Source organism: Sorangium sp. So ce385 (assembly GCF_051474135.1).
Taxonomy (GTDB): domain Bacteria; phylum Myxococcota_A; class Polyangia; order Polyangiales; family Polyangiaceae; genus Sorangium; species Sorangium cellulosum_D.
Window position 1 is genome coordinate 11,648,070 of the sequence record NZ_CP150337.1, and the last position, 57,671, is coordinate 11,705,740.

The window sequence follows — 57,671 nt, forward strand, 5'->3', positions numbered from 1 at the left end:
CGTCCGCTGCGTGGTGCGGCTCGACCCGGCGGACCGCGCCGCGCTCGACCGCGACGGCGAGCGCGCGGAGCGGCTGCAGCGCGCCGTGCGCTGCGCCGGCACGCGCGCGGCCGAGGCGGTCGCGTCCGTGGAGCTCGCCACGGCGCTCGCCCCGCTCGGCGGGTCGCCGCCGCTCGGCCCGGCCGAAGCGCCGGGCGCGCGGCTCGCGCGTGCGCTCGAGGCGCGCGGCGCCGTCGTGGTGCCCGTCTCCCGCGACGACGGCGAGCCGGGCGGCGGGGGCGTGGAGCTCGCCGTCGTGGCGTCCGGAGAGCTCCTGCGCGTCCGGCTCGCCGCGTCCAGCCCGGGGCGCGAGCGCGGCCACGGCGGATGGAAAGCCGAGGAGATCCGGGCAATTACGGTCGCTGCCCAGGACGCGGCGACGCCGGAGCGGGCCGGGGAGCTCGCCGCGCTGCTCCTCGGCGGCGGCGAGCTCGCCTGACGGCGCGGCGGGAGGGGCTCGCCCGGCCTCGCGGCGCGCCGGGGCGAGGCCGGCGCGCTGCCGCGCTACGCCCCCGCCCCGGCGCGCGGGCCCTGCCCGAGGATGCGCCGGAAGGTCAGGTTGATGCGCGGCCCCACGCCGCGCTGCTTGGGCACGCCGTGGCGGTGGTGGTGTTGGGTGGTCCCGCCCATCACCAGGAGGCTCCCCCCGCCGAGCTCCAGCTCGACCGCGGGAGCGTCCTTCCATTTCCGGACGGGCTTGAGGACGAAGCGGCGCGGCGCACCGAGCGACACGGAGGCGATCAGCGGATTTTGCCCGAGCTCCTTCTCCGCGTCGGCGTGGAAGCCCATGGAGTCGTCGCCGCCGCGGTAGTAGTTCAAGAGCACGCTGTTGAACGCCGGGCGGGGCGCGCGCGGCGGCTCGGCCACGGAGAGCTCGGCGCACGCCGACTCCACGCGCGCCTTGAGCTCGGCGAGCGGCGGCGACCACGGCTCGGGCGAGAGCGTCAGCCCCGAGTAGGTGTAGATCGCGCCGGGGTCGCCGTACCACGCCGACAGCCGCGGCTGGAGGAACTCGCTGCCGAAGAGCTTGATCCTGTCCTGCCGCCACGCGACGCCGGCCCGCAGCGCCTCGAAGAGCGCGTCCGCCTCGGCGCGCGGGAGCCACGGATCGAGGAGGGCGAACCAGCCGCCCTCGGCGAGGTGCTCGATCCGCGTGCGCACGAGGACCGACTAGCGCGCTCGCCGCGCGCGCGCCAGGCAGCGTCGATGGGGCGCCTCCCGGCGCTCGCCGGGCACGCGCGCTCCTTCAGGCGGAGCGGCGCTTCACCGACAAGGGGTTTCCGATGGAGTTCGATCTCGTCGTTTCGCGGGGGACGATCCTCGACGGCAGCGGCCAGCCTCGCTACCTGGCGGACCTGGGGATCCAGGGCGGCAAGGTGGCGGCGATCGCCGGGCCAGGCGCGCTCCACGGAGGGCGCACGCTCGACGCCGGCGGGCTCGCCGTCGCCCCCGGCTTCATCGACATCCACTCGCACGTCGACTGGCTCCTCCCGCTGCCGGACCACGAGCGCGTCCTCGCGCCGATGGTCGCCCAGGGCATCACGACCGTGGTGGCGGGCAACTGCGGGCACTCCCCTGCCCCGGTCACCGACGCGTCGATCCCGCTGGTGGAGCACTCCGCGGAGATCCTGAAGGACGGAGCGCTCGCCTATCCATGGCGATCGATGGGCGAGCTCCTGAGCGCCCTCGAGGGCGGCGGGCTGCTCGTCAATGCCGCGCTCCTGGTCGGCCACGGCACGCTCCGTCAGGCGGTCATGGGCAACAGCGCCGCTCGCCCGGGCTCGAAGCAGATGGCGGCGCTCTGCGCGCTCGCGCGCGCGTCGCTCCGCGAGGGCGCGTTCGGGCTCTCGGCCGGGCTGGCCTACACGCCGGGGGTCTTCGCGCGCAGGGACGAGCTCCTCGGCCTGCTCCGGACCGTGGCCGACGAGGGCGGCGTGTTCACGGTCCACGGCCGGGCCTACACGTGGGTCTCGCCGTTCTACAGGCCGCTGCTCCTCGGCCCGCCGCACAACCTCCGCTCCGTCCGCGAGCTGCTCGGCCTGGCGGAGGAGGGCCGCGTGAAGATCCAGCTCTCGCACCAGATCTTCATCGGCCGTCGGACGTGGCCCACGGCGCCGTGGGTGCTCCGCGCGATCGAGCGGGCCGTGGACCGGGGGGTCGACGCCGCGTTCGACGCGTTCCCCTACACGGTCGGCAACACCACGGTGAACGCCCTCTTCCCCGCCTGGGTGCTCGACGGCTTTCGCGCCCGCATCAACGACCCGGCGGTCCTCCGGAGGCTCCGGCGGGAGTTCGCGATGTTCCGGCGGCTCCTCGGGCTGGAGTACGCGGACATCCGGCTGCTCTGGGGCGCAGCGCCGGAGCTCGCCGAGCTCGAGGGGCTCGACTTCGAGGAGATCGCGGGGCGCCTCGGCAGGAGCGCGTTCGACGCCTACGTGCACGTCGCCCGCGTGAGCGACGGCAGGGCGCGCGTCCTCCTGGACACGTACTCCGGCGTGGGTGCGCGGGACGAGCCGCTCCGGACCGTGCTCTCGCACCCGCTCTGCGCGTTCGAGACCGACGCCATCCTCACCCGGCGCGGCCGGCACAACCCGGCGTCGTTCGGCACGTTCCCGCGCGTGCTCGGCCATTACAGCCGCGACCTCGGCCTGTTCCGGCTCGAGGAGGCCGTGCGCCGGATGACCTCGCTGCCCGCCGAGCGGATCGGGCTCCGCGGCGTGGGGCGCATCTTGCCCGGGCACTGGGCGGATCTCGTCGTCTTCGATCCGGCCGCGGTGGCGGACAACACGACGCCGCGCCGAGCGGACGCGCCGCCGTCGGGGATCCGGGCCGTCCTGATCACCGGCGAGGTGGTGGCGCAGGACGGCGCGCTGACGAGCAAGACGCGGCAGGGGCGCGTGCTGCGCAGATAGAGGGCCGCTGAGCGTCCCTGGCCGACGGACGCCGTGTGCCCTACATAGCTCGTCCGCCAACGATGCCGAGCTCGCCCATCCCGCGAAGGAGCCCCGGTTTCCTCGCCCTCATCCTCGGCGCGCTCATGGCGCTGGGCCCGCTCTCCATCGACATGTACCTGCCGAGCCTGCCGACGCTGCAGCGCGAGCTCGGCACCACCGCCTCCGCGGTGCAGCTCACGCTCGCCGCGTACTTCGCGGGGCTCGGCCTGGGGCAGCTCGCCTACGGCCCGCTGACCGATCGGTTCGGCCGCAAGCGCCCCCTGTACGTCGGCCTCGCGCTCTACGTGCTCGCGTCGCTCGGGTGCGCGCTCGCGCCGAGCGTGCAGTCGCTCATCGCGCTTCGCTTCCTCCAGGCCGTCGGCGGCGCCGCGGGGCAGGTCGTGACGCGGGCCGTGGTCCGCGACCTCTACGGCGGGGCCGCCGCCGCGCGGCTGCTCTCGCTGCTCATGCTCGTCATGGGGGCCGCTCCCATCCTCGCGCCGACCCTCGGCGGCTGGATGCTCCTCGTCGCCGGCTGGCGCGCCATCTTCGCGCTGCTCGCCGCGCTCGGCCTCGGCTGCCTCGCGCTCATGGCCGCCGCGCTGCCCGAGACGGCGGCCTCTCGGGCCGAGCGGCTCGACCTCCGCGCGATCGGCGCGCACCTCGGCGCCCTCGGGCGGGATCACGCCTTCGTCGCGTACACCCTGACGGGCGCCTTCGGCCAGGCCGGCATGTTCGCGTACATCTCGGGCTCGCCGTTCGTGCTCATCGAGCTGTTTCACGTCTCGCCCCAGCACTACGGCTGGATCTTCGGCGCGAACGCGTTCGGCCTCATCGCCGCCGCCCAGCTGAACCACCGGCTGCTCGCGCGGAGATCGCCCGCCCAGCTGCTCGCGCGGGCGACGGCCGCGACCACGGCGTTCGGCGTGGTCCTCGTCGCGGTCGCGGTCGGCCGCTGGGGCGGGCTCACCGCCGTGGTCGGCTCGATCTTCGCGTTCGTGGCGAGCCTCGGCTTCATCAACGCCAACGCGACGGCGCTGGCGATGGACGGGCAAGCCGCGCGCGCGGGGCTCGCCTCCGCGGCGCTCGGCTCGGTTCAGTTCGCGATCGCGGCCTGCGCCTCGTCGCTGGTCGGTCTCCTGAACGACGGCACCATGCGCCCCATGGCGGCCGTCATGGCCGCCTGCGGCGCGGCCTCGTGGCTCGCGGGCGCGGCGGCCCGGCGGCCCGACGCGCGCGCCGCGTCGGCCGCGCACCGCCTCACCGATTCGCCGGCCTCTCTGCGAGCCACGCCGGATATCCCTTCGAGTCCGCGGCCGCCAGCCTGAGGTCGGGCAGCTGCGCGAACACCGCCCGGCCCACGCCGTAGAGCGCCTCGAGCAGGGTCTCCTCCGGGCCGAACGCCTCGAGCCCCAGCGTCCACGCCGCCGGCGCGGCGTTGCCCTTGCCGTCCACGAGGTCGACGCGGGTCAGCTCCACCGCGCAGCCGGCGCCGGGGATCCTCCCGCCCGTCGCCTCGGCGACGCGGCCGCTCGCCACCCCGAACACCCGCACCTGGCGCTCTTTTCTGAGCGTCGTCCACCCGCGCCCCCCGTCGTCGGCGTCCGTCGAGCGGTGAGACAGCTTGGTCCACCGCTCCAGCTCGCCCAGGATCGTGGGCGAGAAGTGGATGGGGCCGAAGGCGCAGCGCCGGAACTTCGTCTCCAGGCTCGCCGCCCCGCCGCGCATCTTGATCCCGAGATCGGCGCGCTGGACGCGGAGGTAGCGGTCGGTCCGCGGCGGCTCGGAGGACGACGCGCCGGAAAACCACGACGTGAGCCGCTGCACCCGGGCGTCGTCGACGGGCAAAAACCAGCGGACCTCGAAGCTCTCGTAGAGATGCATGGCGTCCTCCTGACCCGTGCGCAGGCGGCGCGCGCGCCCCCATCGCTTCGTGCGAGGAGACGGGAGCGCGTGCGCCGTCGGCGCGGCGGAGGCTGGGTCAGGGCCGGTTCAGGCTGCCGTCACCGAGAGCTGCGCGCTCCGGGCGAGCGACCCCGCACATGCCGCCGTGGGGTCGCTGGATCAGGCCCTCGACGAGGCCCGGAACGAGTCGGACACGACCTTCTTCGCGAAGTCGACGATCTGATCCTTCGGGGCGTTCTGGATCGCGTACTTGACCACGTAGCCGCCGGCGAGGAGGGTGAGCTGGCGCAGGATCTTCGAGCTCGCGAGCACGCCGATCGCGAACGCCGCTCCGCCGATCGCGATGGGAACGATGTAGGGGACGTCCTTGACCTTGCTCTGCACGTCCTTGGCGAACTTGAGCAGCATGTCGAGGCTCATCCCGCCGTCGCCGCCCTGCGCCTGCTGCGAGCTCGACTCCTGCGAGCCGGCCTCCTGCGAGCCGCCCTCGTAGATCCCGTTCTTGTACCCGGTCGAAGTGTACTGGTCGTTACCGATGGTGCTCATAGCGCTCTACCTCGTCCTGAATGATCAAGCCTCTGAGATGGGGATAGCTCCCGGCTCTATGCGAAGCACATACCAGTCTGGAGAATCGCGCAACGGGCGGCGCAGCGACGGCGCTTCGCGCTGCCCGCGCCAGCAGCAAGGGCGATCGCGTGCGCGGGCGCTCGGCGGCGATGGGGCAACTTGGCCGGGCGTGGCAAATGATCTCGCCTCAAGGGCTCACGCCCCGTCGGCGCTCCGACGAGGACACCGGGACGCGGACGGAGCCGGGCGAGGCCCCGAGCGCGAGGGCGATGGGGGCGACGCCAGGCGAGCGCCCGGCGATCCAGAGAACACACTTCGCAATTCGTAACTTAAATCACATTTTACGCGCTCAACGTGGTTGCGGCGGTCGAAGGCGTTGGCGGTCGGCCGGCGTCAGGCCACCCGGCGGCGAAGGCGACGAGGAGAGCATGGACGGCAGGGCATCGTGATCGTCAACACGCCCTTCTACCGGTACGACGCGCCGAAGGCGGCTTGACGGGCCGAGCGCCCTCGCAGCTCACCACCACGCGCGCTCCCTGGCGAGCGACACGATCGCGGACGAGAGCTTGTGCGGGTCGTGGCGGATCAGCTTGCCGCCGAACAGCAGATCCGCGGGGACGAGGAGGTCGGAGGCGAGCCGCCGGTCCGGCGAGGTCACGACCGGCTCGGAGCCGGCGGAGGCGTACTCCTGCAGGCTGGCCGAGGGCCACACGTCGTTGAACAGCACCGCGTCGAGCCGGGCTTCGCCGAGGTACATCGCGATGGTCCCCACGAAATCCTCGACCGTGTAGCCGGGTGTCTCGTTGGGCTTGGTCATGAGATTGCACACGAACAGCGCGCGGGCGCGGCTCGCCGCGATCGCCTCGCGCACCCCCTTGACGAGGAGGTTCGGCACGAGGCTCGTGTAGAGATCGCCCGGCCCGAGGATGATGAGATCCGCGTCCGCGATCGCCTCGAGCGCGGCTGGATAGGCCTGGGCCTCCGGGTCGAGATAGACCGAGAGCACCGGCGCATCGAGCATGTCGGAGAGGTTGTCAATCGACGCTTCCCCGCGGATGGTCCGGTCGTTCTCGAGGCACATCACGAGATCGACATGGTCCATCGTGACGGGGAGGACGCGGTTCTTGACGGAGAAGATCTCGTGCAGGCGCTCGACCGTGAGGGGGAGCGAGCCGGTGATCTCCTGCACCGCCGTGAATATCAGGTTGCGCAGGGTGTGCCCGCCGAGGCTCCCCGAGCGGAAGCGGTGGCTGAGCAGCTCCTTCAGCGCGTCCGGGTGCTCGGACAGGGCGACGAGGCAACGCGTGAAGTCGCCCGGGGGCAGGAGGCCGTACTCGTCCCGGAGCCTGCCGGAGCTCCCGCCCGAGTCCATCATGGTCACGATCGCGGTGATCCGGGCGCTCAGGTCGCGCAGGCCCGTGAGGAGCGTGTAATGGCCCGTTCCTCCTCCCACCGTCACGATCTTCGGCGTCGCCATGGCGGAGCAGGGTACCACGCGGGCGAGCGGGGCCGACACCGGCCGTCACGCCGCCGAGATCGCGGCGCGCGGCTGCGGCATGCACTTCGCGAGGCGGCTCGAGGCGACGGCGTGGTACGTGGGCGCGATCTCGGCGCTGTAGCAGCGCCTGCCCGCCGCGAACGCCGCCACCGCGACCGAGCAGAGCCCGCCGAACGGCTCCCAGACGACATCGCCCGGATCGGACGACGCCCGGATGATGCGATCGAGCAGCTTGAGGGGCTTCTGGTTGCCGTGGACGGAGCGAGTCTCCTCCTTGAAGCGCTCGGCGCCGCGGACCGCGGGCTCGTGCCAGACGTTGGTCACCCCCACTTCGCAATGGAACTTCGCGCGCAGGCTCGCCCATTCATGGCCCGTCAGCGGCCGCTTGCCGTCGACCGAGAAGTAGGGCCGCCCCTCGGGGCGGCCGTGCGCGTTCGCGAACGCGACGATCCGCTCGAACGCCGAGGCGGGGGGGTAATACCAGAGATGGCAGCGCGTGAAATACTTCCTCGTGGCGGCGTTCTTCACGCCGCACGCCTCGTTCGTCTGGCGCAGCGGGAGGCCCGAGCGCTCCCATTCGTGCCGCAGCCAGGCCTTGAGGGGCAGCCGCACGCCGCCGCTCTCCAGCAGGACCTTGCGGACGTACTGCACGCACACCTCGCTCACGACCGGGAACTTGCGCAGCGTCCGGGTGTTCGCGTTGCCGGCGATGTGGGCGATCCCCTTGTCCCACACATGGCAGCTCCGGTACTCCCAGCCGTGCTGATCGAGCAGCGGGTGCACGGTCGCCCAGCCGACCTCGGTCCCCCAGAACCACAGGGTGGCCGACGGCAAAGCGCGCTCCGACCAGACGGCGACGTGGGGCGCGTACCACGCGGCGAGCCCCTCGTGCGTCGGGGGATCGCCGGGAAAGCCGGAGACGCCATACGCGCCGTCGGAGACGATCACCGTGGGCCTCGGCCAGGAGGCATAGTGATCCAAGGAGTCGCCGAGCGTCAGGACGGGGTGGAGGTCGGTCGATGCGCGCTTCACGGGGGGCACGCGGCCATCCAATCGAACTGCGCGGATCTGTCAACAAAACGGCGGAAATAGGCGCCGGCGGACCCGCCGGTGAGCCGGCCGGCGCCGGGGCGGCGCGCCCCGGCGCGCGGGGCGGTCACCCCCCCTGCCCTCCGGAGAGAGGTGCTCGACGAGGGCCGCCGGCCGCGATCACCGCATCACAGCCGCTCCGCGCGCCCGCGGTGGGCGCCGCCGCGCGGCCCTATGAAGACGTGCACGGATGTCGTCCGGAGAAGGCGCGCTGTGGACATGGAGGGAACGCTGTTCGAATGAAACCAACTGTGGCGAGCGGCGAGCGGCGAATCGCGCGGGGCCGAGCGCCGCGGCGACGGCTGCGACGGCGATTGTAGCGGCCGAGCGAGCAGCGTATGTTGGGTAGCTTCGTGCCCCACTTCGCTTCGCCGGAGCTCCGCCGCGACGCTCGCCGGGCCCCCGGCATCGGGTGAGATCACCCCACGCGGAACCATCGATTCCACACGGGAGGAAACCATGAGTGCAATGAAGTGCATGAGCTCACGATCCGTCGTTCGCGCGCTTCCAGCCGTCGCCCTGGCGGGATTGAGCCTGCTCGCGCCGCTCCCGGCAGCGGGCCAGTCGCTCGAGGCGCCCAGCCATTTCTACTGGGCCGACACCCTCGTCGCGCACATCGCCCCGGAGAACAACGAATACGGCAGCGGCACGACCTATGTTTACTGGGCCGGCGTCGAGGGGGCGACCGAGTACCGGAGCCGCAGCCTGTGCGCCTCGTTCGTCACCCAGGTCCTCAAGCGGGCCTATGACCTGTCGACCTACGACATCGCCGCGTGGTTCGGCAGCACGAGCCCCAACGCCGTCCTCTACCACGACAGGATCGTCGCGGAGGACGGCTTCGACGAGATCCTGACGGTGGACGAGATCCAGGCGGGCGACATCATCGCCATCGAGTATCCGACGGGGACCACGGCCTCCGGGCACGTCGCCATCGCGGCGAGCGCCGCGGTGCCGCGCTCGGGCACCTATCCGCTCATCGCGGGCACGACCCAGTACGTGCTCACCGTCCTCGACGCGAGCACCACCGGCCACGGGATGACGGACACCCGGCGCACGTCGGACGGCTCCTGGCACCCGGGCGTCGGGCGGGGCGACATGCGCCTTTATGCGAGCAGCAGCACCGGCGCGATCGTGGGATACACCTGGAGCCCGCAAGCAGGCTCGACGTACTACTCGAGGCAGATGCGCGATATCGTGATCGGGAGGCTCGCGGACTCGAGCGCCGCGCTCCCGGTGCCGCAATAGCGGCGCTCCCCGGCATCCCGCGCCTCCCGCGCCGGGCGGGCCGCCGCCGCGCCGCCTGACCCCGCGCCTCGCCAGGATCTCCGGTGCGCGGAGCTAGCGCGAGCGCGGCGCCGCCGAGAGGCGCGCCACCCGCAGGAGCTCCGGCGCGCGCTCCAGCGGCTCCGCGTCGACGTCGAGGCCGTCGAGCATCGCCGCCGTCGCGAGCACGCCGGGCAGCTCGACCTCCGGCGCCCACGCCTCGACATCCATCACCTCTCCGCCGACGACCTCCGACGCGCGCATCAGCGCCCGACCCGCGTGCAGGCAGAGGTTCACCTGCACCCGCGCGTCGCGCCCCCCGCGCTCGGAGAGCTCGCGCTCGAGCAGCAGCGCGGCCTCCACGATCTCCCGCCGCGACGCCCGGTCCGACGGCGCCGGGGCGGCGAGCTCCTTGAAGAACAGCAGCGTATTGCCCGTCTCCATCGCCGCGCCGAAGCCCCGCGCCGCGAGGAAGCGCGACGCGCGCGGCAGCACCGCGTCCATGTCGGCGAGCAGCGCGTCGTCAGGCTCGTCGGCGGCGCCGCACGCCGCGCGCACCTCGACGTGGATCGCGCCCACCCGGCGCTCCTCCGGGCTCCCCGGCAGCGGCGCGACGCTCTTGCGGGCCGCGGCCACGGCGGCGCGGAGCCCCTCGATGAACTCCGCCGCCGTCTGGTGCCGCGCGGCCGGGTCCTTGGCCATCGCGCGGAGCACCACGCCGTCGAGCTCGGGGCTCACGGGCGCCTCGCGGCTCGGGCTCGGCGGGAGCACCCAGAGGTGCATGTGCAGGAGCGTCGCGAGCATCGAGTCGAGGAACGGGAGCTTGCCTGTCAGCATGTAATAGGCGAGCGCGCCGAGGGCGTAGACGTCCGTCCTCGGGTCCGCCGCCTGCCCCCGGATCTGCTCGGGCGCCATGCACGCCGGCGTGCCGAGCAGGTGCGTCGGCGCCGTGATGCCCGGCCCCGCGTCGTCAAGGACCTTGGCGACGCCGAAGTCGAGGAGGATCACGCGCGCAGGACCGCCCTCGTCGGCGATGAACACGTTCGAGGCCTTGAGATCCCGGTGCACGATCGCGCTCCCGTGAACCGCCGAGAGCGCCTCGCAGACCGGCTCCAGGATCTCGAGGGCCTCCTCCGGCGAGAGCCTGCCGCGCGAGGTGATGTACGACTGGAGATCGACCCCGCGGAGGAGCTCCATCGCAAAGAACGGCCGGCCCCCGGGGAGCTCGCCGCAATCGAGGATGCGGATCACATTGGGATGGTCGATCCGCCGGATCGTCTGGATCTCGCGCTCGAACCGCACGACTGCCTCGCGGGTGAACACGAGCTCCGGGTGGAGCACCTTGACCGCCGCGCGCTCGCCGCTCTCCGCGTGCACGGCGCGGTAGACGACGCCGAAGCTGCCGTGAGCGATGCTCTGCTCGACCACGTAATCGCCCACACGGCTGCCGGCGGGGAGCGTCTGCGGGCGGCCCGACGACGCGGGCGCTGCGCAGGTGTCCATGCACAAAACCGCCTCACCGGCGCCGCCGCCGCACGCCGTGTCGAGCGCGCCCGCCCCATCCGACACGGCCCTCTGCGCCGCATCGTCCTGGGTCGGGGCCACCGAGCGAACGGTCTCTTGCCACACCCTCGCGGAAGAAGCACACCCCGTTCCATCGCGATGGCCGGGGCGGAGGAAGCCTTCGTCCGGGCCGTCGAACGGGCTAAGCTCTCGTCCAAGGAGGCAGCTTGCCGCGCTGTCAGGTCTGCCATCGCCGCATCTCCGGCACGAAGCCCTGCCCGCGCGACGCCTGGCTCCCGCCGCCGAGCGACGCCCTCGACGCGGCGCAGGAGCCGGCCCCGTCGCTGCCCGGGATGACGCCGCTCGGGCGCATCGGCGCGGGCGGCTTCGCCACGGTGTGGGAGGCGGCGCGGGCCGAGGGCGGCGAGCCCGTCGCCCTCAAGGTCGGGCGGTGGGCGAGCCCGCTGATGGTGGAGCGATTCCGCCGCGACGCGGAGGCGCTCGAGCAGGTGGGCCCGCCGCACGTGCCCCGGGTGGTCGCGCACGGCGCGCTGCGCGACGGGCGGCCGTACATCGCGATGGAGCTCATCCGCGGCAGGACGCTCGCCGATGTGCTCGCCGAGCTCGAGGGCCCGCTGGGCGCCGAGGACGTGGTGACGCTGGGCGCGGCCATCCTCGAGTCGCTCGCGGCGGCGCACGCGAAGGGCGTGATCCACCGCGATCTGAAGCCGGAGAACCTGCTCCTGGCCGAGGGGGGGCAGCGCCTCGCGCTCCTCGACTTCGGCCTGACGAAGCACGCGCGCGCGCCGGAGGACGAGGGCCTCACGCCCCGCGGCACGGTCCTCGGCACCCCGGAGTACATGGCCCCGGAGCAGATCCGCGGCGACCCGATCCAGGACGAGCGCACGGACATCTACGCGTTCGGCGTGATCCTCTACGAGCTCCTGACGCTGCGGACGCCGTTCACCGGCGATCGGGGCGAGATCGAGCACGGCCACCTCGCGCTCCGCCCGCACCGACCCCACGAGTTCGCCGCCGTGCCCGACGCGCTGGAGCGGCTCGTCCTCGCCTGCCTCGCGAAGGAGCCCGAGCGCCGCCCGCCCGACGTCGCCGCGCTGCGGCGCGCGCTCGAGCAGGCGCGCCCGGGCGGCGCGCAGCCCGCGCCGAACACGCAGCCCGCGCGCGGCGCGCTGCTCACCGAGGGCCGCCAGCCCGCGGTCGTGCTCGTGGTCGAGGCCAGGGGCGCGGCCGCCGTCGTGATGAGCGCCGTCGCGGCGCGCAAGGGGTTCGTGGCGAGGCAGCGCGGGGGCCGGCTCGTGTGCGTGTTCTCGGGCCTCGACGCCGACGACCCGGTGAGCGCCGCGATCGCGGTCGCCCGCGAGGTCGAGGAGCGGCGCGCCGGGCGCGCGGCCGTGCACATCGCCGGGCTGATCGTGCGCCGCAAGGAGCAGGGGCCGCCCGCGGTCTACGGCGCGCCGGTCGAGCAGCCCGACGCCTGGATGCCGCGGGGCGACTGGAGCGGCGTCGTGCTCACCGCGGATCTCGTGCGCGCCCTGCCGGAGGGCGAGCTCCGCGGGATCTCGCGCGACGCCGCGCTCTCGCCCGCGCCCTTCCCCGCGTTCTACCGGCTCGCCGAGCGCTCGCGCTCCCCGCCGGGCTCCGCGAGCGCCGCGCCGCTCGTCGGCCGCGACGACGTCGTCGGCGCGCTCGCGGTGAGCATGGAGGCGAGCCTCTCCGGCGGGAGCCCGGGCCTGTTCACCCTCATCGGCGAGGGGGGCCTCGGCAAGTCGCGCCTCATCGACGAGGCGGCCGCGCTCGTCGGGCGCATGCAGGAGGGGGCGCAGCTCATCGCCCTGCGCGCGGCGCAGCCGCTCGCGGGCGAGCGCGTGTCCGGCCAGCTCCTCGCCCGCGTGCTCGACGTGGACGCCGCCGCGCGGCCCGAGGAGGTGCGGGCGCGCTGCGCGGAGCGGCTCGGCGAGGCGCTCGCCGAGGAGGCGTGGACGGCGGTGGCCGCGGCGCTCGGGTGGACGCCGCCGGACGCCGCGGACGCGTCGCCGTGGTCGCTGCGGCAGAGCACGATGCGCGCGATCGCCGAGGGGCTCCGCCGCCGCGCGCGCGAGGCGCCGGTCGCGGTCCTCGTCGACGACGCGCACTGGGCGGACGACGCGGCGCTCGACGCGCTCGAGCTCGCGACGCTCGACGCGCCGGGCTGCCCGCTCTGGGTGCTCGTCGCGGCGCACCCGCGGTTCGAGGACATGCGCCGGAGCTGGGGCGCGCGCGCCGAGCGGCACGACCGGGCGGCGCTCGGGCGGCTCTCGGAGCAGGACGCGATGCGGCTCGCGGCCGAGCTCCTCCTGCCCGCGGAGTACCCGCCCGAGGCCGCGCTCCGGCAGCTCGCGAGCTGGTCCGGGTACAACCCGTCCACCCTGACCGAGCTCGTCCGGGCGCTGAAGCGCACCGGCGCGGTCCAGCGGCGCCCGACCGGGGCCTTCTACGTGGCGACCGCCGCGCTCGATCAGCTCCCGCCGCTGCCCGTGTGGCAGTGGCTGGCCGCGCGCCGGCTCGACGCGCTCTCGCCCGAGCTCGCGGCCTGCGTGCGGCTCTGCTCCGCGCTCGGGCCCGACTTCACCCGGGAGGAGGTCGAGGCGATCCAGGACGCGATCGAGCAGGCGGGCGGGGCGAGCACGCCGATGGACGCCGGGGTCGGCCTGGGCGCGCTCGTCCAGCTGGGCCTGCTCGTGCGCGGCGAGCGGGGGATCTACGCGTTCGAGAGCGCGACGTTCCGCGACGCGGTCTACGACGCGCTCGCGCCGGCCCAGCGCCAGGCGATCCACGCGCACGCGTTCGCGTTCTGGCGGGCGCGCGTGGACCCCGGCGCCCCGGACCTGCGGGGGCTCGGGCACCTCTCGCGGCACGCGGCCGCGTGCGGCGAGCGCGCCACGGCGGCGTCGGCCCACCTCGCGCTCGGCGACCGGGCGGCGGCGAGCCACGGCAACGTCGAGGCCGACCAGCGCTACACGGCCGCGCTCGCGCTCCTCCCCGAGGACGACGCGCGGGGGCGCGCGCGCGCGCTCGCCGGCCGCGGCAAGGCGCGGTACTGCCTGCACCGGATCCCCGAGGCGCTCGCGGATCTCGCGCTCGCGCGCGAGCTCGCGCGGGGGCTCGGCGACGACCGGCTCACGGCCGAGCTCCTGCTCGAGGAGGCGACGGCGCTGGATCACGCGACCGACTACGCCGCGTCGGCGCGGCGCGCGTTCGAGGCGCGCGAGATCGTCGAGCGCCTCGGGGACCTCCGGCTCGAGAACCGCCTGCGGATGGCGCTCGGCCGCTCGTGCTGGCGGCAGCAGCGGGTGGCGGAGGCGATCGAGCTCCTCGGCCGCGCGTCGGCCGGGGCCGCGGCCGAGGGCGACCAGGAGACGCGGGTCATCTCGCTGCTGCTCCTGTCGATGGCGCTCGTGATCGCGGGCCGGCTCGCCGACGCGGAGGCGCGCTTCTGCGAGGTGATCGCGCTCTCCAAGGAGAGGAAGGATCGGCTGCACCTCTGCTCGGCGTACGCCAACCGCGCCTACCTGTGGGCCGCGCTGAGCGCGCCCGAGCGCGGGCTCAAGGACCTGAGCCGCGCGGTCGAGCTCGCGCGCGAGATCGGCAACCCCGAGCCCGAGCACGTCGCGACGCACAACCTCGCCGAGCTCTTGCACTGGTGCGGGCGCGAGGACGAGGCGCTCGCGCTGGCGCGCCGCTCGCGCGTGCTCGACGAGCGCTTCGGCGAGCGCGACGCCCCGGACGACGCCCTGCTCATCGCCCGCATCCAGGCGGCGCGCGGCGATTTCGTGGAGGCGGCGCGCCTCGTCGCGTGGGTCGCCGCGCGGTGCAGCCCCGACGCCTCGGCGCCGGCGCTGTTCGCGCTGTTCCGGACGCTGAAGCTGGTGCTCGCGGCCGAGGGGATCGAGCTCCCCGCGGGCACGGAGGAGCCGGGGGACGGCTGGGAGGCGCTCACCGATTTCGCGGAGCGCACCCTGCCGGTGGAGGAGCTGCTCGAGGTGCTCTATTTCCGCGCGCGCGTCGCCGCGTCCGCCGGGCGTCACCGCGAGGCGTCGGCGGCGCTCGAGCGCGCGCGGCCCGTGCTCGCCGGCTGCCGCATGTGGCAACCCCGCTTCGAGGCGGTGGCGGCGCTGCTGCCGTCGCCTGCCGAGCCGTCCGAGGGCGATGCACCCCCTGACGCGCTCGCGCGCAGGGAGTAACGAAAACTGCGCCCGGGTGAGCGCTGAACCCCGATGCAAATCGCCTCAGCGTGGCGAGAGGGTGTCGCGGCGCCGGCGCTTCGCGCGCGCGTCCGGGAGCGAGAATTCGGGCTGAAAGCGCGCAATGCGACGGGCGCGGGAGCGGCGGGCCGCCGGGCTGATGCATTTCGCCTCAGTGCCGGGCATGAGGACGATGTAGGGGCTACCGCGGACGTCGACCGGGTGCGATGCGGAGCCCGACCGTGGGGCGTTCCACCGTCGGTGCGATGCGGGCGGGAGTGGTCAGGCATGGCCCGACGATTGCAGCGATTTCAGCAAACCCCACCGCACTCGAAGAGAGAGGCACCCATGAGACTTACCGCGCTACGGACGGTTGTTGCGATTCCCTGCCTTGCGTTGTTCGGCTGTGTCACGAGCGCCGATCCGGGCTCCGAGGAGGCGGTGGGCACGTCGGAACAAGAGGTGATATCGACGAACCGGCTGTCGATGAATCGCCTCTCGATGAATCGCCTCTCGATGAACAGCCTCTCGATGAACCGCCTCACGGCGGACGGCCGCACGCTGGCCACCACGGACTTGCTGCGCGACGAGGACGGCCGTGAGCTCCTCCGCTACACCATCGCCTGCGCGCTCCCCGAGGGGAAGGCGCTCGTGGGCGAGGCGGACGGCACGACGTACAAGTTCCCGGGGCGGATCGGCCTCGCGCCCGACTGGCTGCGCGCCCCGCTCCCCGAGAAGTCCCAGCGCTGGGTCACGGCGTGCCTGCTCGCGCACGTGAACGGGTACGGCGTCGAGGTCGCGATCTCGCTGCGGGGCCGCCACCCGGCGCTGGCCGCGGACAGCGCGGAGCGGCAGGCCTATCAGCAGGAGGAGATCTCCTTCTTCGGCAACGTGTTCCAGCCGCTCGGCCTGCGCGACGAGCTCGGCGACATCGGCTCGCGGATGTACGCTTGCGGCGGCGCCTTGCTCCAGCTGTCGTGCGCCGGCAACGAGACCAACTTCGCGCCGGAGCGGACGTGCGCGTCGAAGGACGACTGCAGCCTCAAGTTCCTGGGCCCGTGCCGCGACCTGACGGACCTGAAGGGCAGCGTGTGCAAGAACGCCTCCCTCGAGGGCTACGAGCGGTGCGAGGCGACGGTGACCACCCCGGGGGGCAAGTCCATGAAGACCCCGTACGATGAGGTCGTGACGGTGTTCCTGCAGCGGCCCGACTTCTCGGCCTTCTATCCGCTCTGCACGCCGCTGTTCCCCTGAGCGCGCCCGCCTCCCACGCCGCGCCGCCGTGGGATCCGCGGGGCGGCGCCTCTCCGCTCCGCCTCCGAAGGGCTCCGCGCCACGCGAGCGCAGAGCCCGCCCGTGAACCGGCCCTCGTTCGTCCCGGCCGTGCGCTTTGACGCCCTGCTGCCGGCGCACCCTCGGCGCGCGCGTCGCCGGACGCGGCAGAGGGGCATACAGGTTGCAGACATTTCGCCCGGTCCCACGGCACGAAGGCGAGGAGGGCGAATGAAGGCGCTTGTGTTTCACAGCCCAAAGCATGTCAGCGTGGACACCGTCGACGCGCCGGTCCTGCTGCGGACGACCGATGCGATCGTGCGGGTGACGAGCACGGCCATCTGCGGGTCGGATCTGCATGTCTACAATGGGCTGATCCCGCAGGAGAAGCCGCTCGTCCTCGGGCACGAATTCATGGGGATCGTCGAAGAGGTGGGGAGCGAGGTGAAGCGGCTCCGCCCGGGCGATCGCGTGCTCGTGCCCTTCGCCATCGCGTGCGGGAGCTGCTTCTTCTGCGAGAGGGACCTGCCTGGGCATTGCGAGCGCTCGAACCCGGGGCATTACGGGCCCGAGGGGAATGTCATCAGCTCGAAGGGGGGCGGGCTCTTCGGGTACACCGACCTGTATGGCGGATATGCGGGCGGGCAGGCCGAGATGGTCCGCGTGCCGTTCGCCGACGTGGGGCCGCGCAAGGTCGATGACGACCTGACGGACGAGCAGGTCTTGTTTTTGACGGACATCCTCCCGACCGGCTACACCGCCGTCGACTGGGCCGGGATGCAGGGCGGAGAGACGGTGGCGGTCATCGGCTGCGGGCCGGTGGGCATCATGGCCATGAAGTGCGCCTGGCTCCGCGGCGCAGCGCGCGTGATCGGGGTCGATCGGGAGGAGTACAGGCTGGAGAAGGCGCGCGAGATCGCCTCGGCCGAGACCGTCAACGTGGAGTCGGGGGTCGCGCAGGAGTTCATCCGAGCGGCGACCGGCGGCCGCGGCGCCGACGTCTGCATCGACGCCGTCGGCATGGAGGCGCACCGGACGCCGCTCGAGAAGATCTCCAACATGGTTCACGGGCAGATCGGCTCGTTCGTCGCCTTCAAGCTGGCGGTGAGCGCGGTCCGCCGGGGCGGGGTCGTCAGCGTGGTCGGCGTGTATGGCATGCCGTACGACAACTTCCCGCTCGGGCAGCTCTTCGACAAAGGGGTGACCGTGCGCTTCGGCCAGGCCCCGGTCCACAAGCACGTGGACAAGCTCCTCGGGTGGATCAGGGAGGGCAAGCTGCGCGCGGACGACGTCATCACGCACCGACTCCCGCTCGCGGAGGCGGCGCGGGGGTACGATCTCTTCAATGGGAAGAAAGACGGCTGCGTGAAGGTCGTGCTGAAGACCTGAACGCCCGTCCGGCCGAGGCGCGGCAACGAGGCGGAGATCCAGGCGCGCAATCATGCGCGCAGACGATTGACGTATTCTCGTCGCTTTATCGCGCGCAATCGATACCGCAATGGCGGTCCCTCCGCCGGCCGCTGCCGGCCCCGCCGGCTCGAGCCTTGGACAGCGTGGGTCGGGCCCCCGGGCCTCACGCAGCGTAGATCAGACCCAACAACGTCCTCTCGCGGAGCCCTCCGTTTCCGGTTGACATCCGCCACGGCGCATGGATCGACCACACTGCGCGCGTCCATGGCTGTCGATCTCGTGCGATACTCTCGCCCTCCGTGCCGCTGGAGAGCTCCCATGCACCGATCCCTCCTCGCCCAAGGCCTCGTGCTGTCGCTCGCGCCGTTCGGGTGCTCTGCTAGCCCGGAAATTCCTGAAGCGTACGGCAAGGCGATCATGAACCTGAACGGGGAGGAGCTGGTGCTCGACACGGGCGATGACGGCAAGCTGCCTGTCCCCAGATTCGATGACAGCTGGGACGTTGACTGCTCCATCGTCAATGGCGAGACCAATCTGGAGCTGGCGGATCGCTCGAAGGGCAGGAGGGGCTTCTACTACCTCGATCTCCATCTGCTCGGCAGCGAGCGCCAGGGCGGCGACGCCGCTGTCGTGAACATGCGAATGTACGTCGACGATGCGCTTTTTGACGGCTCTTGTCCGGCCACGCTCCGGACGTCGCAGCAGCGATCGCACGAATGCACGTTCTCGTTCGCCGGGTGCGATTTGCGCCCGCTCGGCGGTGCCCAGGACGGTATCCAGGCGCGCCTCGAGCGCGCGTCATTTCACTTGAAATGGTGCTTCGTCCCGTGAGCGGGCGCGCCCGCGGCGCGTTCCGAGGAGAGCCCCCCTCGGGCGCCGGGCGACCGCTCCGCCCGCAGACCGTCCTCGAGGGCGCGCGAGGCGCTCGGGGCGGGCCAGCGCTGCCTCGGGCGCGCCGCGGCGAGGCGTTCGGGGCGCCCGAGGCAGCGCTGGCCCGCGCGTCTGCCCACGGGTAAACATCGAACCATGGTGGATGCGTCCCCCCGGCGACGGTTCAGCGCCGCGTTCGCTCGCTGGTCTCGCCGCGTCCGGCGGCGGCTCGCGCTGGAGCTGATCCTCACCGGCGCCGCCGCGGGGCTGATGCTCGGCGCGGCGGGCGCAGCGGCCGCCTGGCAAACGCGGAACGGCGCGCTGCGCCCCTGGATGGCCGGCGGCGGCCTGCTCGGGGCGGCGGCCGGCGCGGCGGTGGCGCGGCGGCGGCGGTGGTCGGATCCGGACGTCGCGCTGTTCCTGGACGGCAAGCTCGGCGCGTCCGAGTCGGTCTCCACGGCCGTGGAGCTCGCGGCGGCCGAGCGCCCGGGTGACGGCGCGCCCCGCGCCGGCGCGCCTCCGGCCCGCGACGTGGTGTTCGCCCACGCCGCGGCGGCCCTCGATCGGGCGACCGCGAAGGAGGTCCGCGCGCCGCTGTGGCGCCCGTGGCACGCCGGAGCGCCCCTCGCGGCCGCGGTCATCGGTTATCTCAGCTGGGCTCCGCTGCCGCCTGCCCCCGCCAGCGCGGCGCCCCCGCCCGGGGCCGAGCAGGTGCGCATGGCCGAGATCGCCGGGCTGGAGCGGGTGATCCAGCTGGCGGAGGTCGACGCTCGGGACGCCGCGCAGCGCGATCGATTGAAGCGGCTCGCGGACGACGCGAAGCGGCTCCGCGACAAATTGAGGAGCGGCGTCGAGCGCCGCGAAGCGCAGGCCGACATCGGCAGGCTCCGCGACGCGATCACGGCGGAGCGGCTGTCGCTCGGCGAGGGCGAGCAGCGCCACGGGATGGAGTCGGCGCTCGGCAAGCTCGGGGAGGACCCGCAGCTGAAGCGGGCGGCGAAGGCGCTCGGCGACCGCGATCTCGTGGCGTTCGACGAGGAGATGGAGCGGATCGCGAACCGGGTCGAGAAGACCGATCGCGAGCGGGCCAGAAAGGCGCTCGAGGAGGCCGCCGAGGCCGCGAAGCGGGCCGGCGCCCCCGGCGTGGCGAAGGCGCTCGAGGAGCAGCGCGAGCTCCTGGATCGGCGCGGCCAGGAGGCCGACAAGCTGAGGGAGCTCGCCGAGGCGCTCGGCGAGGCGCTCGGCGACGAGGGGCGCGAGGCGCTCGGCGAGCTCGGTCGGACCGGGAGCGGCAAGGACGCGCGGCGGCTCGCCGACAGCCTCGGGAAGGCGCTCGAGAAGCTGAGCCCGGAGGAGCGTCGGCAGCTCGCCGAGCGCCTCAAGCGGCAGGTGGCGCGGTCGCCCGAGGGCGCGCCCGGGGAGGCCGCGTCGGAGGAGCAGCTGCGCGAGATGGCGCGGCAGCTGGCGACGCCCGAGGGCCAGCGGCAGCTCGAGGAGCAGCTGCGCCGGATGGCCCAGGAGGGAGGCCCGAGCAGCGAAGAGTCGGAGCGCCAGCGCGCGCTCGACGACGCGCAGCGCGGGGCGGGCGAGGCCGAGGGGCAGCTCGGGGGGACGCCGGTCCCGGCGCCGATCGCCGGCGGATCGGGCAACGCGGGTCCGGGCGGCGAAGGGCGCGGCGAGGGCTCGCAGGCGGGCGGCGGAGGCACGCGAGGGCGAGGGCCCGGGCAGCCAGGTCGCTCGGAGGGAGGCGGGCCGGGCAGCCACGAGGGGCAGACCGGCGCGATCGCGGGGGGCGAGCTGCGCTCGCGCGCCGACGCGCGGATCAATCCGGGCAGGCCGATGCCAGGGGTCGTGATGGGCCGGACCGCAGGGCGCGCCGGAGACACCGCCAACGTGCAAGGCGAGGGCGCGCTCGGCGTCGTGGGTCCCCAGGAGATCGGCGGCGTCGAGCGCAGCGACGTCCCGGAAGAGTACCGCGAGCAGGTCGGGCGCTACTTCCAACCCCGGTGAGCCCGGGCGTGGCGTGCGCGCCGCGCTCCGGGCCGACCCGCCGAGCGGATGCCGGGCGCGGAGCGGGGCGGCGCCGCGCGGGAGACGGCCGCGGCTGCCGCGGAAGCCGTCGTGCGGAGGCGCTGGAGCGGCGGTCCCGCCGGTCGGGCGGCGGTGGGCTCAGAAGCTCGCGCCGACCAGCAAGCCCTTCGCGTCGGCGGTGACGAGGGGCACGGCGTGGATGCGGGTGAGCCCGGTCTGCGGGGCCGGCAGCGTGCGGCTCGACGTGCTGAGCGCGTACACGGCGGTCCCGGCGAGCACCACGCCGCCGCCGATGAAGCTCCAGAAGGAGAGGTTGGCGAGCGTGGTCTGGGTGTCGCGCAGGTCGCTGCGCCGCTGGCTCGGGGACGGCTCCGCCGCGGCGGACTTGCCCTTCGCGGTGGAGAGGATCGCGAAGGTCACGCCCGAAGCGACCCCGAGCAGCCCGACCGCTCCGCCCGCGACCACCAGCGGGAGGTTCGAGCCGGCGTCGAGGCTCAAGGCGATGCTCTGGTCCGAGCCCCTCGCCACGAGCAGCGACGTCGACGTCCGGGCGCCGGAGCGGCGCGCCTCGATGGTGCGCTTGCCGGGATCGACGAACACCTGGGCCTCGAGGGGCGAGTGTCCGATGAGCTTGCCGTCGATGAGCACCTGGGCATCGTCGACGTTCACGCGGATGCGGAGCGTGCCGACGTGCGCCTTGGCCTCGGCGAGCCGCTGCTCCAAGAAGCGCTTCTTCTCTTCCTTCTCGCCGAGGGGAAACGTGTTGAGCGCGTACAGGAGGTGCTCGGCCGCCTCGCGGGGCTGGTTCACCTCCAGCTCGACGTTCCCGAGATTGCCGGCGACGTCGAAGCTCTGCTGGAGGTCCCACGCCGCCTGATAGCGCGCCTCCGCCTCGACGAACCGCGCCTCGTCGTAGAACCTGTTCCCCTCGCGGTAGAGCTGCGCGGCGCGCTCGCCCTCGCTCGATGTCGCGGCCGGCGCGTCGGTCGGAGAGGTGGGCGTGAGCCGAGCTTTGCCGGTCGCGGCCGCGACGCCCGGCGCCAGGACGACCATGGAACACAGGAGGAACAGAGGCGCGTATTTCAAGAATGGCTTTCGCATGGTGACTGCCGGGGGATTGCACTCCGGAGAGGGCGACGCCTCAGGGGAAGGGGCGCGGGGGCGCGGTCGTCCCCGGGGGCGTCGTGGGCAACGCAGAGGTCACGGACGGCAGCGGTGGGGGGAGCGGAGGGCTCACGGACGACGATTCGTAGACATCTTCCGGCGCGGCAGGCCTGGGCGGACGCTTTGCCTGCACCGCAGGGCGCGGCGAGGGCGGGCGGGCGGCCACCGCGCCGGAAGGCGCGGACGGCGCGCTCGGCTCCGCGGCAGGCGACGTCGGCGGTGCGTCGGACGCGGCGGGGGCTGGCTCCGCCGCGGGAGGCGGCGGCTCAGCGGTCGCCACCGGAGGCGGCGTCGGCGCCGGCTCGGGCAGCGCGCTCGGCGTGGGCGCCGCGGTGCCGGGCTCGGGGGCCGGGGCGCGGCCGTCGCCGGCGACCGGGGCGTCTGGAGAGGCCGGAGGGTTGGCGGCGCGCCACAGCACCCAGAAGCCCGCGACGGTCGCGCTGCCCAGAAACACGAGCAGCGCGAACAGGCCCAGCGGAGCGATGCGGCGGCGCGCCGCGAGCGCTGCCGCGGAGGCAGCGGCGGCCACGGCGGCGTCGGGGCGCGCCGCGGCCTGTGGCACTTCCGCTCGAGGAGCGGCGCCGGCGGGCTGGGGAGCGGGCGCCGGAGCCAGCCGCTGCTTGCGGGTCGGCTCTTCGGGCGGGGGCCAGACGCCGCTGCCCACGCCCACGCGGGCCGTGCGCACGCCGGTGCGCGCGCTGCCCGGCCCCTCGGGGACCGCCTGCGGGGGGCCCGGCATGCCGTGCACGGGGATCCGGCGCATCGTCGGGCGGTTCCGTTCGTCGACGCCCTTCAGCAGCGACGGCGCGACCTGGATCTTCTGCAGGTCCATCGCCTGGTGCTCCCGGTTCGGGGGCAGGGTGACCGGGGGAACGTACACCTGCTTGTCGCTGGGCCCCGCCTCGCGATCCTGACGGCGCCGCGGCCTGGGCTCGCCCCACTGCATCATTCGCTCGACGGGCGGCGCGGCGGCGGCGGGCGCGGCCTCGTCGGGCCTGCGGCGCGGATCCTGGGAAAGCGCCCGCTGCTGCGCCAGCGAAGGGTGCTCCTGCGGTGCGAAGCTCGGCGCCTCGTACCCGCGCGGCGGCTGCTGCGGCTGCGGCTGCGGCGCGGCGTCGCCCGCAGCGCCTTGACCTGCCGGCTGCCCTGGCGAGCTCTTGTTCGCGTTCCTGTTGGTCATGCCTGCCCCTCTCGCCACGTGCAAAAGGCGCGCTGCTGCCCAGCGTGGGCAGCAGCGCATCGAGCACCCGGTCCAAGGCTCCGCGTTGTCATGGGCGTGCTCCCGAGGCGAGCGGCCTCGACCGCTGCTCTGCCGACGGTGCGGCGGGCGCCGCGGCAGCGCTCCGGCCAGCGCGGGTGCGCCGCGGGCCAGCGTCGAACGTGCGCTGGCCGGCGCGCGACACCTCGGAGCTCGCTCGGGGGCAGGGCCACGGCATAGCCCCGAAGATACCCCACCCAGCCGTCGCCACCACGCACCCAAGCATCACGACCCCTCCGCAGCGATACAACGACAGCGTCCAGGGATGCACCTGGATCGGAAGCCTCTGCCGTCGCGGGCGTGACGGCGCCGCTCGATGGCCGCGTACCGACGTCCCGGAACGAGACTCGTGCGAGGCGCGGCCCTGCGGGCCGACCGAGCGCGAAGTTGATGCTGGCCATCCTTCTGCTGCCTTCCTGGAATTTGCGGGAGACGTCCATGGCTACGCTGTCGTGTCTGTTGCGATGCCGCAGCCTTGATTTGTTGCATTCACCCTGCACCTGGCACCCCACCCAGGTTGAGCCGTCCCCGACCCGGGTTGACCCCACCCAGGTTGAGCTGCCCCCGACCTGCCCCCGACCCGGGTTGACCCCACCCAGGTTGAGCTGCCCCCGACCCAGGTTGACCCACCCAGGTTGGGCTGCCCCGAGCTGCCCCCGACCCGGGTTGACCCCACCCAGGTTGAGCCGCCCCGACCCAGGTTGAGCGCCGGCCCCGACCCAGCCGCCCTCCACCCAGGTTGAGCCTCCCGCCGGCGCCAGCGCTGCCCATCCATCCCACCCCCGCATGGTACCGGTTTCGTCGCCCCGGGTGAGGCTCCTCGCGACCTCGGCGACGGCGTCGCGGCCGCCCGTCAGCCGACGACGCTCACCAGCAGCGCCACGGCGAAGCCGAACAGCACCACGCTCACCACCAGCATCACCATCGCCGCCACGCTGGCCTCCGCGCGCGCCTGGCGCCGTCGCACGCGCCTCGCCCCGCCCCTCCGCGCCTCCGGAGCGCGCGGCAGCGCACGTCCCGAGCCAGGCTGCTCCGCCCCGCCGGGCGCCGTGAGGCCGAACGCCTCCACCGTCGCGCTCAACGTCGGTGCGACCAGCGCGCGGACCGGCGGCACCGTCAGCGGCGCCGTGCTCTCCCAGCGCGCCCCCGTCGGTAAGGCCGGCGCCGGCCCCGCCCCTCCCGAGAGCGCCGCGGCGATGCGCGACAGCTCGTCCGCGAACGCCGCGGCGTCCGGGAAGCGCAGCTCCGGGCGCTTCTCGAGCGCCCTCATGACGGCGCGGTCGAGCTCCGGCGGCACCGGCCGCGGCGCGTGGCAGGACGGCGGCGCGGGCACCTCGCTGGCGTGGGCGCGCACGAGATCGGGGACGCGCCTCACGTGCTCGAACGGGCCGCGGCCAGCGAGCAGCGTGTAGAGCACCACGCCGGCTGCATACACGTCGGTGCGAGCGTCGACGGCGAGCCCGCACGCCTGCTCGGGCGACAGATAGCGCGGCGTCCCGACGAGCACCCCCTCCTCGGTCTGATAGAGCGACGGCGCCGGCGCGCGGCCGTCGCCGCGCGGAGCGACCACCTTCGCGATGCCGAAGTCCAGCACCTTCACCACGCGACGCCCCCGCGCGTCCGCGTCGCACACGAACAGGTTCTCGAGCTTCACGTCGCGGTGGACGATGCCCGCGCCGTGCGCCGCGGCGAGGCCGGCCAGCGTCTGCGTCATGAGGTCGAGCGCCTCCAGCGGCGGCAGCGCGCCGCGCGCCGCGAGCTCCTCGCGCATCGTCCGGCCGTAGAGCCGCTCCATCACGAGGAACGTCCGCCCCTCGGCCGTCCGCCCGAAGTCGGTGACCATCACCAGGTTGGGATGGGCGAGCCGCGCCAGCGACTGCGCCTCGACCCGCATCCGCTCCACGAGCCGCGGCTCGCGGTTCAGATCGCGGTGCAGGAGCTTCACCACCACGGGCTTGTCGAGGCCCACGTGCGCGGCCTCGATCACCTCCCCCATCCCGCCTCGCCCGAGCCGACGCACCGGCCGGTACGGCGTTCCGTACAGCAACGTGTCGCTCAGCTCGGGCGCCGAGCACCGGCAGTCGTCGTGCGAAGGCAAGGCCATCCTCCGCGGGTCGAGGTCGCACCGCCGTCGTCACGCGACGCGAGGATCGAGATCCCCTCTCGCTCCCGGACCTCGAGCGCGAACGCCCTTTTCACACGCCCTCCCGGAGCGCTCAAGATTTCGACAGATCCGCGCGCAAGCGCATCATGAAGCATTCCCGCGAGCCGATCCAAATTTCCAAACAACGACGCGCGCACATGCGATTTCAGCGCGCGCCGCGGCGATGCGCTCAGGCGAGGGTGCCCGCGGCGCTCCCTGGCTCGGCGCGCTCCGGCGCGGCGGCTTGCGCCGGAGCCGGCTGTTCGGCCGCGCGCGCGGCCTCGTCTTCCTGGGCGAGGAGCGCGTCCGTCACGGCGAGCGCCGCGTCCCGCTGCGCGAGGAGGGCGGCGCAGCGCGCGCGCGCCGCGGCGAGCAGGCCGAGCCCCACGGCGACCCAGGCGGCGGCGGCCACGTGCCCGGCGACCACGACGGGCCCCGGATCGCCCTGCGCGGTCTTGGAGAGCATCACGAAGGCGTAGAACGGCGACGGGGCCGCGACGAGGAGGGCGCTCTCGCTGGCGCTGAACTCCGTGATCAGGCCGGCGATGGCGGCGACGATCCACGGGCCGATCGCGATCGAGAAGAGGAGCGTCAGCAGCAGCACCCGCGCCACCATCGGCGCGGCGATCCGCGCGCGGAGAAAGGCGCCGAGCCCGACCAGGAACACATAGAAGGCGAGCGCGTAGACGGCGAAGTACTGGAGCTGCCGCGTCTGGCTCTCCGGCGCGCCGACGGACGCGCCGAGGAGCAGCTGGTGGCCGACGGCCCACAGCGCAACGACGGCGGGGACGCCGGCCGCGAGCAGGAGGTACGCCGCGCGAGCGACGCCGGGGCCGAAGAAGCGACGCAGCCGGCCGGCGCGGCTCCTGGCCCAGTGCACCTCGACGCGGCGCGACGGGCCGACCGGATCGCCGGCGAACAGGAACACGCAGAAGGTCAGGTACGAGAGCGTCGCGCACAGGCCCGCGAGGATCGCGGCCAGGCGATCGGACGGGTCCACCGAGAACGCCGGCACCGCCGCGGCGGCGGCGACCACCGGCGTGCAGACCGCGAACCACGTCTTCAGGCCCGAGGAGCGATCGTCGCTCTCGCTCGTGAGGTTCGCGACGGTCACCTGGTAGAGGAACCACGCGGGGACGACCACCGCCGCGAGCGGCAGGAGGACCAGGAAGAGCGTGTAGTCGACGCCGAACGGGACGCGCTGGTACGCGACCGGGAGCCAGATGGGCGGGCCGTCGGGCACCTCCGGCCAGGCGAGGTGGGCCGCGTACGAAAGCCCCGTGCCCCCCGCCATGAACAGGCAGATCGACAGGGGGAACGCGAGCAGCAGCGTGACGAGGATCGCCGCGCGGAGGCTCGCCATCTTCGAGCTGATCGCGAGGCCGAAGGCGACGCTGAGCAGCGCGATCAGGAAGAGGAACAGGAAGGCGATCACCACCTCCATCGCGGTGATCCCGCCGAACAGGAACGGCAGCGCCCCGACCGGCGCGAGCATGACCACGTACATCGAGATCGCCGTGTAGGCGGCGAGGAACTTGCCGCGCGCGATCTCTCCGGGCGGGATGCCCGTCAGGAGCACCGCCTCCCAGGTGCGGCCCTCGCGCTCCGACGCGATGCTGTTCGCGGCGACCGCCGGCCCGACCAGCGCCACCACGAAGTACGCGAGCGAGAAGAAGACCTGGAACAGGATCACGCCCGCCTTCGCGGGCGCGATGTCCCTCGACACCATGCCGCCGATCGACGCCACGAGCAGCGTCATCAGCACGGCGAGCACGAGGAGGATGACCGGCGTGCGGGCGAGCCGCGCGGCCTGCTTGAGCTCGCGGATCCAGATCGGGTTCGGCTCGCCGAGGAGGCGGGCCACGCGGTGGCGCGCCCGATCGACGAGCCGCTGCGACGCCGGGCCGACGGGCGGCGATGAGCCAGTCTGCGCGCTCACTGCACCTCTCCTTGCGTGACCTCGAGGAAGATCCTCTCGAGCTCGTTGCGCTCCGGCTCGACCCCGATCACGCCGATCCCGCTCCGCACGAGGTGCTGCACGATCTCGGCGATCTTCACGTCGTTGCCCACGTAGCCGACGTGCACGGCGCCCGCGACGAGCTCGATGTCGGTGATCCCGGGGCCGCCCCGCAGCAGGTAGGCCGCGGCCTCGGGATCGCCGAGGACCCGCACCTTGACCTTGCGCCGGGAGAGCGGCGACAGCCCCGGGTAGGCCGCCGCCTGCCCCGGCCCCGCGGCGTGGGGCGGGTGCGGGCCGTACCCGGGCGGCGGACCTTCGGCCTGCTGAGGACCGACGGCGGCCGGATCCCCGGGCGCGGGCGCGTGGCGCGCCTCTGCCGGGTGCGCGCCCGGCGCGGCGGCGTGGCGCGGCGGCGCGTGCCCGTGCGCCTGCGCAGCGCGCAGCGCCTCGAGGCGCGCCGCGATCTCGCCGATCGGCCCGGCGACGACGAGGCGGCCCTTCTCGAGGATGCCGATCGACGTGCACACGTCGGAGAGCTCCGTGAGGATGTGCGAGGAGAGGAAGATCGTCTTCCCCAGGCTGCGGAGCTCGAGCAAGAGGTCGCGGATCTCGATGCGCGCGCGCGGATCGAGATCGCTCGCCGGCTCGTCCAGGATGAGGACCTTGGGATCGTGCAGCAGGATCCTCCCGAGCTGGAGGCGCTGCTTCATGCCCTTCGACATCGTGGCCACGATCCGGTCCTGGATCTTGCCGAGGTCGGTCAGCTCCAGGACCGCGTCGACCACGTCGAGCGACGGCACGCGGAACGCGTCCGCGAAGAACTCGAGGTACTCGCGCACCGTGATCCGGTCGTAGACGCCCGCGTGATCCGGCATGTAGCCGATGCTGCGGCGGACCGCCGCCGGGTCGAGCGTGACGTCGACCCCGTCGATCTCGACCCGCCCCGCCATCGGCTCGAGCAAGGTCGCCATGACCCGGATCGTCGTCGTCTTGCCCGCGCCGTTCGGGCCGATGAAGCCGAAGATCTCGCCGGGGCCGACGTCGAAGGTGACGTCCCGGAGCACGTCGAGCGAGCCGAAGCGGTGCGAGAGGTGGCGGACGCGGATCGTCGGCGCAGGCCGCTCGATCCGCGCCGCGGGGGGCGGGGCGCCGCCGGACGCGAGGCTCACGGCTGGCCTCCGTAGCCGACGATCCGCACGAGCACGCGGTCGCTCTCGATCCGCAGCCCGGAGTCGACCGCGCGCCCCTCGCCGCCGTCGAGCTGCCCGAGCAAGACGGGCACGCCCGCCGGGAACCAGTCGACCGCGTCGCCGGCCGCCTCCTCGATCGCGAGCCAAGCGGCGCCGAGCCCCGGCGCGTCGGGCTCGAGCAGGGGGGCCAGCAGGCTCCCGCCGAGGTCGTGGACGTCGATGCCGCCGACCCGCCGGCCGAAGCCCACGTGCGACAGCCACCCCTGCCCCTCGGCCCGCGCCGCGAGATCGACCCCCGCGCGCGACGAGACCTTCTCCCCGTCCCGGACGCGGGCGAAGTAGCGGGCCGCCCCGTCCGGCAGCCACAGGACGCCGCCCCGGAGATCGCGGCCGCTCCGGTTGCTCACGACGACGTCGCCGCTCGGCTCGGCGACGATCGCGATGCCCTCCCCGAGCGGCGCGACGCCGTCCTCGCGCACGATCACCGTCTGCCACGGGAGCGCGGCGACCTTCGTCAGCCGGGCCCCGTCGCGGTCCACGAGGAGCCGGTCGCGCCGCTCCGAGAGCTCGGCGAGCACCGCCGTGCTGATCACGCTGCTCGCGTCGGTCGTGCGGACGGTGAGCTCCTCCGAGCTGGCCACGAAGAAGCCGCGGAACCGGCGCACCGCCCCCTCCGTCATGCCGGCCCCCGCCTCGATCAGCGTGAGGTGCCGCGCCCTGCCGCGCACGCCCTTCGCGAGCACGCCCACGCCGACGATCGCCGCGAACGTCACCGCCGCGTACACGGGCAGGTGACGGAGCGCGCGCAGCGGCCGCCCCTGCCGCGCGGCGCGCGAGAAGTTGATCGGGCCGGCGAGCACCGCGTAGATGCAGAGCAAGAGCGCCGAGACCCCGATCGCCCAGCGCGCGCCCTCGTTCGGATCGAGCTCGCGCCGCACCGGATCCAGATCGAGGCCCATCGCCTCCTCGCCCGGGCGGAACGCGACCGTGGAGCGGCGGTCGTGGGCGCGGCGCGCGAGATCGGCCATCCGGATCTTCACCCACGGGTCGCCGGCCGCGGGCTTCTGCGTCGGATCGAACGCGAGCAGGTGCACCTCGCCGAGGCCGTAGAACGCCGAGCTGCCGTAAGGGCTGGCCCGCAGGTTCCCGCCCGACCAGCCGGCGAGCGCCTCGGCCACCTCGGGGCTCGCGCTCGGCGCGGGCAGGAGCGCGTTGCCCTGCTTGCCGAAGCCGCTGGGCGCGCCGGGCGGCACGATCTCCTCGAGGGTCGGCGGCGCGACGCCCGCCCGCGAGACCTCGCCGCCGACGAGCGCCGCGAGCGTCGGGTGCCGCAGCGCCTCGGGGCGCCCGACCGCGAGCGCCAGCGTGCCGCCGGAGAGCACGTAGCCGGCGAGCGCGTCGAGCTCGGCGCCCTTCAACATCGAGAGCGTTTCGGTGCGCATGAGCACCGCGTCCGCCGCGCTGTACAGGGCCGCCCGATCGGGCAGCAGCGGATCGCCCGTCGCGCCGTCGTAGCGCGGCTGCCCGACCCACAGGACCGCGGCCGGCGACGACCCGGGCCCGCGGCCGCTCGGCGCGTACAGCGGCGCGACCGGCGCCTCGTGCAGGCCCGCGCGGAGGAGCGACGTCTCGCTGACGTCGAAGAGCACCACCGCGCGCTGCGAGGTCGACGAGAGCGCGTGCGAGGACACGGTCGCGCCGCCCTCGTCGAGCGCGCGCACCTGCACGTCGCCGAAGGGCGCCACCTGCACGGGCACGCGCACGTTGACCGACTCGCCCGCCCCGACGGTGTACGGCGCCGACGCGACGAAGACGCGCTGCTCGGAGTAGCGCTTCGACTCGACCTCGACCTCGCCCCGCGCCGCCTTGCCGCCGCGGTTCTGGATGCGAACGACGACCTGGTTCCACCCCCAGGGGATCGCGCCGCTCGTCCCGAACACCGGCGCCGCGTCCACGCCGAGCTCCGGCGCGCTCGGCGCGGGCGGCGCCTGCCCGGACGCGGGCCCCGCGGCGAGGAGCGCCGCGAGCCACGCCGCGCCGGCCGCGCCCCTGGCGCCCCTCGGCGTCGCGATCCGGAGCGCCGGCTCCCGCGCCTCGTCGCCGCGCCTCATCGCCGGATCGCCTGGGCCACGGGCTCGGGCCGCGGCTCGATCGCGGCGAGGAGCGCGGCGATCACCTGATCCGTCGTGATCCCCTCCGCCTCGCCCTCGAAGGACCGGATCATGCGGTGGCGGAGCACCGGCTTCGCCACCCGCTGCACGTCGGCGAACGCGACGTGCGCCCTGCCCTGGAGCAACGCCACCGCCTTCGCGGCCAGCACGAGCGACTGCGCGCCGCGCACGCCGGCGCCGAACCGGAGCGCCCTCCGCACGATCTCGGGCGCCCCCTCGGCGGCCGGATCGCTCGCCCGCGTCAGCCGCGACGCGTACCGCATCACGGGCTCGGCGACCGCGACGTCGCGGCAGAGCGAGCGCAGCGAGAGCACGTCGTCGCGGGTGAGCACCCGCGGCGGCGGGCCGCGGTCGTGGCCCGTGGTCCGGGCGAGGATCTCGGTCAGCTCGTCCTCCGTCGGGCTCGGCACGAGCACCTTGAGCAGGAACCGATCGAGCTGCGCCTCCGGCAGCGGGTACGTCCCCTCCATCTCGATCGGGTTCTCGGTGGCGAGCACGAAGAACGGCTCCTCCATCGCGTGCCGCGCGCCCGCGATGGTGCACGCGTGCTCCTGCATGGCCTCGAGCAGCGCGCTCTGCGTCTTCGGCGTCGCGCGGTTGATCTCGTCGGCGAGGATCACCTGCCCGAAGATCGGCCCCTTGTGCAGCGCGAAGTGGCGCGAGCCGTCCGCCGCCGTGACGAGCACGTTCGTCCCGGTCACGTCGCTCGGCATGAGATCCGGGGTGAACTGGATGCGGGAGAACCTGAGATCGAGGCAGCTGGCGATGGTCCTGACGAGGAGCGTCTTGCCCAGCCCGGGCGCCCCTTCCAGGAGGACGTGGCCTCCCGCGATGATCCCCCAGAGCGTCTGCTCGATGACGTCGCCCTGGCCGACGACGGCCTGCCCGATCGCCTCGCGCAGCCGCGCGCTCGTCTGCTGCGCGAGCTCGAGCCTCGCCTCGAAGGAGGCAGGGGCCGATCCCTCTGCTCCGTCAATACCTGCGCCTGATTCCGCCGCCATCCGGTCGCCCTCGGGCCACGACCATAGCCGGCCGCGCGCCGCGCGTCGATCGGCGCCGCGGCGCGCAGGCCGCGGCGTGGCGGCGCCGCGGCGCGCGAGCCGCGCCGAGGCGGCGCCGCAGCGCGCGGGCCGCGCCGAGGCGGCGCCGCAGCGCGCGGGCCGCGCCGAGGCGCCGCCGCAGCGCGCGGGCCGCGCCGCCGAGGAGACTCGACATCTCGTGTCGAACCGAGATCGACGGGGTCGCGCCGGATCGAAGAGCGCAGAGCGCCCCTCCGGAGGTGCCGCGGACGCACGCAACGCACGGAAACGACCGGTCGATCGCCTCGGCGAGGAACGCCGCCATGCTATCTTTCACGGATGAACATGCTTATCCGGACCTGTCGCCGTGCAGTTGCCTCGCTCTGTCTCTCCGCGCGCGCCGGCGCGGCGCTCACCGCGGCTCTGGCGCTCGGCGCGAGCGCCTGCGCCACGATAGCCGGCGAGCATGAGGCGGAGACCAAGTTCCTCGTGAAGCCGACCTCGCAGTCGACCTTCTCCGGATGGAGCGAGGTCTCCGTCTCGCAGGACCCGAACTCCATCGACGGCGCCGAGCTCAGGTTCATCCGGCTCGAGGCGCGCGACGACAACGTGCCCGACCTGACGTTCATCAAGAGCATCTCGGCCCAGGCCGTCGTCGACGGCGAAGCGACCTTGATCGCCAAGAAGGCGCCGATGCCCGCCGGCGAGCGCATCGTCCCGCTGGATCGCAAGTATCACGGCGACATCCGGAAATTCTTCTATCCGGACGAGGAGAACGGCGGTTACACGGTGCACGTCGACTGGTTCGGCGAGGTCGATCTCACGAAGAAGATCCCGCCCGAGGGCGTCTGGATGAAGGTCATCGTCGCCGTCCGCGTCGAGTGATCGCGCCGCCGCGCCGCCCTCCTTCTCCAGGCTCCGCGGCGCCTCCCCGGCGCCCCTTCGTTCGTCCTCTGGACGCCCCCTGAACCATCCAAGCTTCTGTCTCCTCGCTCGGTCGAAGGTTGCGAACCGCGAGCGCACCGCGCGCGAGGAGCGATGCCGGAGGGGTGGACTCCATCCGCCGGCGGCGCGCTCCCCGTCGCGCGCCGTGCGCCGCACCCCGGCGCGGGCAAGGAGGTCGATCCGTCATGGCCGAGATCCAGGAGAGCTCTGTTCTTTTCTCGCTCAAGCAGCTCATGAGCCTCGAGAAGCAGCGCGTGCGCGAGGAGGAGGAGGCAGCGCGCCGGCGCGCGCTGGCGGAGCAGGAGGCCCGGCGCGCGCTCGAGCGGCGCGCCCTGGCGGAGCAGGAGGCGCGCCTCCGGGCCGAGGAGGCGCGGGCCCGCCGCGAGGAGGAGCTCGCGCGCGAGGAGGCGGCGCGGCTCGAGGGGATCCGGGCGGCGGCCGTCGAGAAGGCCCGCGTCGAGGCCGAGCAGCGCGCCCGCGTCGAGGCCCTGGAGAAGCAGCGAGAGCACGAGCGCAGGCTCGCGGCCCTCGCGGGCGACGCCCAGAAGCGGCGCCTGGTGCGGCTCATCGCGGGGGGGAGCGCGCTCTTCGTCGCCGCGCTCGCCGCGACGCTCGGCGTCTACTTCGGCAAGATCCAGCCGGAGGCCGAGCAGGCGCTCGCCGAGCAGACCGCCGCGCGCGCCGCGTACGAGCAGCGGCTCGCGGCGCTCGAGGGCGACCTCGCCGCGAGCGAGCGGCAGATCGGCGAGCTCACGCTGGCGTACCAGACGGTGCGGAGCGAGGCGGAGAAGGCGGAGCTCGAGCGCAAGCTCCTCGCGGCGAAGCGCGACCGGGACGTCCTCCAGGGCAAGGTCGCGCGGCCTCAGCCGCAGCCGGCGCCCAAGAAGGCGGAGTGCGTTTGCAGGGAAGGCGACCCGATGTGCGGCTGCCTCCCCTAGCCCTTCGACCAGGGCGCGGCCCCCCGGGCGCAGCCGACGAGCTCCTTGAAGAGCGGCGAGGTGACGTACCGCTCGCCGCCGTCGGGCAGGATCACCACGATCTTCTTGCCCTGCATCTCGTCGCGCGCCGCGATCGAGAGCGCCGCCGCCATCGCCGCGCCGCCGGAGATGCCGACGAGGATCCCCTCGGTCTTGGCGAGCCGGCGGGCGGCGTCGAAGGACTCGTCCTCGGTCACGGGCACCACCTCGTCGATGAGCTCGCGCCGGAGGATCTTCGGGACGAAGCCCGCGCCGATGCCCTGGATGAGGTGCGCCCCCACGCGGCCGCCGCTCAGCACGGCGGCGTTCTTCGGCTCGACCGCGATCATCTTCACGCCCGGCTTCTTCTCCTTGAGCACCTCGCCCACGCCGGTGATCGTCCCGCCGGTCCCCACGCCGGCGACGACGACGTCGACCGCCCCGTCCGTGTCCTCCCAGATCTCGCGCGCGGTCGTCATCCGGTGCGCGGCGGGGTTCGCCGGGTTCTCGAACTGCTGGAGCATCACCGCGCCCGGCGTCTCCTCCACGATCTGGCGCGCCCGCGCGACGGCCTGCACCATCAAGGACCCGGGCGTGAGCAGCACCTCGACCCCGAACGCCCGCAGCAGCGCGACCCGCTCCGGGCTCATCGACTCGGGCATCGTGAGGATCAGCCGGTAGCCCTTGGCCGCGGCGAGCATCGCCAGCGCGAGGCCCGTGTTGCCGCTCGTCGGCTCGACGAGGACGCTCCCGCGGGTCAGCTTGCCCCGCCGCTCGGCGTCCTCGATCATCGCGAGGCCGATGCGATCCTTGACGCTGCCGCCGGGGTTCCGGCTCTCGACCTTGCCGATCAGCTCGGCACGCAGCCCCTTGCCCGCAGAGCTCAGGCGAACGAGGGGGGTGCGCCCGATCGTCGCCGCGATGTTGTCGAAGATTGAACCCACGTGCCCGCCCTCCGTGTTGGCTGGCCCCCCGGGCCAGACGGAAGCGCCGGCCAGGTGGCTAGATGGAGTAATCTTGCACGAAGATCTTGGCGTCTCGGAGATTTACAAGCACCCGGTCCCCCTCGGACAGGGCGAGCTCGGCGACGCGGTCCTTGGTCAGCTCGACGGAGAGCGGCTGGCCGTCGGAGAGGCGGAGCTCCGCCTTGACCATCCATCCGACCCGCGACAGCCGCTCGACGCGCGCCACGCTGGCGTCGTCGGCGCTGGGTGAGCTCGACGAGTCGATCCGGGTGTGGAGCTCGATGTCGTGCGGCCGCACGAAGGCGCGCACGCTCGCGCCGTCGCCCGTCCCGGGGGGGGCGTGCACCGCGAGGGTCCCGAGCGCGGCCTGGCCGTCGCGGACCTCCCCCTTGAGCACGTTGATCGACCCGACGAAGCTCGCCACGAACTCGGTCGCCGGCCGGTCGTAGATCTCCTCGGGCGTGCCGATCTGCTCGACCCGCCCCTTGTGCAGCACGATGACCCGATCGGCGAGGTCCATCGCCTCTTCCTGGTCGTGGGTCACGAAGACGCTCGTGATGCCGCGCTCCTTGTGGAGCCTGCGGATCCACTCGCGCAGCTCGAGGCGCACCTTGGCGTCGAGCGCCCCGAACGGCTCGTCGAGCAGGAGCAGCGACGATCCCGGGGCGAGCGCGCGCGCCAGCGCGACCCGCTGCCGCTGCCCGCCGGACAGCTCGTGGGGGTACCGGCTCCCGAGCCCCTCGAGCTGCACGAGGCGGAGGAGCTCGTCGACCGTGGCCTCGATCTCCTTCCGGGGCCGCTTCCGGATCGTGAGGCCGAAGGCGATGTTGTCGCGCACGGTCATGTGCCGGAACAGGGCGTAGCTCTGGAACACGAAGCCGATGTTCCGGTCCTGCACCCGGGTGTGCGTCGCGTTCTTCCCGTTCAGGATCACCTCGCCGGCGTCGGGGCTCTCGAGCCCGGCGATGATGCGCAGGACGGTGCTCTTGCCCCCTCCGCTCGGCCCCAGCAGCGCGACCAGGGCGCCGCTCTCGATCTCGAACGAGACGTCGTCGACGACCTTGTTCGGACCGAACCGCTTCGTGAGCTGCTCGACAACGATTCCCATAAGCGACAGCTAACTTTCTGCCCGTCCCGCGCGCGCCTCGGACAGAAAAAACCAGGGCGCCCGAGCGCGGCTCAGCGTCGCCCGCCGGCCGGGGAGGCGCAACCGGATTCAGAAGATACATCGGAAAGGTGGGTATTTTTGCAAGAAGCCCGCGGCTCGCGCGCCTTCCCCTGGAGCTCGCCGGGCGGCGGACGCGCGCGTGGCGGCCGGCGGGTGCCGGTCCACGGGACAGGTCGAAGTGCTAGCATCCGCCGCGCCGCGACGCGGCAGGACCGGGACGGAGGCCGCAGGGCGGCAGCACGACGAGGACGGCGGGCCGCGCGGCGCGGCGGGACCAGGACGGGAGGCGGATGCGTTGTCTGGTGACTGGGGTGGCCGGCTTCATCGGCTCCCACCTGGCGGAGCGGTTGATCGAGCTCGGGCATGAGGTGCTCGGGGTGGACCGCTTCACCGACTACTACGGCCGCGAGATCAAGGAAGGGAACCTGGCCCGGCTGCTCGACGAGCCGCGCTTCTCTCTGTCGACGGCCGACCTCGCGACCGCCGATCTGCGCCCGCTGCTCTCGACGTGCGAGGTGGTCTTCCACCAGGCGGCGCAGGCCGGCGTGCGCCCGAGCTGGGGGCAGAGCTTCGAGGGCTACCTGCGCGACAACGTGCTGGCGACGCAGCGGCTGCTGGAGGCGGCGAGGGCGCACGGCCAGGTGCGCAAGCTCGTCTACGCCTCGTCGTCCTCCGTGTACGGCGACGCGGACGACGTGCCCATGCACGAATCCAGCCGGACCGCACCGCATTCGCCCTACGGGGTGACGAAGCTCGCCGCCGAGAACCTGTGCGAGCTATACCGGCGCAACTTCGGCCTGCCCACGGTCTCGCTCCGGTACTTCACGGTGTACGGCCCCGGGCAGCGTCCCGACATGGCGTTCCACCGGTTCATCGCCGCCGTGCTGAAGGGCGAGACGGTCCGCGTGCACGGCGACGGCGAGCAGACGCGCGATTTCACGTACGTGAGCGACGTCGTGCAGGCCAACGTCGCGGCGATGGAGGGCGGCGCGGTCGGCGTGTTCAACATCGGCGGCGGCTCGCGGGTGAGCCTGAACGAGGCGCTCCGGCTGCTCGGGGAGCTCGCCGGGCCGGTGCGCGTGGAGCGGGGCGAGCCGCAAGCCGGCGACGTCCGGCACACCTGGGCCGACACGGCGGCGGCGCGGGCGGCGCTCCGCTATGTGCCCCGGGTGCCCCTGCGCGAGGGGCTCGCCGCCCAGGTGGCGTGGCAGTCGAGGAGGCTCGGGCTCGCCCGGTAGCGCGGCGGGGCCCCGCGCTGCCGGGGGCCGGGGGTGCCCGCGCCGCGAGGCCGCGCCTTCCTGCGCCCTTCAGGAGCCGGGCGATCCTCCGCGGGGGACGAGGATCCTTCGTTTCACCGCCACGTGCGTCGCAGGCTCGGTTGTGGTGCCTAGCAAGCACGGATCCAGCGCGCCCACGATCGCTCGCCCCGGCGGCGCTTCCCGTTGCTCCACGCACGAACCGCGGGGGCGCTCCTCGCGCCCCTTCCGGCGCACCGGTCGCTTCCCACGGACGGAACCGCGCGCTTCCGCGACGATCCTGCTATCCTCCGCCGCCGTGATTGTGGACCAGCCCCCCACACCTGCCCCTACAGAGGTCCCGGAGGACCGCGCGACGTTCGGGCTCTCCGCCTTCGACCCTCGCCCGAGCCTGATGGCGCCTTCCATAGCGCCGGCCACCTCGGCGGCGCCGCACGTCTCGGTGGTCGTCCCGGGGCTGAACGAGGCGGAGAGCCTGGCCGAGCTCGCGCAGCGCATCGACCAGGCGCTGCGGGGGCGCTTCACCTACGAGCTCATCTTCGTGGACGACGGCAGCACGGACGACACGTGGGCCGTCATCTCCAGGATCCGCGCGGAGAACCCGGTGGTGAAGGGCATCCGGCTGCGGAAGAACTTCGGCAAGGCGACCGCGCTGACGGCCGGCTTCCGCAAGGCGAGGGGCGCGATCGTCGTCACGATGGACGCCGATCTCCAGGACGACCCGGCGGATCTGCCGAGCTTCATCGCCAAGGTCGAGGAGGGGCTCGACGTCGTGGTCGGCTGGAAGGTCAACCGGCTCGACCCCAAGAACCGCCTCGTCCTGTCCCGCATCTTCAACGGGACGGTCCGCTCGGTCACGGGCGTGAAGCTCCACGACATGAACTGCGGCTTCAAGGCGTACCGGAGCGAGGTGCTCCGCACCATCCCGATCTACGGCGATCTCTTCCGGTTCATCCCGGCGCTCGCCGCGTGGCAGGGCTTCCGGGTCGCGGAGATCCCGGTGCGCCATCACGCCCGCAAGTACGGCAGCTCTCGCTACGGCCTGGAGCGCATCCTGCGCGGCTTCTTCGATCTGCTCAGCGTCATGTTCCTGACCCGCTACTCGAAGAAGCCGATGCACCTCTTCGGCCTCATCGGCCTCGTGTTCGCGGCGGTCGGGGTGACGATCAACGCCTATCTCACGCTGCTCTGGTTCCTCGGTCACAAGATCGGCGATCGCCCGCTGCTCCTGCTCGGCGTGCTGATGATCCTCCTCGGCATCCAGTTCTTCTCGATGGGCTTCATCGGCGAGTTCCTCACCTTCCAGATGCAGCAGCGGCACCAGGCCGAGGAGCTGCCGGTCCGCGAGGAGATCGAGTGATCTCCGCCCCGCGCGCCGCTCGGTCCGGGCGCCCTGCGCCCGGGCTCCTCGCTCCGCTCCGGCTCTTCCGGCTCGCGGCCCCGCGCTGAGCGCGCCGCGGTCGATCGTCTCCATGCGCCGCACCGTCCTGCGCGCCCTCGTTCGCCTGATCGGGCCGCTGCTGCTCGTCCTCGTGGTCGCGCGCATGGACGACCGGGACGCGGTGCTCGGCGCCGTGGCCTCCGCCGCGGCCGCCCCGCTCGCGCTCGCGGCGGCGCTCAACGTCCTCAACATCCACCTCAAGGTGGTCCGCTGGGACGCGCTGCTCCGCGCCCGTGGCATCGTCTACCCCCTTCGCCGGGCGTGGAGCGCGTACCTCACGTCGCTCTACGTCGGCATGTTGACCCCGGGTCGTGTCGGCGACGTCCTCAGGATCCGCTACCTGCGTCACGACCTCGGCGTTCCTTATGCGGAGGGCCTGGCCACGGTCGTGATGGATCGGCTGTGCGATCTCTACGTGCTCGCCGCGTTCGTGGCCGTCGGCGTCGCCCGCTACAGCGCGGTCATCGCCGGCCAGCTGGCGTGGCTGACGTGGGGCGGCATCGCGCTCACGGTCCTCGCCCCGCTCGTGCTGCTCATCCCTGGCCTCGCCGAGCGCATCCTCCTCGCCTTCTCGCGCAAGATCGCGAAGGAGCCCGGGGACTCCGCCGAACCTGGGGCGGCGAGCCGCTTCCTCGTGGCGCTCCGGGCCCACGTCGGGCGCGGGCTCCTCTTCACGCTTCCGGTCACGGTGGCGACGTTCGTCGTCAACTTCGTGCAGGGTTATCTGATCGCGCGCGCCCTCGGGATCTCGCTCTCGCTCTTCGACGTCACCTGCCTGCTCGCCATCGCGAACCTCCTCGGCCTGTTGCCGATCTCGATCGCCGGCGTCGGGGTTCGAGAGCTCTTCTTCTCCCTCGTGTTCCCCTCCCTCGGCTTCACCGCCGAGCACGGCGTGAGCTTCGGCCTCCTCGTCTTCGCGGTCATCTACCTCAACGTCGTCGCCCTGGGCTTCGTGAGCTGGCAGCTGGCGCCCCCGCCCACCGCGCCTGCCCCGCAGACCCCGGCTCCGCCGTGACGGCCCCCTCCCCGGGGGCCGGGCGGCTCGGCGAGGCCTCATGGCCGCGCTCGCGTGGTGCGGAACTAGAGAGAAAACCGCGTCGTGAGGGTCAATGGCTCCCAATCGAACGACGGCACCCGCGAGGCCGCGGCGCGGAACGCGTCGACCACGCACTCGCCGACCTCGGTGCCGGCGTAGGGCGGCCCGTCCAGCTCCACCTGGGCGTCGCCGCTCGGCGCGAAGGTCACCGTCACGCTCCCCTCGCCGCTCGGGCCGTCCGGCTGCCAGCAGCGCTGCGCGCGCACCCGGCCGTGCTCGAGCGCGGCGCCCGCGGCCCTGCCCACGCGCAGGCGCGCGGCGTCGGCCCGGCTCGACCAGGCGTCGTGCCCGTCGTGCGACCGCGGCAGCACCTCGGCCGACGCGGGGTACGGGGCGCCGCGCTGCGGGCAGTGCGCAGGCCGCACCATCGCGTAGCCGGTCGCGGTGGCGAAGCCGCACACCGCGAGCGCCACCAGCAGGGCGCGCTGCCCGCCGCCCCGGCCGTGAGGGCCGTCGGGCGGGCCGTCGTCGCCCGAGCCGCCGCGCAGCCGCTCGACCTCGGCGCGGACCTCCGCGAGCTCCGCCTCCCTGGCGGCGAGCGCCGCCTCCCGCTCCTTCAGCTTGGCTTCGAGGGTTTCGATGCGCGCGCGAGCCGCATCGAGATGATCCCGGTAGTGCGACATGGGCCCATTCTACCGCGGGCCGCGCGCGGCGCCTGCCCTTCCCACGCCCCCGCGCCATTCCTGCCGTTCCTTGACAGCGGGGGGTAGGGTCAAGTAGCCGAGGACCCGCCTCCTCCATGCTAGAGCCCCACCGCACCAGGCTGAGCAGCGCGCTCGCGAAGCTCGACGGCACCCTCGAGCGGCTCGCGCGCGCCGCCGTGACCCTGGCGCCGTGGCCGATCCTCTTCGGCATCTGCATCGCCGCGTCGGCGTGGGTCTTCACCCACCCGAGCCGGCTCGCCCTGCTCTCGACGAACAAGCTGACCGAGCTGGAACGCCGCTGGATGGCCGGCGGCGCCGTCGCCGCCATCGTGGGGGTCGGCCTCGCCTACTTCTTCGTGATGCTGGCGGGGCGCGCCTTGACCCGCTCGTGGGACGTCGTGGGCACGGTGGGCCGCCTCAACCGCGCCCTCGCCCCCCTGCTCGCGCTCCCCTTCGTCGCCGCGCTCAAGCTGCCGAACATCGAGAAGGACAGCCCGAGGACCGCGATCTTCTACGCCGCCCTCGCCGCCGCGACCGTGGGCGCCGGCGTCTACGCCTGGGGCCGCGGCGCCCGGCTCTCGCCCGCCCTCGACGACCCGCCCGCGCTCGACAACCCGCCCGCAAGCGGCGGCCCGCTCGCCAGGGCCGGCCGGTGGCTCGCGCCGCTCGCCGTCCTCGCCCTGTGGGCAGGCTACGCCCTCTTCTTCTCCCGGCTCGCGATCACCAACCACCACGCGCTGCACACGCGGACGCCGGACCTCGGGTATTACGACAACATCTTCTACCAGTCGATCCACGGGCGGCCGCTCGGCTGCTCCTGGCTCCGCGCCGGCTATCACGGCTCCGCGCACTTCGATCCCATCCTCGTCCTGCTCTCGCCGCTCTACCTCATCTACCCGCGGGCGGAGTTCCTCCTCGTGCTCCAGTCCGTGTGGCTCGGCGCCGGCGTGATCCCGGTGTACCTGCTCGCGCTCGACAAGCTCGAGCACCGCGGCAAGGCGCTCCTGCTCGCCGCCGTGTGGGCCCTCTACCCGGCCCTGCACGGCGCGAACATGTACGAGTTCCACTCGCTCGCGCTGATCTCGCCGCTCGTCGTCTGGCTCCTCTACTTCTACGAGACCGGCAGGGACCGGTGGTACTGGGTCACCCTGGCCGCGCTGCTGCTCTGCCGCGAGGACGTCTCGCTCCTGATGTGCTTCATCGGGCTCTACGCCATCTTCGACCGGCGCGCGGGCCGGACGCGCCTCGGCTGGATCACCATCGCGACGAGCCTCGTCTACTTCGTCATCGTGAAGCTGTTCTTCATGACGTCCGCCGGCATCATCATGTCGGGCAAGGACGCGTACTCGTTCGCCTACTACTACGAGGAGCTCATGCCGAACCGGAGCGGGCTCGGCGGCCTCGTCGTCTCCGTCCTCACGAACCCCGTCTTCGTTCTCAAGGTCATGCTCGAGGAGCCGAAGATCCTCTTCCTGCTCCAGCTCTTCGTCCCCCTCTGCTTCCTGCCCTTCCTCGCCAAGCCCGGGCGATGGATGCTCGCCTACGGGCTCCTGTTCTGCCTGCTCGCCTCGCGCGACGCGGTCTTCTCGATCCACTTCCAGTACTCGTCGATCCTCTTCCCCATCGCCTTCGTGCTGACGCCGATCGCGCTCAAGCGGGTCGAGGACTCCGCGCCGGCCGCGTACCTCGGCCTCGACGGGCGGCGGCTCTCGCGCGCGCTGCTCGCGGCGGCGCTCGTGGCGAGCGCGCTCGTGTCGTGGAAGTTCGGCGGCCTCGTCGAGAACGCCTCGTTCAGGGGAGGCTTTCACCGCGTGGCGCGCGCGCTCACGCCCGAGCAGGAGGCCACCTACGCCTGGGTCAGGCAGCAGGTCGAGTCGATCCCGCCCGGCGCGATCGTCGGCGCGACGAGCAAGATGGGGCCGCACGTGTCGAACCGGAAGGAGGCCTATTTCTACCCGGGCGACCGCGCCGCCATCGTCCAGTACGTGTTCCTCGACGAGGGGGAGCTCAAGGGCAAGGACCTGGAGCGCCACAACGCGGCGGTGAAGCGCGGCGAGCTCATGGAGCTCGGCCGGCTGAAGAAGATGGCGCTCTTCAAGCGGGTGAAGCCGGCGGCGAAGCAGCCGCCGAGAGACCCGGCCGAGCGCGACGAGCCCCCTACCGAAGGCCCGGCCCCGGAGCTACGAAAGCAGGACAGAAAAGACGGCGGCGCGCCGCCCGAGCCAACCAGCACCGCGGAGCAAGATGAAGACCCTCCTCCTGGCCCATGACTTCGACGAGACCTCGGAGCGCGCCCTCGACACGGCGATCGAGCTCGCCCGCAAGCTCTCCGCGAAGGTCGTCGTTTCACACGTGTACAGCGTGCCCGTCTACACCTTCCCGGAAGGCTCGTCGCTGATCCCCTCGGCCGAGGACGCCGCGCGCCTCGCCGAGGCGGCCCAGCGGAGCCTCGATCAGGTGCTCGAGCGCCGGCGCGCCGTGGCCGACGTCGAGATCTCGGGCACGCTGCGCGCCGGCGTCCCCGACGAGGAGATCTGCCGGCTCGCGGACGAGATCGGCGCCGACATGATCGTGATCGGGACGCACACGCGCGGAGCGGTCGCGCGGGCGCTGCTCGGCAGCGTGGCCCAGCGGGTGGTGCGCTCGGCGAAGGTCCCGGTGCTGACGGTCCGCGGCCCGCAGCCCGGCTGATCGGCACATTCTGCCGCTTCGGGCCTGAGGTTTCGTGCCATCGGGGTACCCCTCATCCGGTATCCGGTATCACCGATCGGACATTAGAAATTTCCCGACGCCCTGCCAAATGCATCCGGCCGCGGCTCCGAAACCTCGTTGAAACATCGGGCACGTTACGCCCGAGCCATGAAGATCGACACTGGGGATACGGCCTGGCTCCTCGCATCGACAGCCCTCGTCCTTTTCATGACGCCGGGCCTCGCCCTGTTCTACGGCGGCATGGTGCGCCGCAAGAACGTGCTCGCGACGCTCATGCACTCGTTCGCGGCGCTCGCGGTGATCTCCGTGCAGTGGGTGGTGATCGGGTACTCGCTCTCGTTCGGCACGTCGCAGGGCGGGCTCATCGGCGGGCTCGATTATCTCGGCATGCGGGGGCTCGCGGGCGTGGAGCGCGGCACCGTGCCGCACCTCGCCTTCGCGGCGTTCCAGATGATGTTCGCGGTGATCACGCCCGCGCTCATCGCGGGGGCGTTCGCCGAGCGCATGCGGTTCCCGGCGTATCTGGTCTTCATCCTGCTCTGGTCCACGCTCGTCTATGATCCCGTCGCCCACTGGGTGTGGGCGGAGAAGGGGTGGCTCTTCGAGATGGGGGCGCTCGACTTCGCGGGCGGCACCGTCGTCCACCTCGCCGCGGGCATCTCGGCGCTGGTCTGCGCGATCGTGCTGGGCAGGCGCACGGGGTACCCGCACGAGCGGCACGTGCCGCACAACCTGACGATGACCCTGACGGGCACGGGCATCCTCTGGTTCGGCTGGTTCGGCTTCAACGCCGGCAGCGCGCTCACCTCGGGCGGGCTCGCGGCGCTGGCGCTGCTCGACACGCACGTCGCCGCGGCGGCGGGCGGCGCGGCGTGGCTCTTCGTCGAGTGGGCGCAGCGGGGCAAGCCGACCGCGCTCGGCGTCGCGTCCGGCATCGTGGCCGGGCTCGTCGGCATCACGCCGGCGGCCGGGTTCGTCGCGCCCTGGGCCGCGGCCGTGATCGGCCTGCTCGCGGGCGCGGTCTGCTACGTGGCGGTCGTCTCGAAGGAGCGCCTCCGGTACGACGACTCGCTCGACGCGTTCGGCGTCCACGGCGTGGGCGGCCTCCTCGGCGCCATCCTGACCGGCGTCTTCGCGGAGAAGGCCCTGAACGAGGCCGGCCGCGACGGCGTGATCGCCGGCAACCCCGGTCAGATGGTCCCGCAGCTCGCCGGCATCGTGGCCGTCGGGCTGTACGCGGCGATCGTGACGTTCCTGCTCCTCAAGCTCGTCGACAAGCTGATCGGCCTGCGCGTGGCCGAGAGCGATGAGCGCGAGGGCCTCGACGCCACCGAGCACGGCGAGACGGGTTACGCGCTGTAGCGAACCGGGGGGCAGCCCCAGCCCCCAGCGTCGTCTCGGGCCTCGGCCGGGCTCGCTCTCCTGGTAAGGAGGGGGTGAGGCGCCGTCGTAGTTGCCTCCACCCGGGCGCACCGCTAGAGCGACAGACGGTTCGAACCGCCGGGGCGCCGGGGATGCCATGAGAGGTCGACGCTCTCTCGGCGCCCCCAGCGCCCCGACGGCTTCTCCCCCCGGACCGATCGGTGCTCCAGCTTGCGCCGAACCTTTCCCCTGGGCGCGCGCCGAGCGAGCGCCCCGTCATCACGGAGCAGACAGGCATGAGCGGCCATTCCAAGTGGGCCACCATCAAGCGGAAGAAGGGCGCCCTCGACGCGAAGCGCGGCAAGCTCTTCACCAAGCTCATCAAGGAGATCACCGTCGCCTCGCGCATGGGCGGCGGAGACCCGAACGGCAACCCGCGCCTCCGGAAGGCGATCAACGACGCCAAGGGCCAGGCGATGCCCGCCGACACGATCAAGCGCGCCATCCAGCGCGGCACCGGCGAGATCGAGGGCGCGAACTACGAGGAGATCCTCTACGAAGGCACCGGCCCCGGCGGGACCCTGTTCCTTTGCGAGGCGATGACCGACAACCGGAACCGCACCGTCGCCGAGATCCGGAAGATCTTCGAGAAGAACAACGGGCAGCTCGGCGCCGGCGGCTCCGCGCAGTGGGCCTTCGATCGCAAGGGGATCATCCTCATCGCGAAGGACGCGGCGACGGAAGACCAGCTCATGGACACCGCCGTGGGCGCGGGCGCCGACGACTACAGCGATCAGGGCGAGGAGTGGCAGGTGCTCTCCAGCGTCGACGTGATGGACACCGTCGTGAAGGCCCTCGAGGACGCGAAGATCCCGGTGAAGTCGAGCGCCGCGGGCTACGTCCCCAAGAACAAGAAAGAGGTCGCCGGCCGCGACGCCGAGGTCTGTCTCAACCTCGTCGACTCGCTCGACGACCACGACGACGTGCAGAACGTCTACGCCGACTTCGACGTCCCCGAAGAGGAGCTCGCGAAGCTCGAGGGGTGACGCCCCGCCCGACGAGGGCGCCCGCGCGTCACGGGCGCCAGATCGGGAAGCTCACGATCGCCCACGAGAAGAACGCGTGGGCGAAGAGCGCCGGCGGCAGGCGGCCGGTGCGGTGCACCACGCGGCCCCACACGATCGAGCAGCCGAAGCCCGCCGCGACGAGCAGCGGGTTCGGCCCGGCGAGCGGATCGCCGAGCAAGAAGAGCGTGGGGAGGTGCGCGGCGGCGAAGAGCGCGCTCGACAGCAGCCAGGCGGTCACCTGGCCGAACGGCCCCTCGAGCGCGCGCATGACGAGCCCACGCCAGACGAGCTCCTCGAGCGCGGCCACGACGAAGACGATCGCGCCGGTGAACACGCGCGTGTCGGCCAGCGGGTCGCCGAGGTGGAGGTACAAGCGGAGGAGCCACGCCTCACGCGGCGAGCCCCGCGGGGCGAGCGCCAGCTGCACCGCCATGGCCATGCCGTAGAGCCCCGCCGCGACGAACGCGCCGCGCGCGAGATCGCCCGACAGCGGGCGGAGCGCGGCGCGGAGCTCGCCGCGGCGGCGGAGCCACAGGACGGTGATCGCCGCGAGGACGGCGTAGAGCGCGCCGAGCGCCGCGAGCATGCCGGGCGCGCCCGCGCGATCGGGGTGGAAGGCGTACGCGACCGCGAGCGCGACGCCGGCGGTGACGGACGCGGCGATGAGCGCGGCCTCGCGGCGCGAGGCCCGCGGCGGCTGGCGCGGGTCGGTGGCCGGAGGGTCGACCGGGATCATCGCGCGCACAGCTGCACGACCCGATCGAGGATGCGGTCGGCGAGCACGGGCTTGGGCAACACGCCGAGCGCGTCGGCGGCGTCGCGGGTCACGATCGTGGCGCGGTTGTCGTCCCGGCCGAACGAGTCCGCGGCGTGGTTGGCGACGATCATGTCGACGCGCTTGCTCGCGAGCTTGCGCCGGGCATAGGCGATCACGCCGTCGTCCGAGGCGGTCTCGACGGCGAACCCGACGAGCACCGGGGGCCGCGCGCCGCCCTCGCGCGCCGGGGCGTCGAGGCCGGCGCGCGCGAGGCCGACCTCGGCGAGCAGGTCGGGGTTCGGGACGAGCGGGAGCGAGGCGAGATCCGGCGTGCGCTTCAGCTTGGTCGCGTGCTGCTCGGCCGGGCGGTAGTCGGACACCGCGGCCGTCATGATCAGCGCGTCGGCGCCGCGGAGGTCCTCGCCGAGCGCCTGCCAGAGCGCGGCGCGCATCTCGAGCGCGCCGCGCACGTCGACGCGCCGCGCGCCGGGCGGCGCGGCGAGCGACACGGGGCCGGCGATGAGCGTGACCTGCGCGCCGCGGAGCGCCGCCCGATCGGCCACGGCGAAGCCCATCTTGCCGGTCGACCGGTTGCCGAGGAAGCGCACGGGATCGAGGTCCTCGAGCGTGGGCCCCGCGGTGACGACGAGCCGGAGCCCCGCGAGATCCCGCGGGCCGAGCCGCGAGAGCGCCGCGGCCGCGATCGCCGCGGGCTCGGCCATGCGCCCGAGGCCGCGCTCGCCCGAGGCGACCTCGCCGAAGACCGGACCGACGAGCTCCACCCGCCCGTCGGCCTCGAGCGTGGCGACGTTCCGCGCGGTCGCGGGGTGCGCCCACATGCGGGGGTGCATCGCCGGCGCGGCGAGCACCGGGCCCTTCGCGCACAGGGCGAGCGCCGTCACGAGGTCGTCGGCGCGGCCGGCGGCGAGGCGGGCGAGCAGGTCGGCGGTCGCGGGCACGAGGAGCACGAGGTCCGCCTCGGCGGCGAGCGCGACGTGCAGCTCGCCCGCGAACCCCGGGTCCCACATCGTGTCGCGCACCGGCTCGCCGCAGAGCCCGCTCAGCGTCATCGGGCCGAGGAACTGCTGCGCCGCGCGGGTCATGATCGGGAGCACGCGCGCGCCGCCCTGGAGGAGGAGCCGCGCGACCTCGGCGGCCTTGTACGCGGCGATGCTGCCAGAGACCGCGAGCGCGACGGTCGGTCGCCCGCCGGCGGCGGTGTGGCCGGCGGCCGGCGGAGCGGGGGCGTCGGGGTGAGGCGCAGGAGAGGACGGCGTTCGGCCGGACATGACGCAGGTGCCAGCGTGGGGGAGCCGCTTCGCGGTCGCCGGTCAACATCGGTCGGGAGCCGCTCCGCGGTCCCTTGGCCAACATCGGTCGGGAGCCGCTCGGCGGTCCCTTGTGAACATCGATCGGGGACCGCCCTGCGGTCCGCCTCCGCCCACCGTGGCACGAAAACCGGCGGCCGTACACGCTGCGCCGCGGGCGGATGCTACCCTCGCCGGGTGCGCTCCTTCGATCGGCCGCGGGGCGGCGCCCGGGCGGGCTCCGAGCAGCTCGCCGAGCAGCTCGTCACGGTCGCGACGTACAGCGAGTCCGTCGAGGCGCAGATGGGGCGCTCGGCCCTGTCCGCTCACGGCATCCGCGCCTTCCTCGCCGACGAGCACGTGGCGACGCTGACCCCTCATTATATTGGCAGGTCCCTCGGGATCCGGCTCCAGGTGCCGCGCGCGGATCTGGAGCGGGCGGCCGAGATCCTGAGGCCGCCGCCCGTCGACGACGATCGCGAGCTCGACGAGGACGACGAGGTGGCCGAGCTCGATGGGCCGAAGTGCCCGGCGTGCGGGGCGCGCTACGCTTACCGCGAGTGGGCCCCGGGTCAGATCCTCGCCATCATCTTGCTGCTCGGATTGCCGATCCTCGTCTTGAAGAAGCGGTGGCACTGCCGCAAGTGCGATGCGTACTGGCCCCCGGAGGCGAACGCGCCGAGGCATGGAAATCCCTACCGGGCGCCGCGCGGGGCGGCGCTGCGTCCGAAGGGGCAGTGAACCGAGCGGCGGCCGCAGCGCGGCGCGCCCGGCGTCGCGCGGAAGCCGCCGTCACGTGGCGACGAGAAAACCCTGGCGGGATTCCTGGCGCGCGGCAGTAGCATCCCCGACCGGGAGCTCGTCACGGGCTCCTCACAGGAACACGAAACGATGGCAAGCACCGTCCTCACCGGCATCAAGCCCACCGGAACGCCGCACCTCGGCAACTTCGTAGGGGCGATCAAGCCGGCGCTCGCGCTCGCAGCGACCGCGTCGAACGCGCTCTACTTCGTCGCGGATTACCACGCGCTCAACACCATCCACGACGCGCAGAAGCTCCGCGGCCTGGTCCACGAGGTCGCCGCGACCTGGCTGGCGCTCGGCCTCGACCCCGAGAAGGTCATCTTTTACCGGCAATCCGAGGTCCCGGAGATCCTCGAGCTCAGCTGGATCCTCTCGTGCTTCACGGCGAAGGGGCTCATGAACCGCGCGCACGCCTACAAGGCCGCTGTCGCCAAGAACATGGAGTCCCGAGCGTCGAGCGCCGCGACCGTGGAGGACATGGACGACCTCGACGCCGGGATCAACATGGGCCTCTACTGCTATCCGGTGCTGATGGCGGCCGACATCCTCCTGTTCAAGACGAATGTCGTGCCCGTGGGCAAGGATCAGGTCCAGCACATCGAGATCGCCCGCGACATCGCGCAGCGGTTCAACGCGATCTACGGCCCGGTCCTGGTCCTGCCCGAGGCGCGCATCGACGCCCACACCGCCGTGATCCCGGGCCTCGACGGCCGCAAGATGAGCAAGAGCTACGACAACACCATCCCGCTCTTCTTGCCGCCGGAGAAGCTGCGCAAGACGATCTTCAAGTACAAGACGGACTCGTCGCCCCCGAGCGAGCCGAAGGATCCGGACACCTCGCCGCTGTTCCACCTCTACCGGGAGTTCGCGACGCCCGAGGAGACGGAGGCGCTCCGCGGCCGCTACCGGAGCGGCATCGGCTGGGGCGAGGCGAAAGAGGCCGTGTTCGAGGTGCTGAACCGCGCGCTGGAAGAGCCGCGCCGGCGCTACGCGGAGCTCATGGCCGACCCGGCGCGCGTCGACGCGCTGCTCACGGACGGCGCGGTGCGCGCGCGGCAGATCGCGAGCGTGACGATCCAGGAGACACGCAAGGCGATCGGCGTCCGCTGAAGGCCGCCGCCGGCGCAGGCGGACGCCGGCCGCCGCGCCCCGCCGGCAGGCGCCGGCCGATCAGCCGCCGTCGCCCTTCTTCTGGCGCCGCTTCTTGCTCTTGCCGTCCTTCGCCTCGTCGCCCGCAGCGTCCTTCTGGCCACGGGCCTCTCTCGCGCCCTTGCCCTCGGGCTGCTCGCTCGAGGCTTGCACGGTGGCGGCGCCCTCCGCGGGCGGCGCGTCCTCGCCGCGCGCGCCCTCGCGCTCATCCCCCTTCGCTCGGAAGGTGCCGATCCCCGCGCGCTCGGTCCAGCCGCGCTCGCCCGTGAGCCCCGGCTCGCGGCTCTCGACGGTGCCGCCGCCCGGCTCGAGGCCGGTCGCGCCGGGCGTGCGGACGTCCGGGCCCTGCGTGACGACGAGGTACTCGTCGGCCACGTACTCGGGGTGATTGTCGTCGGCCGCCTTGACCTCCAGATCGCGCGGGCCGCTCCCGACATGGATGATCTGCGTGGTCGGCGGGTAGCTGTCGCTCCACTTCTCCCGCACCCCATAGGCGCCGTCGCGGACGACCCGCGAGCTCGTCGTCCGGAAGCCGGGGATGCCGCGCTGGGCGAGCGTCCGTGTCCCCTCAGGCAGCTTCGGCGTCGGGCGCTCCAGCTCCTCGAACGGGATGACCTCGTCGATGCGGCGAAAGTACGTGACCGTGAGCTTGCGCGAGGGGCCGAGGATCTCGGCGCGCACGACGCCGCCGGCCACCGTCTCGTGGAGCACGATCGGGAAGTCGAACGGGTTCCTGAAGCGGTAGTTGATCGTCGGATAGACGACGGTCGCGTCGAGGCCGAGCTTGATGTAGTAGCTCGGGCGGGAGTGCGGGTAGCGCTCGACGATCTCGAGCCCCGCGAAGAACGCGGCGCCGTGGAGCGTGCCCGAGATCTGGCAAGTCCCGCCGCCGAGCCCGTCGACGAGCTCCCCCTGGGCGATGACCGGAGCGACCCGGTAGCCGTGCGCCTCGTCGCGCGGGCCGACCGTCTCGTTGAAGTCGAAGATCTCCCCCGGCATGACGACCACACCGTCGAGCTTCGAGGCGGCGAGCCTGAGGTTATACGTCCTCTCCTTGGACTTCGCCCCGGTCGCGTAGCGCGTCTCGAAGTAGCCGAGCACCTGGTCGAACTTGACGTTGCCGAGCTGCTCCGCGACGAGCTTCGGCGCGATCGTCTCGACGCTGGCCTGCGCCGTGTCCTCGCCCGCCCGGAGGGCGGCGTCGATCCGCGCGAGGGTGCCGTAGACGTCCAGCCGATACCCGATCTTCTCGGGCCTGAGCTGCTTCGCCTCCAGATCGACATAGGCGTCGACCGCCGGCGCGTCGAGCTCGACCTTGAGATCGAGCAGCTTGCTGATCGCCCGCTCGGAGTCGAGGAGGAGCGGGATCGGGATGTCGAGCGGGGCGTCCTCGTCCTTGCGCTCGTGCGCGCGGCGGAGCGCGCTCTCCGGGCGGAGCGCCTCGCGGACAAACTCGGCGAGGCGGACGCGGTTGATCTCGACGCCGAGGTCGTTGCGGCGCAGCGCGCGCGCGGAGCCGTCGGGGAGCACGATCCGGATCTCGCCGGTCGCGTAGCGGCGCACGAGATCGAGCGCGTTGGCCACGACGTCGCCGCCCGTCGGCACCGGCACCTGCGCCACGCGGAGGACCGGCGGAGGCTTCGGGCCGTCGTCCGGCGGCGGCGGCAGCACGAGGTAGGTGATGACCAGGCCGCTCGTGACGAAGATCGCCACCAGCGCGGCGAACCGCCAGAGCTCCGGCGAGCGGCGAAGATCCATGCGAGGGCGGCCATCTTGAAAAGGCTTCCCCGAACCGTCAAGGAAACGCCTCGGTTCGGCCTACTCGGCCCGCTCGGCCTGCCCAGTTACGGGGCCGCGCCCGTCCCGGGGGCCGCGCGGCCGCGCGGCGCCTTCGACGCGGCGTGCGCGGCCCGGAGGAGCGGCGCCTTGATGGAGCCCGCCCTGGGCACGATGAAGCCGCCCCGCCCGTGCGGCGCGTGGTGAGCGGGCGCGGACCGCAGGAGGTACGCGCCCGCGAGCGCCACGAGGACCGCGAGGACGACGGACGCCACGGGGACGAGCCAGCGCCGCGCGCGCCGATCGGGCGGCGGAGCGCTCGCGCCGCGCTCCACGACCGCGCGCCCGGCGGGCTCGGCGGCCTCCGGCGAGCTCGGCTGCGGAGCCGGATAGTCCGGGTCGTTCGAGCGCTCGCGCGCGATCTGCATCGCCTCCTGGATCGCGGCGCGCCGGCGCTCGCCGCGCGGGCCGAGCAGCCGCTGCATCAGCGCGGCGAGCTCATCGGCGGTGGCGAGCGGCGTCGTCGGCGACGCCTGCTCGATGGCGCGGCGCAGATCGGCCATCGACGCGAAGCGCTCGTCCCTCGGCTTCGCGAGCGCCTTCATGATGATGCGCCCCACGTCCTCCGGGAGCGAAGGGACGAGGGTGCGCGGCGGCTCGGCCGCGTTCTTGTCGCAGATGCGGCGGACCGTCGCGGGCTCGTTCTCGGCGAGGAAGGGGTGCTTGCCCGTCACCAGCTGATAGAAGACGATCCCGAGCGTGAACACGTCGGTGCGACGGTCGATGGGCTCGCTGCCCGCCTGCTCCGGCGACATGTACGCGTACTTGCCCTTCACCTGGCCGACCTTGGTGCGCTGCAGGTTCGAGGCGGCCTTGGCGACGCCGAAGTCGAGGATCTTCACCGATCCGTCGTAGCCGACCAGGATGTTTTGCGGCGAGACGTCGCGGTGGACGAGGCCGACGAGCTTGCCGTCGCGGCCGCGCAGCTCGTGCGCCGCGTGCAGGCCGAGGGCCGCCTCGCCGACGATGCGGAGCGCGACCGGGAGCGGGACGCCGCCGCGCGCCTTGCTCTCGCGGAGAACCAGGTTGAGCGGCTCGCCGTCGATGAGCTCCATCACCTGATAGAGGACGCCGTCCTCCTCGCCCGCATCGATGGTCTCCGCGACGTTCGGGTGGTGGATCTGCGAGACCAGCGTGGCCTCGTCCAGGAACATCGCCTCGAAGTCGGGGTCGTCGCTCAGCTCGGCGCGCAGCAGCTTGACGGCGACGATCCTCGAGAGCTGACCGCTCGTTCGAGCGGCCCACACCGAGGCCATGCCCCCGAGCGCGATGGGGACGAGGAGCTCATAGCGACCGAGCGTGTGGCCAGCGCGTACTTCTCCCATGGTGCTCACGTGCCGCGTAACCCCGGAGCGAGCCTGTCCCCGCCGGGAATGGAGCCCGCCGAGCGCGGCCTCCATGAGGTCGGGTTCGCGAGAAGCGCTCGGTGTGCCAGGTGGTGATCTTGATCGAGGGCCGACAGCGGGCGCCCGGAGCGACGCCGGGTGCCTGATGTACGGATCGTCGCAGAGAACGCCTTGGCGCTCAACCCGGAACGCTATTCGGTCGCAGCGTGATCTTTACACCGGTCCATCGCGTCCATCGCGCCGCGGCCCGCGCGCGCTCACCGGGTGAGCCCCGGAGCCTTCTCGGGATCGCCGCCGCCCTCGGCGGGCGCGGCGGACGGCGAGGCCTCGGGAGACGGGATGACTTTGCGCAGCGCGGACAGGTGGCGCTTGGTCACGCCGGTGACCGCCAGGATCTGCGCGTCGGTCGCGCGGCGCACGCCCTCCAGCGAGCCGAGCTCCCGCAGGAGCGCCGTCCTCACTGCGCTGCCGAGCCCCGGGATGTCCTCGATCTCGGAGCGGAGGCGCCGCGCCTTGCCCAGCCGCTTGCGCGCGTGATTGGCGAATCGGTGCGCCTCGTCGCGCGCCCGCGCCAGGAAGAAGAGGGCCGAGCTCGTGGAGCGGAGCGGGATACCGTTCTTCTGGCCAGGCAGGTAGACGCGGTCGACGAGCTTCTCGCCGGACTGCGTCTCGCGCTCCTTCGCGAGACCGACGATCGGGAGGCCGTGCAGGCCGAGATCGCGCGCCGCCGACAGCGCGACTTGGAGCTGGCCGCGCCCGCCGTCGACCACGAGCAGATCCGGCAGATCCCACTCGGTTCCGCCGGACTGCGCGCTCTTCGGCGCCTCGCTGGCCGAGCCGGCGGCCTGCCGCTCCGCGGTCGCCAGCGCCGCTTCTGTCTCCGGCGGAGCGTCGCCCGCGCTCGCCGGGTCGACCGTCTCTACGGCCGCGTCCGCCTCGATCGTTTCGCCCTCCGGCGCCTCGTTCTCGATCGTTTCGCCCTCCGGCGCCTCGTTCTCGAACGCGTCGTCAGCCACGCCCTCGGCCGCCTCGCTTTCGGGCAGGTCGCTCGCGGCCGCCTCGGAGGCGCCGCTCTCCGCGTCGTCCGCGACGGCCGGCGGGCTCGCCGGGCGAGCGGCCTTGCCGCGGCGGAAGCGCCGCGCGAGCACCTCGTACATCGCGGCGTAGTCGTCGCCGTCGGCCACGCTCTTCACGTTGAAGCTGCGGTAGCGCTTCTTGTCGGGCTGGCCGTCGAGGAGCGCCACGATCGATCCCACCGTGTCGCCGCCGCCGAGATGCGAGATGTCGCAGCACTCGATGCGACGCGGGAGCGTCGGGAGTCGGAGGCGCTCCCTGAGCTCCTCGAGGCGGGCCTCGAGATCGTCGGAGCTCCTCTGCTTCTCCCGGAACGCGTGAGCCGCGTTCTCGTTCGCCATCTTGAGCAGGTCGACGCGGGGCCCGCGCTGAGGCACGAAGAGCGTCACCTTGCGGCCGCGCCGATCGCTGAGCCACTCCGCGACGCCCTCGGCGCCGTCGGGCAACACCGGCACGAGGACCTCATCGGGGATCGTGGTGGACGCGACGCCATAGTACTCGTTGAGGAAGCCGCCGAGCACCTCGTCGTCGGGCAGCTCCATGTTGCGGAGCGAGAAGGACAGCGTGTCTGTCACGCGCCCCTGGCGCACCATGATCACTTCGACCTCCACGAGCGTCCCCTCGCGGTAGAGGCCCACCACGTCTTGATCGACGTCCTTCACGTAGACGACGCGCTGCGCTTCCCGCACCGCCTCGACCGCCCGGAGCTGATCGCGGTAGATGGCGGCGCGCTCGAACTCGAGCTCCCGCGACGCGTCCCGCATACGCGCGGTGAGCTCGCCCGTGAGCTCGTCGTGGCGCCCCTCGAGGAAGAGCGCGACCGAGCGGACCATCTCCGTATAGAGCTCGCGATCCACATCCATCACGCACGGCGCGAGGCACCGCTTGATCTGGTACTGGAGGCACGGGCGCCGCCGCGACGCCATCTCGGCATCGGAGCAGGTGCGGAGCTGGAAGTGTTTGTTGACCAGGTGGAGCGTCCGCCGCGCGCTCGTCGCCGAGTGGTACGGGCCGAAATAGCGGGCCTTGTCCGGCGCGGGGCGGCGGACCGTCTCGAGCATCGGCCACTCCTTCTGCGTGTCGAGCTTGAGGCAGAGGAAGTCCTTGTCGTCACGCAGCTTGACGTTGAACCGCGGCTTGTGCTGCTTGACGAGCTCGTTCTCCAGTACGGCCGCCTCCTTCTCGGTGGCGGTCACCACCGTCTCCAGATCGGCCACGATCTTCCGGAGTATCGGGATGAAGTACCGGGCGTCGCTCCCGCTCTCCTGAAAGTAGCTGCGGACGCGCGAGCGCAGGCTCTTCGCCTTGCCGACGTAGACGACGGCGCCCGTCTTGTCGATGAACAGATAGCAGCCAGGCTTCGTCGGGAGCGAGGCGAGCTTGGCTGCGAGGAGGGCTTCGGGATCCTGCTTGGCGCTCGGGTTGACCACGGCCGGAACGATCTAGAAGTCGCGCGCGCCGGCAGCAAGCGCCCCGATCACGGCCCCTCCGGCGCACAGGGGCGACGCTGCCCGCGCGGCGCTCCGTGACGCCTCGGAAACGCCGTCACGCGGCGCGGCGCGGCGCGCGGCGCGGGCGAGGCAGAACGCCCAGGTCGAGATCTCACGCCGGCCGCCCGAACGGCGCGGGCCGCGGAGGCGACGTGATCTGCGCGACAGTCGCGCCGCCCCGCTCGTCGCGCGCGACTCGCGTGAGCGCGACGAGCGGCTCGGCGCCGCGATTGCGCGGCTTCGTCTGGGGCACGCTCGCGGCGCCGCCCCGCTCGTCGCGCGCGCCGGCGTCGGGGTCCTCATGATCACGGCGCCCGAGCCCTCGCCTGTGTCGCCATCGCTCGTGTGGCCGGCGGCGGAGACGACAGCGGTGGTGGCTCATCGCGCGCGGCTCGCCTCGAGACGCGCCCTCGATCCGAGAGGCGGCCGAGCGGCAAGATCTTCGCAAGACCTCCCAGGAGCAGGTCTCGGGTGTCGCGCGTTCCTCCTTCGTGGCCTCGCGGGCGGCGGCGTCTTCGCCTCGGTCGCAATCTTGCGCGACTCCTCGTCGCCTCATCGCGCCCAGTCCGTCTGGAGCTTCTTGGCCTTGAGAGAGGCCGCCCGCTGGAGAGCGAGGTTGCCCAGGCCGGCCATCGGTGCCCGCTTGTCCTCGCCGTAGCTGCGCTTCGGGTTCTCCCCGCAAGCCACTTTCGGCCCGCCGGGCGCCACGGTGACGCGCGTCTGGGGGCCATCTGGGAAGCATCTGGGAAGCATCTGGGAGGCCCCGATGCCCGGCCGGCGCTCCATCTTTACCGCGCACCCTCTAATCAGGTTGCCTGAACCCGAAAGGACTTGTATGGTCGTAACACCACCAGCGACTGCCCGTTCGATACCCGGGTCCTGTGGCCAGAAGGCATCGGCGGACTGAGCCTGCGGCGCCACCGGTCCCGAATCTGGTCCCCGTTCGCTGCCGTCCAGGTGCGCCGCTGCACCTGGTGTCGGGTGGACCCCGAGGTGGGAGTGCGCGTCGAACAGCCGAGGAGTGACGAACTGTCCAGCAGCGTCCATCACCGCCGCCCCGCTCAGGGGATCGATGTCGCCCTCGGCGGCGGCGGAGCGCTCTGCGCCCGCGAGCTGGGGCGAGCCGCGGGCGAGCGTCACCCTGGTGCCCAGCGCGAGTGTCACCGCCTGAGTCAGGATGAGCGGCTGAGCAGGAGCGGCGGCCTCGAGACCTCCCGCGGGCAGACTTCCGGCTTGCCGGGGCGGCGGCCGGGTCGCGGTCGCGGCGAGCGGTTTGGGGGACACGGCCGTAGGCTGGGCAGCTCCAGCACAGCCGCAAAAAGACGCAGCCACGCCCGAGGCGAGGTGGCCTCGGTGCTGCAACATGGGTGGGCGCGACCGCCTCGGGCCTTCGCGCCGCTCCGCCGGGGGGCCGCCCTGGCAGGCGGGTGGGGTAGCCCTCATGACGTCGACAGCGCCGGAGGGCGGATCGGCGGCGGACACGTTGCGGTCGATCCCGGAGAGCGGCTCGGTCCGGAGACGAAAGCTCGGGCATACAGACACGCCGCCGGCGCAGAGCGGAATGCAGAAATGAAAGACCTCCGGTCCAGCGCACCGGGGTGGGCTGGAACGGCGGCCTCGTCCATGACACCTTTCCTCAACGAGGGCGGCTCACCCGGGGGGGTCAGGCCCCTCCGCGCTCCCTCGGTCAGGCGCCCGCTTCGGCTGATGCGAGGTGGGTCGCTTGTGTCCGGAGCACAGGAAAGCCAACCTTCGTGGGAATGTCGCTGGCTCCCCGCGGTTACGGGTCTGCCCGCGGCGCGCGCCGCGCGGCAGCAGGAGAGGCCGCGGCGCGGCGCAGAGAGGAGCACGGCGCTGTCCATCGCACCCCTCCTGGGTTTGGGCAGAGCCTGGCTTCGCGGAGCGGTGCCATCGGGCTTCGCCCCGCGGAGCGAAGCCACCAGGCTTGGCTTCGCGGAGCGACGCCGCTGGGGAGACGTGCTGGCTGGTGGAGTCCGGCTCGACCGGTCGCCCCAGCACGCCATGAGGGGACGGCGGGACGGGGAGCTCGCGAGCGCGGGTCCCCGACGCAAGCTGAGGGGATGAAGGGGATGAGGGGGGACACCTCTCGAATTATTTTCAACCAAGGTGCTGTTCAGCAGTTGACAACTCTAGCTATTCATGGGACGCGAGATCCAATGAGCAACGTCGAAACCGAGATCAAAAGCCACGTTGATGCATTCGTCTCTCAGCTGAGCGGACTTGTCCGCAAAGCGGCTCTCGAGGCCGTCGCCGACGCCTTGCGGGGGGAGGGCCAGCCGGCCGCTGCCGTCGCCGCGCCGCGCAAGGCGGGTCGGGCCAAGGCCGCTCCCCAGCCGGCTGCGGAGGTGAAGAAGGCGGCGGGGCGCCCCGCGCGCGCCGCGAAGCCCGCTCGCAAGAAGGGCGAGAAGCGCTCGAAGGAAGAGCTCGCCGCCATGACGCAGAAGGTCCTGGAGCACATCCGGGCCAACAGCGGCCAGGGCGTGGAGCAGATCGCCAAGGATCTGGGCACCACCACGAAGGAGCTCACCCTCCCGATTCGGAAGCTGCTCGTCGAGAAGAAGATCACGTCGAAAGGAGAGAAGCGGGCTACCAAGTACTTTTCCCGCTGAAGCCGGCCTCGGCGCCCGCCGGGCGGGTCCGGCCGAGCCAACGGAGGTCGACGTCCAGCCTTCCTCCAAGCGCAGCAGGGGAAATCGTGGCGAGCCAGGAGCTCCCCAGGCAGGCGCGGAGACGTCGCACATCGGGGCGG

The 57,671-nt window shown here is 73.0% G+C and carries 43 protein-coding genes (1 of these 43 only partly in view); 21 read left to right on the plus strand and 22 right to left on the minus strand.

From position 1 onward, the window contains the following. Positions 1-478, plus strand: partial view of a hypothetical protein gene (locus WME83_RS42630; RefSeq protein ID WP_437315441.1) — the final stretch only. The gene continues 497 nt to the left of window position 1, outside the view; 478 of the gene's 975 nt are visible here — the last part of the coding sequence; its start codon lies beyond the left edge, outside the window; it ends in the stop codon at positions 476-478. Between the two features lie 65 nt (positions 479-543). Here WME83_RS42630 and WME83_RS42635 read toward each other — a convergent pair whose 3' ends face one another. Next, positions 544-1,200, minus strand: a complete 657-nt coding sequence (locus WME83_RS42635) for an alpha-ketoglutarate-dependent dioxygenase AlkB family protein (protein WP_437315442.1) — start codon at positions 1,198-1,200, stop codon at positions 544-546. Between the two features lie 122 nt (positions 1,201-1,322). Here WME83_RS42635 and WME83_RS42640 point away from each other — a divergent pair, with 122 nt between their 5' ends. Together WME83_RS42640 and WME83_RS42645 are read left to right on the plus strand one after the other, a co-directional pair. Next, positions 1,323-2,951, plus strand: a complete 1,629-nt coding sequence (locus WME83_RS42640) for an N-acyl-D-amino-acid deacylase family protein (RefSeq protein WP_437315443.1) — start codon at positions 1,323-1,325, stop codon at positions 2,949-2,951. 62 nt (positions 2,952-3,013) lie between these two features. Beyond that, a complete protein-coding gene (locus WME83_RS42645; protein WP_437315444.1) occupies positions 3,014-4,300 on the plus strand; it encodes a multidrug effflux MFS transporter in 1,287 nt (428 codons plus the stop codon). On the opposite strand, the gene WME83_RS42650 is transcribed toward WME83_RS42645, so the two are convergent. The 4 genes from WME83_RS42650 to WME83_RS42665 all read right to left on the minus strand — a co-directional run bounded on the left by WME83_RS42650 (position 4,233) and on the right by WME83_RS42665 (position 7,725). Further along, a complete protein-coding gene (locus tag WME83_RS42650; protein WP_437315445.1) occupies positions 4,233-4,856 on the minus strand; it encodes a hypothetical protein in 624 nt (207 codons plus the stop codon). The two genes, WME83_RS42645 and WME83_RS42650, sit on opposite strands and share 68 nt — an antisense overlap. A 180-nt stretch (positions 4,857-5,036) precedes the next feature. After that, positions 5,037-5,423 (minus strand): hypothetical protein, encoded by a 387-nt coding sequence (locus tag WME83_RS42655; protein ID WP_061624036.1) that lies wholly within the window; start codon positions 5,421-5,423, stop codon positions 5,037-5,039. Positions 5,424-5,961: 538 nt separating this feature from the next. Then, complete coding sequence (locus tag WME83_RS42660; protein ID WP_437315446.1) at positions 5,962-6,921, minus strand: gluconeogenesis factor YvcK family protein; 960 nt, start codon at positions 6,919-6,921, stop codon at positions 5,962-5,964. 45 nt (positions 6,922-6,966) lie between these two features. Continuing rightward, positions 6,967-7,725, minus strand: coding sequence for a DNA methyltransferase (locus tag WME83_RS42665; protein ID WP_437322108.1), 759 nt, complete (start codon positions 7,723-7,725; stop codon positions 6,967-6,969). A 783-nt stretch (positions 7,726-8,508) separates the two neighbouring features. Here WME83_RS42665 and WME83_RS42670 point away from each other — a divergent pair. After that, complete coding sequence (locus tag WME83_RS42670) at positions 8,509-9,276, plus strand: hypothetical protein (RefSeq protein WP_437315447.1); 768 nt, start codon at positions 8,509-8,511, stop codon at positions 9,274-9,276. A gap of 93 nt (positions 9,277-9,369) precedes the next feature. Here the strand turns inward: WME83_RS42670 and WME83_RS42675 are convergent, their stop codons facing one another. After that, positions 9,370-10,797, minus strand: coding sequence for a serine/threonine-protein kinase (locus WME83_RS42675; RefSeq protein WP_437315448.1), 1,428 nt, complete (start codon positions 10,795-10,797; stop codon positions 9,370-9,372). Between the two features lie 227 nt (positions 10,798-11,024). On the opposite strand from WME83_RS42675, the gene WME83_RS42680 reads away from it, so the two are divergent. The 5 genes from WME83_RS42680 (at position 11,025) to WME83_RS42700 (ending at position 20,600) form a co-directional block, all read left to right on the plus strand. After that, entirely contained in the window at positions 11,025-15,038 is a 4,014-nt protein-coding gene (locus WME83_RS42680) for a protein kinase domain-containing protein (RefSeq protein WP_437315449.1), read from the plus strand. Positions 15,039-15,539: 501 nt separating this feature from the next. Next, complete coding sequence (locus WME83_RS42685; RefSeq protein ID WP_437315450.1) at positions 15,540-16,292, plus strand: hypothetical protein; 753 nt, start codon at positions 15,540-15,542, stop codon at positions 16,290-16,292. Between the two features lie 249 nt (positions 16,293-16,541). After that, on the plus strand, positions 16,542-17,699 hold the full coding sequence (locus WME83_RS42690; protein WP_437315451.1) for an alcohol dehydrogenase catalytic domain-containing protein: 1,158 nt from the start codon (positions 16,542-16,544) through the stop codon (positions 17,697-17,699). A gap of 339 nt (positions 17,700-18,038) precedes the next feature. After that, positions 18,039-18,551 (plus strand): hypothetical protein, encoded by a 513-nt coding sequence (locus tag WME83_RS42695; RefSeq protein ID WP_437315452.1) that lies wholly within the window; start codon positions 18,039-18,041, stop codon positions 18,549-18,551. A 195-nt stretch (positions 18,552-18,746) separates the two neighbouring features. After that, positions 18,747-20,600 carry a hypothetical protein gene (locus tag WME83_RS42700; RefSeq protein ID WP_437315453.1) on the plus strand — a complete coding sequence of 618 codons (1,854 nt, stop codon included), beginning with the start codon at positions 18,747-18,749 and terminating at the stop codon, positions 20,598-20,600. A gap of 159 nt (positions 20,601-20,759) precedes the next feature. On the opposite strand, the gene WME83_RS42705 is transcribed toward WME83_RS42700, so the two are convergent. From WME83_RS42705 to WME83_RS42735, 7 genes are all read right to left on the minus strand, one after another. Next, complete coding sequence (locus WME83_RS42705; RefSeq protein WP_437315454.1) at positions 20,760-21,707, minus strand: hypothetical protein; 948 nt, start codon at positions 21,705-21,707, stop codon at positions 20,760-20,762. 55 nt (positions 21,708-21,762) lie between these two features. Next, a complete protein-coding gene (locus WME83_RS42710) occupies positions 21,763-22,965 on the minus strand; it encodes a hypothetical protein (protein WP_437315455.1) in 1,203 nt (400 codons plus the stop codon). A gap of 931 nt (positions 22,966-23,896) precedes the next feature. Beyond that, the gene (locus WME83_RS42715; RefSeq protein WP_437315456.1) at positions 23,897-25,147 is read right to left on the minus strand and encodes a serine/threonine-protein kinase; all 1,251 of its coding nucleotides are present in this window, start codon (positions 25,145-25,147) and stop codon (positions 23,897-23,899) included. Positions 25,148-25,376: 229 nt separating this feature from the next. Continuing rightward, positions 25,377-27,125 (minus strand): ABC transporter permease, encoded by a 1,749-nt coding sequence (locus WME83_RS42720; RefSeq protein ID WP_437315457.1) that lies wholly within the window; start codon positions 27,123-27,125, stop codon positions 25,377-25,379. Continuing rightward, complete coding sequence (locus WME83_RS42725; protein WP_437315458.1) at positions 27,122-28,315, minus strand: ABC transporter ATP-binding protein; 1,194 nt, start codon at positions 28,313-28,315, stop codon at positions 27,122-27,124. Before WME83_RS42725 ends, WME83_RS42720 begins: the two co-directional genes overlap by 4 nt. After that, positions 28,312-30,447, minus strand: coding sequence for a hypothetical protein (locus WME83_RS42730; protein WP_437315459.1), 2,136 nt, complete (start codon positions 30,445-30,447; stop codon positions 28,312-28,314). The genes WME83_RS42725 and WME83_RS42730 overlap by 4 nt, the downstream gene beginning before the upstream one ends. Next, positions 30,444-31,508, minus strand: a complete 1,065-nt coding sequence (locus WME83_RS42735) for an AAA family ATPase (RefSeq protein ID WP_437315460.1) — start codon at positions 31,506-31,508, stop codon at positions 30,444-30,446. Before WME83_RS42735 ends, WME83_RS42730 begins: the two co-directional genes overlap by 4 nt. A gap of 363 nt (positions 31,509-31,871) precedes the next feature. Here WME83_RS42735 and WME83_RS42740 point away from each other — a divergent pair, with 363 nt between their 5' ends. Next, positions 31,872-32,411 (plus strand): hypothetical protein, encoded by a 540-nt coding sequence (locus WME83_RS42740; RefSeq protein WP_437315461.1) that lies wholly within the window; start codon positions 31,872-31,874, stop codon positions 32,409-32,411. Positions 32,412-32,656: 245 nt separating this feature from the next. Further along, positions 32,657-33,409, plus strand: coding sequence for a hypothetical protein (locus tag WME83_RS42745; protein WP_437315462.1), 753 nt, complete (start codon positions 32,657-32,659; stop codon positions 33,407-33,409). Here the strand turns inward: WME83_RS42745 and cysK are convergent. Both cysK and WME83_RS42755 read right to left on the minus strand, forming a co-directional pair. Next, the gene (cysK, locus tag WME83_RS42750) at positions 33,406-34,371 is read right to left on the minus strand and encodes a cysteine synthase A (RefSeq protein WP_437315463.1); all 966 of its coding nucleotides are present in this window, start codon (positions 34,369-34,371) and stop codon (positions 33,406-33,408) included. The genes WME83_RS42745 and cysK overlap by 4 nt on opposite strands. A gap of 58 nt (positions 34,372-34,429) precedes the next feature. After that, entirely contained in the window at positions 34,430-35,500 is a 1,071-nt protein-coding gene (locus tag WME83_RS42755; RefSeq protein ID WP_437315464.1) for a sulfate/molybdate ABC transporter ATP-binding protein, read from the minus strand. A 350-nt stretch (positions 35,501-35,850) separates the two neighbouring features. On the opposite strand from WME83_RS42755, the gene WME83_RS42760 reads away from it, so the two are divergent. The 3 genes from WME83_RS42760 to WME83_RS42770 all read left to right on the plus strand — a co-directional run bounded on the left by WME83_RS42760 (position 35,851) and on the right by WME83_RS42770 (position 39,272). Beyond that, complete coding sequence (locus tag WME83_RS42760) at positions 35,851-36,798, plus strand: NAD-dependent epimerase/dehydratase family protein (RefSeq protein ID WP_437315465.1); 948 nt, start codon at positions 35,851-35,853, stop codon at positions 36,796-36,798. 412 nt (positions 36,799-37,210) lie between these two features. Then, positions 37,211-38,176, plus strand: a complete 966-nt coding sequence (locus WME83_RS42765; protein ID WP_437315466.1) for a glycosyltransferase family 2 protein — start codon at positions 37,211-37,213, stop codon at positions 38,174-38,176. Between the two features lie 112 nt (positions 38,177-38,288). Then, positions 38,289-39,272, plus strand: coding sequence for a lysylphosphatidylglycerol synthase transmembrane domain-containing protein (locus tag WME83_RS42770; protein WP_061629498.1), 984 nt, complete (start codon positions 38,289-38,291; stop codon positions 39,270-39,272). Positions 39,273-39,337: 65 nt separating this feature from the next. On the opposite strand, the gene WME83_RS42775 is transcribed toward WME83_RS42770, so the two are convergent. After that, on the minus strand, positions 39,338-39,976 hold the full coding sequence (locus tag WME83_RS42775) for a hypothetical protein (protein WP_437315467.1): 639 nt from the start codon (positions 39,974-39,976) through the stop codon (positions 39,338-39,340). Positions 39,977-40,092: 116 nt separating this feature from the next. Here WME83_RS42775 and WME83_RS42780 point away from each other — a divergent pair, with 116 nt between their 5' ends. The 4 genes from WME83_RS42780 to WME83_RS42795 all read left to right on the plus strand — a co-directional run bounded on the left by WME83_RS42780 (position 40,093) and on the right by WME83_RS42795 (position 45,117). Beyond that, the gene (locus WME83_RS42780) at positions 40,093-42,267 is read left to right on the plus strand and encodes a DUF2079 domain-containing protein (protein WP_437315468.1); all 2,175 of its coding nucleotides are present in this window, start codon (positions 40,093-40,095) and stop codon (positions 42,265-42,267) included. Then, positions 42,242-42,688: a universal stress protein gene (locus WME83_RS42785; protein ID WP_437315469.1), complete on the plus strand. Its 447-nt coding sequence runs from the start codon at positions 42,242-42,244 to the stop codon at positions 42,686-42,688. Before WME83_RS42780 ends, WME83_RS42785 begins: the two co-directional genes overlap by 26 nt. Positions 42,689-42,856: 168 nt before the next feature. Next, on the plus strand, positions 42,857-44,071 hold the full coding sequence (locus tag WME83_RS42790) for an ammonium transporter (protein WP_437315470.1): 1,215 nt from the start codon (positions 42,857-42,859) through the stop codon (positions 44,069-44,071). A 296-nt stretch (positions 44,072-44,367) separates the two neighbouring features. Then, complete coding sequence (locus WME83_RS42795; RefSeq protein ID WP_437315471.1) at positions 44,368-45,117, plus strand: YebC/PmpR family DNA-binding transcriptional regulator; 750 nt, start codon at positions 44,368-44,370, stop codon at positions 45,115-45,117. Positions 45,118-45,145: 28 nt separating this feature from the next. Here the strand turns inward: WME83_RS42795 and WME83_RS42800 are convergent, their stop codons facing one another. After that, positions 45,146-45,874 (minus strand): CPBP family intramembrane glutamic endopeptidase, encoded by a 729-nt coding sequence (locus WME83_RS42800; protein ID WP_437315472.1) that lies wholly within the window; start codon positions 45,872-45,874, stop codon positions 45,146-45,148. Continuing rightward, positions 45,871-47,184: a bifunctional phosphopantothenoylcysteine decarboxylase/phosphopantothenate--cysteine ligase CoaBC gene (gene coaBC / locus WME83_RS42805; protein ID WP_437315473.1), complete on the minus strand. Its 1,314-nt coding sequence runs from the start codon at positions 47,182-47,184 to the stop codon at positions 45,871-45,873. The genes WME83_RS42800 and coaBC overlap by 4 nt, the downstream gene beginning before the upstream one ends. Positions 47,185-47,400: 216 nt before the next feature. On the opposite strand from coaBC, the gene WME83_RS42810 reads away from it, so the two are divergent. Together WME83_RS42810 and WME83_RS42815 are read left to right on the plus strand one after the other, a co-directional pair. Beyond that, a complete protein-coding gene (locus WME83_RS42810; RefSeq protein WP_437315474.1) occupies positions 47,401-47,943 on the plus strand; it encodes a putative signal transducing protein in 543 nt (180 codons plus the stop codon). Positions 47,944-48,093: 150 nt separating this feature from the next. Next, on the plus strand, positions 48,094-49,116 hold the full coding sequence (locus WME83_RS42815) for a tryptophan--tRNA ligase (protein ID WP_437315475.1): 1,023 nt from the start codon (positions 48,094-48,096) through the stop codon (positions 49,114-49,116). 60 nt (positions 49,117-49,176) lie between these two features. Here the strand turns inward: WME83_RS42815 and WME83_RS42820 are convergent, their stop codons facing one another. The 4 genes from WME83_RS42820 to WME83_RS42835 all read right to left on the minus strand — a co-directional run bounded on the left by WME83_RS42820 (position 49,177) and on the right by WME83_RS42835 (position 56,185). After that, positions 49,177-50,913: a VanW family protein gene (locus WME83_RS42820; protein WP_437315476.1), complete on the minus strand. Its 1,737-nt coding sequence runs from the start codon at positions 50,911-50,913 to the stop codon at positions 49,177-49,179. 86 nt (positions 50,914-50,999) lie between these two features. Beyond that, positions 51,000-52,316 carry a serine/threonine-protein kinase gene (locus tag WME83_RS42825; protein ID WP_437315477.1) on the minus strand — a complete coding sequence of 439 codons (1,317 nt, stop codon included), beginning with the start codon at positions 52,314-52,316 and terminating at the stop codon, positions 51,000-51,002. Positions 52,317-52,594: 278 nt separating this feature from the next. Then, positions 52,595-54,841: an excinuclease ABC subunit UvrC gene (gene uvrC / locus WME83_RS42830; protein ID WP_437315478.1), complete on the minus strand. Its 2,247-nt coding sequence runs from the start codon at positions 54,839-54,841 to the stop codon at positions 52,595-52,597. Between the two features lie 612 nt (positions 54,842-55,453). After that, the gene (locus tag WME83_RS42835) at positions 55,454-56,185 is read right to left on the minus strand and encodes a hypothetical protein (RefSeq protein ID WP_437315479.1); all 732 of its coding nucleotides are present in this window, start codon (positions 56,183-56,185) and stop codon (positions 55,454-55,456) included. A gap of 893 nt (positions 56,186-57,078) precedes the next feature. On the opposite strand from WME83_RS42835, the gene WME83_RS42840 reads away from it, so the two are divergent. Continuing rightward, positions 57,079-57,531, plus strand: coding sequence for a DNA-binding protein (locus tag WME83_RS42840; RefSeq protein WP_437315480.1), 453 nt, complete (start codon positions 57,079-57,081; stop codon positions 57,529-57,531). Positions 57,532-57,671: the final 140 nt, after the last annotated feature.

Bases quoted from the DNA above. Each gene is read 5' to 3' on its own strand.
- WME83_RS42790 (WP_437315470.1), top strand. From the start codon at position 42,857: ATGAAGATCGACACTGGGGATACGGCCTGGCTCCTCGCATCGACAGCC.
- WME83_RS42660 (WP_437315446.1), bottom strand. From the start codon at position 6,921: ATGGCGACGCCGAAGATCGTGACGGTGGGAGGAGGAACGGGCCATTAC.
- WME83_RS42765 (WP_437315466.1), top strand. From the start codon at position 37,211: ATGGCGCCTTCCATAGCGCCGGCCACCTCGGCGGCGCCGCACGTCTCG.
- WME83_RS42815 (WP_437315475.1), top strand. From the start codon at position 48,094: ATGGCAAGCACCGTCCTCACCGGCATCAAGCCCACCGGAACGCCGCAC.
- WME83_RS42735 (WP_437315460.1), bottom strand. From the start codon at position 31,508: ATGGCGGCGGAATCAGGCGCAGGTATTGACGGAGCAGAGGGATCGGCC.
- WME83_RS42825 (WP_437315477.1), bottom strand. From the start codon at position 52,316: ATGGGAGAAGTACGCGCTGGCCACACGCTCGGTCGCTATGAGCTCCTC.
- WME83_RS42690 (WP_437315451.1), top strand. From the start codon at position 16,542: ATGAAGGCGCTTGTGTTTCACAGCCCAAAGCATGTCAGCGTGGACACC.
- coaBC (WP_437315473.1), bottom strand. From the start codon at position 47,184: ATGTCCGGCCGAACGCCGTCCTCTCCTGCGCCTCACCCCGACGCCCCC.
- WME83_RS42800 (WP_437315472.1), bottom strand. From the start codon at position 45,874: ATGATCCCGGTCGACCCTCCGGCCACCGACCCGCGCCAGCCGCCGCGG.
- WME83_RS42700 (WP_437315453.1), top strand. From the start codon at position 18,747: ATGGTGGATGCGTCCCCCCGGCGACGGTTCAGCGCCGCGTTCGCTCGC.
- WME83_RS42775 (WP_437315467.1), bottom strand. From the start codon at position 39,976: ATGTCGCACTACCGGGATCATCTCGATGCGGCTCGCGCGCGCATCGAA.
- WME83_RS42670 (WP_437315447.1), top strand. From the start codon at position 8,509: ATGAGCTCACGATCCGTCGTTCGCGCGCTTCCAGCCGTCGCCCTGGCG.
- WME83_RS42740 (WP_437315461.1), top strand. From the start codon at position 31,872: ATGCTTATCCGGACCTGTCGCCGTGCAGTTGCCTCGCTCTGTCTCTCC.
- WME83_RS42730 (WP_437315459.1), bottom strand. From the start codon at position 30,447: ATGAGGCGCGGCGACGAGGCGCGGGAGCCGGCGCTCCGGATCGCGACG.
- WME83_RS42840 (WP_437315480.1), top strand. From the start codon at position 57,079: ATGAGCAACGTCGAAACCGAGATCAAAAGCCACGTTGATGCATTCGTC.
- WME83_RS42715 (WP_437315456.1), bottom strand. From the start codon at position 25,147: ATGGCCTTGCCTTCGCACGACGACTGCCGGTGCTCGGCGCCCGAGCTG.
- WME83_RS42745 (WP_437315462.1), top strand. From the start codon at position 32,657: ATGGCCGAGATCCAGGAGAGCTCTGTTCTTTTCTCGCTCAAGCAGCTC.
- WME83_RS42760 (WP_437315465.1), top strand. From the start codon at position 35,851: ATGCGTTGTCTGGTGACTGGGGTGGCCGGCTTCATCGGCTCCCACCTG.
- WME83_RS42645 (WP_437315444.1), top strand. From the start codon at position 3,014: ATGCCGAGCTCGCCCATCCCGCGAAGGAGCCCCGGTTTCCTCGCCCTC.
- WME83_RS42785 (WP_437315469.1), top strand. From the start codon at position 42,242: ATGAAGACCCTCCTCCTGGCCCATGACTTCGACGAGACCTCGGAGCGC.
- WME83_RS42640 (WP_437315443.1), top strand. From the start codon at position 1,323: ATGGAGTTCGATCTCGTCGTTTCGCGGGGGACGATCCTCGACGGCAGC.
- WME83_RS42820 (WP_437315476.1), bottom strand. From the start codon at position 50,913: ATGGATCTTCGCCGCTCGCCGGAGCTCTGGCGGTTCGCCGCGCTGGTG.
- WME83_RS42685 (WP_437315450.1), top strand. From the start codon at position 15,540: ATGAATCGCCTCTCGATGAACAGCCTCTCGATGAACCGCCTCACGGCG.
- WME83_RS42655 (WP_061624036.1), bottom strand. From the start codon at position 5,423: ATGAGCACCATCGGTAACGACCAGTACACTTCGACCGGGTACAAGAAC.
- WME83_RS42795 (WP_437315471.1), top strand. From the start codon at position 44,368: ATGAGCGGCCATTCCAAGTGGGCCACCATCAAGCGGAAGAAGGGCGCC.
- WME83_RS42710 (WP_437315455.1), bottom strand. From the start codon at position 22,965: ATGACCAACAGGAACGCGAACAAGAGCTCGCCAGGGCAGCCGGCAGGT.
- WME83_RS42780 (WP_437315468.1), top strand. From the start codon at position 40,093: ATGCTAGAGCCCCACCGCACCAGGCTGAGCAGCGCGCTCGCGAAGCTC.
- WME83_RS42755 (WP_437315464.1), bottom strand. From the start codon at position 35,500: ATGGGAATCGTTGTCGAGCAGCTCACGAAGCGGTTCGGTCCGAACAAG.
- WME83_RS42770 (WP_061629498.1), top strand. From the start codon at position 38,289: ATGCGCCGCACCGTCCTGCGCGCCCTCGTTCGCCTGATCGGGCCGCTG.
- WME83_RS42675 (WP_437315448.1), bottom strand. From the start codon at position 10,797: ATGGACACCTGCGCAGCGCCCGCGTCGTCGGGCCGCCCGCAGACGCTC.
- WME83_RS42695 (WP_437315452.1), top strand. From the start codon at position 18,039: ATGCACCGATCCCTCCTCGCCCAAGGCCTCGTGCTGTCGCTCGCGCCG.
- WME83_RS42650 (WP_437315445.1), bottom strand. From the start codon at position 4,856: ATGCATCTCTACGAGAGCTTCGAGGTCCGCTGGTTTTTGCCCGTCGAC.